55 protein-coding genes, 2 pseudogenes and 1 other annotated feature (1 of these 58 running past the window's edge) are annotated in these 57,671 nt (G+C 38.5%); of the genes and pseudogenes, 51 read left to right on the forward strand and 6 right to left on the reverse strand.

Translation table 11 applies throughout. The features are described 5' to 3' along the window. From LRP84_RS09000 to yajC, 11 genes and pseudogenes are all read left to right on the forward strand, one after another. Nucleotides 1-975: pseudogene (locus tag LRP84_RS09000) on the forward strand (SafA/ExsA family spore coat assembly protein); the annotation flags it as partial. A gap of 273 nt (nucleotides 976-1,248) precedes the next feature. Further along, the gene (nadE, locus tag LRP84_RS09005) at nucleotides 1,249-1,989 is read left to right on the forward strand and encodes an NAD(+) synthase (protein WP_230574783.1); all 741 of its coding nucleotides are present in this window, start codon (nucleotides 1,249-1,251) and stop codon (nucleotides 1,987-1,989) included. Between the two features lie 95 nt (nucleotides 1,990-2,084). Further along, entirely contained in the window at nucleotides 2,085-2,792 is a 708-nt protein-coding gene (locus tag LRP84_RS09010; RefSeq protein WP_230574784.1) for a YhcN/YlaJ family sporulation lipoprotein, read from the forward strand. A gap of 90 nt (nucleotides 2,793-2,882) precedes the next feature. Further along, nucleotides 2,883-3,071: a hypothetical protein gene (locus LRP84_RS09015; RefSeq protein WP_230574785.1), complete on the forward strand. Its 189-nt coding sequence runs from the start codon at nucleotides 2,883-2,885 to the stop codon at nucleotides 3,069-3,071. A 517-nt stretch (nucleotides 3,072-3,588) separates the two neighbouring features. Then, nucleotides 3,589-4,119, forward strand: a complete 531-nt coding sequence (locus LRP84_RS09020) for a BofC C-terminal domain-containing protein (protein WP_098308027.1) — start codon at nucleotides 3,589-3,591, stop codon at nucleotides 4,117-4,119. A gap of 180 nt (nucleotides 4,120-4,299) precedes the next feature. Continuing rightward, on the forward strand, nucleotides 4,300-4,917 hold the full coding sequence (ruvA, locus tag LRP84_RS09025) for a Holliday junction DNA helicase RuvA (RefSeq protein WP_230574786.1): 618 nt from the start codon (nucleotides 4,300-4,302) through the stop codon (nucleotides 4,915-4,917). A gap of 5 nt (nucleotides 4,918-4,922) precedes the next feature. Next, the gene (gene ruvB, locus LRP84_RS09030) at nucleotides 4,923-5,924 is read left to right on the forward strand and encodes a Holliday junction branch migration DNA helicase RuvB (protein ID WP_098308023.1); all 1,002 of its coding nucleotides are present in this window, start codon (nucleotides 4,923-4,925) and stop codon (nucleotides 5,922-5,924) included. Beyond that, nucleotides 5,921-6,121 (forward strand): DUF2905 domain-containing protein, encoded by a 201-nt coding sequence (locus tag LRP84_RS09035; RefSeq protein ID WP_098308021.1) that lies wholly within the window; start codon nucleotides 5,921-5,923, stop codon nucleotides 6,119-6,121. Before ruvB ends, LRP84_RS09035 begins: the two co-directional genes overlap by 4 nt. An 18-nt stretch (nucleotides 6,122-6,139) precedes the next feature. Then, entirely contained in the window at nucleotides 6,140-7,192 is a 1,053-nt protein-coding gene (queA, locus tag LRP84_RS09040; protein WP_230574787.1) for a tRNA preQ1(34) S-adenosylmethionine ribosyltransferase-isomerase QueA, read from the forward strand. A 14-nt stretch (nucleotides 7,193-7,206) separates the two neighbouring features. Next, on the forward strand, nucleotides 7,207-8,346 hold the full coding sequence (gene tgt, locus LRP84_RS09045) for a tRNA guanosine(34) transglycosylase Tgt (protein ID WP_098308017.1): 1,140 nt from the start codon (nucleotides 7,207-7,209) through the stop codon (nucleotides 8,344-8,346). Nucleotides 8,347-8,373: 27 nt separating this feature from the next. Continuing rightward, nucleotides 8,374-8,634: a preprotein translocase subunit YajC gene (gene yajC, locus LRP84_RS09050; protein WP_098308015.1), complete on the forward strand. Its 261-nt coding sequence runs from the start codon at nucleotides 8,374-8,376 to the stop codon at nucleotides 8,632-8,634. A gap of 44 nt (nucleotides 8,635-8,678) precedes the next feature. On the opposite strand, the gene LRP84_RS09055 is transcribed toward yajC, so the two are convergent. Further along, entirely contained in the window at nucleotides 8,679-9,065 is a 387-nt protein-coding gene (locus LRP84_RS09055) for a TIGR04086 family membrane protein (protein ID WP_098308013.1), read from the reverse strand. Between the two features lie 114 nt (nucleotides 9,066-9,179). On the opposite strand from LRP84_RS09055, the gene LRP84_RS09060 reads away from it, so the two are divergent. Continuing rightward, on the forward strand, nucleotides 9,180-9,836 hold the full coding sequence (locus LRP84_RS09060; protein ID WP_230574788.1) for a DUF421 domain-containing protein: 657 nt from the start codon (nucleotides 9,180-9,182) through the stop codon (nucleotides 9,834-9,836). A 31-nt stretch (nucleotides 9,837-9,867) separates the two neighbouring features. On the opposite strand, the gene spoVB is transcribed toward LRP84_RS09060, so the two are convergent. Beyond that, complete coding sequence (gene spoVB, locus LRP84_RS09065) at nucleotides 9,868-11,427, reverse strand: stage V sporulation protein B (protein ID WP_230574789.1); 1,560 nt, start codon at nucleotides 11,425-11,427, stop codon at nucleotides 9,868-9,870. A 121-nt stretch (nucleotides 11,428-11,548) separates the two neighbouring features. Between spoVB and LRP84_RS09070 the strand changes: the two genes are divergently transcribed. The 11 genes from LRP84_RS09070 (at nucleotide 11,549) to LRP84_RS09120 (ending at nucleotide 26,145) form a co-directional block, all read left to right on the forward strand. Continuing rightward, on the forward strand, nucleotides 11,549-11,833 hold the full coding sequence (locus LRP84_RS09070; RefSeq protein ID WP_230574790.1) for a post-transcriptional regulator: 285 nt from the start codon (nucleotides 11,549-11,551) through the stop codon (nucleotides 11,831-11,833). Between the two features lie 105 nt (nucleotides 11,834-11,938). Continuing rightward, nucleotides 11,939-14,203: a protein translocase subunit SecDF gene (gene secDF / locus LRP84_RS09075; RefSeq protein ID WP_230574791.1), complete on the forward strand. Its 2,265-nt coding sequence runs from the start codon at nucleotides 11,939-11,941 to the stop codon at nucleotides 14,201-14,203. Nucleotides 14,204-14,449: 246 nt separating this feature from the next. Beyond that, complete coding sequence (locus tag LRP84_RS09080) at nucleotides 14,450-15,343, forward strand: cation diffusion facilitator family transporter (protein WP_230574792.1); 894 nt, start codon at nucleotides 14,450-14,452, stop codon at nucleotides 15,341-15,343. 373 nt (nucleotides 15,344-15,716) lie between these two features. Continuing rightward, a complete protein-coding gene (gene recJ, locus LRP84_RS09085; RefSeq protein WP_230574793.1) occupies nucleotides 15,717-18,056 on the forward strand; it encodes a single-stranded-DNA-specific exonuclease RecJ in 2,340 nt (779 codons plus the stop codon). Nucleotides 18,057-18,103: 47 nt separating this feature from the next. After that, the gene (locus LRP84_RS09090; protein ID WP_230574794.1) at nucleotides 18,104-18,616 is read left to right on the forward strand and encodes an adenine phosphoribosyltransferase; all 513 of its coding nucleotides are present in this window, start codon (nucleotides 18,104-18,106) and stop codon (nucleotides 18,614-18,616) included. Nucleotides 18,617-18,821: 205 nt separating this feature from the next. After that, nucleotides 18,822-21,002, forward strand: a complete 2,181-nt coding sequence (gene relA, locus LRP84_RS09095) for a GTP diphosphokinase (RefSeq protein WP_230574795.1) — start codon at nucleotides 18,822-18,824, stop codon at nucleotides 21,000-21,002. Between the two features lie 16 nt (nucleotides 21,003-21,018). Continuing rightward, nucleotides 21,019-21,459 (forward strand): D-aminoacyl-tRNA deacylase, encoded by a 441-nt coding sequence (gene dtd / locus LRP84_RS09100; RefSeq protein WP_230574796.1) that lies wholly within the window; start codon nucleotides 21,019-21,021, stop codon nucleotides 21,457-21,459. A 183-nt stretch (nucleotides 21,460-21,642) separates the two neighbouring features. Continuing rightward, the gene (locus tag LRP84_RS09105; RefSeq protein WP_230574797.1) at nucleotides 21,643-21,819 is read left to right on the forward strand and encodes a hypothetical protein; all 177 of its coding nucleotides are present in this window, start codon (nucleotides 21,643-21,645) and stop codon (nucleotides 21,817-21,819) included. Nucleotides 21,820-21,888: 69 nt separating this feature from the next. Next, nucleotides 21,889-22,118: a binding site (T-box leader), on the forward strand. Between the two features lie 67 nt (nucleotides 22,119-22,185). Further along, nucleotides 22,186-23,457 carry a histidine--tRNA ligase gene (gene hisS / locus LRP84_RS09110; protein ID WP_230574798.1) on the forward strand — a complete coding sequence of 424 codons (1,272 nt, stop codon included), beginning with the start codon at nucleotides 22,186-22,188 and terminating at the stop codon, nucleotides 23,455-23,457. Between the two features lie 12 nt (nucleotides 23,458-23,469). Then, the gene (aspS, locus tag LRP84_RS09115; RefSeq protein ID WP_230574799.1) at nucleotides 23,470-25,245 is read left to right on the forward strand and encodes an aspartate--tRNA ligase; all 1,776 of its coding nucleotides are present in this window, start codon (nucleotides 23,470-23,472) and stop codon (nucleotides 25,243-25,245) included. Nucleotides 25,246-25,377: 132 nt separating this feature from the next. After that, entirely contained in the window at nucleotides 25,378-26,145 is a 768-nt protein-coding gene (locus LRP84_RS09120) for a tRNA threonylcarbamoyladenosine dehydratase (RefSeq protein WP_230574800.1), read from the forward strand. Nucleotides 26,146-26,175: 30 nt separating this feature from the next. Here LRP84_RS09120 and LRP84_RS09125 read toward each other — a convergent pair whose 3' ends face one another. Both LRP84_RS09125 and LRP84_RS09130 read right to left on the reverse strand, forming a co-directional pair. After that, nucleotides 26,176-26,817 carry an RsfA family transcriptional regulator gene (locus LRP84_RS09125; protein WP_230574801.1) on the reverse strand — a complete coding sequence of 214 codons (642 nt, stop codon included), beginning with the start codon at nucleotides 26,815-26,817 and terminating at the stop codon, nucleotides 26,176-26,178. A 46-nt stretch (nucleotides 26,818-26,863) separates the two neighbouring features. Next, nucleotides 26,864-28,141, reverse strand: a complete 1,278-nt coding sequence (locus LRP84_RS09130; protein WP_230574802.1) for a replication-associated recombination protein A — start codon at nucleotides 28,139-28,141, stop codon at nucleotides 26,864-26,866. A 495-nt stretch (nucleotides 28,142-28,636) separates the two neighbouring features. Between LRP84_RS09130 and cymR the strand changes: the two genes are divergently transcribed. The 7 genes from cymR (at nucleotide 28,637) to LRP84_RS09165 (ending at nucleotide 34,928) form a co-directional block, all read left to right on the forward strand. After that, entirely contained in the window at nucleotides 28,637-29,053 is a 417-nt protein-coding gene (gene cymR, locus LRP84_RS09135) for a cysteine metabolism transcriptional regulator CymR (RefSeq protein ID WP_090916825.1), read from the forward strand. Nucleotides 29,054-29,088: 35 nt separating this feature from the next. Continuing rightward, the gene (locus LRP84_RS09140) at nucleotides 29,089-30,234 is read left to right on the forward strand and encodes a cysteine desulfurase family protein (protein ID WP_230574803.1); all 1,146 of its coding nucleotides are present in this window, start codon (nucleotides 29,089-29,091) and stop codon (nucleotides 30,232-30,234) included. 16 nt (nucleotides 30,235-30,250) lie between these two features. Beyond that, nucleotides 30,251-31,366, forward strand: a complete 1,116-nt coding sequence (gene mnmA / locus LRP84_RS09145) for a tRNA 2-thiouridine(34) synthase MnmA (RefSeq protein ID WP_230574804.1) — start codon at nucleotides 30,251-30,253, stop codon at nucleotides 31,364-31,366. Between the two features lie 112 nt (nucleotides 31,367-31,478). Beyond that, complete coding sequence (locus LRP84_RS09150) at nucleotides 31,479-32,135, forward strand: tetratricopeptide repeat protein (protein ID WP_230574805.1); 657 nt, start codon at nucleotides 31,479-31,481, stop codon at nucleotides 32,133-32,135. 19 nt (nucleotides 32,136-32,154) lie between these two features. Continuing rightward, nucleotides 32,155-34,485 carry an SF1B family DNA helicase RecD2 gene (gene recD2, locus LRP84_RS09155; protein ID WP_230574806.1) on the forward strand — a complete coding sequence of 777 codons (2,331 nt, stop codon included), beginning with the start codon at nucleotides 32,155-32,157 and terminating at the stop codon, nucleotides 34,483-34,485. A gap of 108 nt (nucleotides 34,486-34,593) precedes the next feature. Further along, on the forward strand, nucleotides 34,594-34,782 hold the full coding sequence (locus LRP84_RS09160; RefSeq protein WP_020060848.1) for a YrzR-like zinc ribbon domain: 189 nt from the start codon (nucleotides 34,594-34,596) through the stop codon (nucleotides 34,780-34,782). 17 nt (nucleotides 34,783-34,799) lie between these two features. After that, a complete protein-coding gene (locus LRP84_RS09165; protein WP_098307973.1) occupies nucleotides 34,800-34,928 on the forward strand; it encodes a YrzQ family protein in 129 nt (42 codons plus the stop codon). 60 nt (nucleotides 34,929-34,988) lie between these two features. On the opposite strand, the gene LRP84_RS09170 is transcribed toward LRP84_RS09165, so the two are convergent. Next, the gene (locus LRP84_RS09170; protein ID WP_098307971.1) at nucleotides 34,989-35,201 is read right to left on the reverse strand and encodes a hypothetical protein; all 213 of its coding nucleotides are present in this window, start codon (nucleotides 35,199-35,201) and stop codon (nucleotides 34,989-34,991) included. A 279-nt stretch (nucleotides 35,202-35,480) separates the two neighbouring features. Here LRP84_RS09170 and LRP84_RS09175 point away from each other — a divergent pair, with 279 nt between their 5' ends. From LRP84_RS09175 to LRP84_RS09240, 14 genes are all read left to right on the forward strand, one after another. Continuing rightward, nucleotides 35,481-36,557, forward strand: a complete 1,077-nt coding sequence (locus LRP84_RS09175) for an AI-2E family transporter (RefSeq protein WP_230574927.1) — start codon at nucleotides 35,481-35,483, stop codon at nucleotides 36,555-36,557. Nucleotides 36,558-36,924: 367 nt separating this feature from the next. Next, entirely contained in the window at nucleotides 36,925-39,567 is a 2,643-nt protein-coding gene (alaS, locus tag LRP84_RS09180; protein WP_230574807.1) for an alanine--tRNA ligase, read from the forward strand. A gap of 74 nt (nucleotides 39,568-39,641) precedes the next feature. Then, the gene (locus LRP84_RS09185) at nucleotides 39,642-39,908 is read left to right on the forward strand and encodes an IreB family regulatory phosphoprotein (RefSeq protein ID WP_035434175.1); all 267 of its coding nucleotides are present in this window, start codon (nucleotides 39,642-39,644) and stop codon (nucleotides 39,906-39,908) included. 3 nt (nucleotides 39,909-39,911) lie between these two features. After that, a complete protein-coding gene (gene ruvX, locus LRP84_RS09190) occupies nucleotides 39,912-40,325 on the forward strand; it encodes a Holliday junction resolvase RuvX (RefSeq protein WP_098307965.1) in 414 nt (137 codons plus the stop codon). 12 nt (nucleotides 40,326-40,337) lie between these two features. Next, nucleotides 40,338-40,625 carry a DUF1292 domain-containing protein gene (locus tag LRP84_RS09195; RefSeq protein WP_098307963.1) on the forward strand — a complete coding sequence of 96 codons (288 nt, stop codon included), beginning with the start codon at nucleotides 40,338-40,340 and terminating at the stop codon, nucleotides 40,623-40,625. A 120-nt stretch (nucleotides 40,626-40,745) separates the two neighbouring features. Continuing rightward, on the forward strand, nucleotides 40,746-41,198 hold the full coding sequence (locus LRP84_RS09200) for a hypothetical protein (protein WP_230574808.1): 453 nt from the start codon (nucleotides 40,746-40,748) through the stop codon (nucleotides 41,196-41,198). Nucleotides 41,199-41,419: 221 nt separating this feature from the next. Then, nucleotides 41,420-42,484 carry an endolytic transglycosylase MltG gene (mltG, locus tag LRP84_RS09205; protein ID WP_230574928.1) on the forward strand — a complete coding sequence of 355 codons (1,065 nt, stop codon included), beginning with the start codon at nucleotides 41,420-41,422 and terminating at the stop codon, nucleotides 42,482-42,484. 195 nt (nucleotides 42,485-42,679) lie between these two features. Next, a complete protein-coding gene (locus LRP84_RS09210; protein WP_230574809.1) occupies nucleotides 42,680-43,327 on the forward strand; it encodes an O-methyltransferase in 648 nt (215 codons plus the stop codon). 6 nt (nucleotides 43,328-43,333) lie between these two features. Continuing rightward, complete coding sequence (locus LRP84_RS09215; RefSeq protein WP_230574810.1) at nucleotides 43,334-44,263, forward strand: peptidase U32 family protein; 930 nt, start codon at nucleotides 43,334-43,336, stop codon at nucleotides 44,261-44,263. Nucleotides 44,264-44,279: 16 nt separating this feature from the next. After that, nucleotides 44,280-45,560, forward strand: a complete 1,281-nt coding sequence (locus tag LRP84_RS09220) for a peptidase U32 family protein (protein WP_230574811.1) — start codon at nucleotides 44,280-44,282, stop codon at nucleotides 45,558-45,560. Nucleotides 45,561-45,577: 17 nt separating this feature from the next. Further along, nucleotides 45,578-46,216, forward strand: coding sequence for a uridine kinase (gene udk, locus LRP84_RS09225; RefSeq protein WP_230574812.1), 639 nt, complete (start codon nucleotides 45,578-45,580; stop codon nucleotides 46,214-46,216). Nucleotides 46,217-46,496: 280 nt separating this feature from the next. After that, nucleotides 46,497-46,973, forward strand: a complete 477-nt coding sequence (greA, locus tag LRP84_RS09230; RefSeq protein ID WP_230574813.1) for a transcription elongation factor GreA — start codon at nucleotides 46,497-46,499, stop codon at nucleotides 46,971-46,973. 169 nt (nucleotides 46,974-47,142) lie between these two features. After that, on the forward strand, nucleotides 47,143-48,897 hold the full coding sequence (locus LRP84_RS09235) for a peptidoglycan D,D-transpeptidase FtsI family protein (RefSeq protein ID WP_230574814.1): 1,755 nt from the start codon (nucleotides 47,143-47,145) through the stop codon (nucleotides 48,895-48,897). 100 nt (nucleotides 48,898-48,997) lie between these two features. Continuing rightward, nucleotides 48,998-49,642 carry a YrrS family protein gene (locus tag LRP84_RS09240; RefSeq protein WP_230574929.1) on the forward strand — a complete coding sequence of 215 codons (645 nt, stop codon included), beginning with the start codon at nucleotides 48,998-49,000 and terminating at the stop codon, nucleotides 49,640-49,642. A gap of 32 nt (nucleotides 49,643-49,674) precedes the next feature. Here the strand turns inward: LRP84_RS09240 and LRP84_RS09245 are convergent, their stop codons facing one another. Continuing rightward, entirely contained in the window at nucleotides 49,675-49,890 is a 216-nt protein-coding gene (locus LRP84_RS09245) for a YrzA family protein (protein WP_230574815.1), read from the reverse strand. Between the two features lie 136 nt (nucleotides 49,891-50,026). On the opposite strand from LRP84_RS09245, the gene LRP84_RS09250 reads away from it, so the two are divergent. From LRP84_RS09250 to LRP84_RS09280, 7 genes and pseudogenes are all read left to right on the forward strand, one after another. Next, nucleotides 50,027-50,665 carry a class I SAM-dependent DNA methyltransferase gene (locus tag LRP84_RS09250; protein WP_230574816.1) on the forward strand — a complete coding sequence of 213 codons (639 nt, stop codon included), beginning with the start codon at nucleotides 50,027-50,029 and terminating at the stop codon, nucleotides 50,663-50,665. 14 nt (nucleotides 50,666-50,679) lie between these two features. Further along, entirely contained in the window at nucleotides 50,680-51,375 is a 696-nt protein-coding gene (gene mtnN / locus LRP84_RS09255; protein WP_230574817.1) for a 5'-methylthioadenosine/S-adenosylhomocysteine nucleosidase, read from the forward strand. 85 nt (nucleotides 51,376-51,460) lie between these two features. Continuing rightward, entirely contained in the window at nucleotides 51,461-52,384 is a 924-nt protein-coding gene (locus LRP84_RS09260) for an O-acetylserine dependent cystathionine beta-synthase (RefSeq protein ID WP_230574818.1), read from the forward strand. A 3-nt stretch (nucleotides 52,385-52,387) separates the two neighbouring features. Next, nucleotides 52,388-53,521 (forward strand): bifunctional cystathionine gamma-lyase/homocysteine desulfhydrase, encoded by a 1,134-nt coding sequence (locus tag LRP84_RS09265; protein ID WP_230574819.1) that lies wholly within the window; start codon nucleotides 52,388-52,390, stop codon nucleotides 53,519-53,521. A 264-nt stretch (nucleotides 53,522-53,785) separates the two neighbouring features. Beyond that, complete coding sequence (gene adhE, locus LRP84_RS09270; RefSeq protein WP_230574820.1) at nucleotides 53,786-56,389, forward strand: bifunctional acetaldehyde-CoA/alcohol dehydrogenase; 2,604 nt, start codon at nucleotides 53,786-53,788, stop codon at nucleotides 56,387-56,389. A 279-nt stretch (nucleotides 56,390-56,668) separates the two neighbouring features. Continuing rightward, complete coding sequence (locus LRP84_RS09275; protein WP_098307933.1) at nucleotides 56,669-56,905, forward strand: YrhC family protein; 237 nt, start codon at nucleotides 56,669-56,671, stop codon at nucleotides 56,903-56,905. Nucleotides 56,906-57,131: 226 nt separating this feature from the next. Further along, nucleotides 57,132-57,671, forward strand: a pseudogene (locus LRP84_RS09280) (RNA-guided endonuclease InsQ/TnpB family protein); it runs 881 nt beyond the window's last position.

The raw sequence follows: 57,671 nt of genomic DNA on the forward strand, positions 1-57,671 counted from the left end.
ATGGAAAGTAGCCACATGCCAAACGTGATGCCGATGATGGAAAGTAGCCACATGCCAAATGTGATGCCGATGATGGAAAGTAGACACATGCCAAAAATGATGCCGATGATGGAAAGTAGGCACATGCCAAAAATGATGCCGATGATGGAAAGTAGCCACATGCCAAACGTGATGCCGATGATGGAAAGTAACCACATGCCAAACTTGATGCCGATGATGGAAAGTAGGCACATGCCAAAAGTGATGCCGATGATGGAAAGTAGACACATGCCAAAATTGATGCCGATGATGGAAAGTAGCCACATGCCAAACATGATGCCGATGATGGAAAGTAGCCACATGCCAAACATGATGCCGATGATGGAAAGTAGCCACATGCCAAATGTGATGCCGATGATGGAAAGTAATCAAATGCCAAATATGATGCCAATGATGGAAAGTAATCAAATGCCAAATATGATGCCGATGATGGAAAGTAATCAAATGCCAAGTATGATGCCGATGATGGAAAATAATCAAATGCCACCATTTGCACCAATGCCGTATCCATATCAACCATCATACCCACAACAGATGCCATATCAATCACCATATCCACAGCAAATGATGCCAAGACCACATAATCAAATGCCATATCAACAAAACCCATACTACGGCATGCCAGCAATGCAAGGTATGCCGCCAATGCACGGCATGCCACCATATGATATGCAATACACTTCTATGCCAAATCCAAATGTCGCACCTATAACAATGGATAATAATGCACCGCCAATTGCGCCAATACAAGAGGATTGTGGTTGTGATGATGAACCTAAATTGTATAGCCCGCAGCCAGGTATACCATATTTCCCACGTGAAACTTATCAGCAAAACCCATATATTCCGTATACACCGCAGCCGGGTACAATGTATTATCCACCAAGTCCTCCTTCTATATTTGGTACACTATATCAGGAAGAAGAGGAAAATTAAAAAGAGTGTCAGGGAGCCGTTCTTTTATAAAGAACGGCTTTTTTGTGAAAATCTGTTTGGAAATTCGGAAAAGATTAGATAATATAATAAAGTGAATGGGGGTTTTCTTCATCCCCCACTGATGGTTAGTTGAACCAATCGGGCTTTTACGGGCAGTTATCCCCCACCTATCTTCTTTGCTTCCCTCTGAATCTTGAGGTGGGGGTCTTACTGCCCGTTAATGCGGGATAAAATGAGTACAAATGAATCCTGCTGAGAAAGGAAGTAGCAGAAATGGAACAAAAAACTGAAAAACTTGTTGAGTGGTTACAAACGAAAGTAAAAGAAGCAAATGTAAAAGGTCTTATTGTTGGAATTAGTGGCGGCATTGACTCTGCTGTTGTAACGCATTTAATTAAACGTGCATGTCCAAATGACTCTTTAGGCGTTATTATGCCTTGTAAAAGTAACCCGAAAGATCAAGAAGACGCATTAAAAGTTGTAGAAAGTTCTGGAATTGATCATTATATCGTTGATTTAACAGAGACACATAAAACATTATTTGGTGCAGTACAAGAGCAACTGAAGTCAAATGGAAAATGGGATGAAGAACGTGCAACATTAGGTGATGCAAATACACGTGCTCGTCTTCGTATGACAACATTATATGCTGTTGCAAACAACTTTGGATACCTTGTTGTTGGAACAGATAATGCGGCAGAATGGCATACTGGATATTTCACAAAGTATGGCGATGGCGGCGTAGATTTAGTGCCTCTTGTTCATTTCACAAAAGGTGAAGTACGAGAAATGGCAAAAGTATTAGGTGTACCAGATGAAGTTATACATAAAGCGCCAAGCGCAGGTCTTTGGGAAGGTCAAACAGACGAAAATGAAATGGGTACAACATATAACATGATTGACAAGTATTTGAAAGGTGAAGAGGTTCCTGAAAAGGATCGCCTTATCATTGAGCGTCTTCATGCCCGCTCGGAGCATAAACGTCGTTTAGCAGCAGCACCTCCAAACTTTTAAGTAAAATACTGACAGTGTAAAAACCCCCTTTGCGACTCATGATAAGAAGGAGCTTTTCGAAAGAAAAGTTCATCCTAACAGAGGGGGTTTTCATATTGAACAAACAAATTAAACTTATTGCCGCTTCTTTGTTAGTTACCAGTGCTTTAGCTGCATGTGGTACGACTACAAATAAAAGTGCGATGGACCGTAATGCAACTTATAATTATCAGCGTACATCGTACGATAATACCTATCCGTATAACAATAATGTAACTCGTACAGATCGTACCACAGATTATGTCACATACCGTAACAATGCAAAAACAGACCAGTATGGAAATGTAAAATATTCCAATATTAACCAAAACATTCATGATCGTCGTGATAACGTCGGGTACAATTATTACCGTGATGTAAATTATCACGGTCAAATAGCGAATCCATATCCAACTCGTAATGTGACGATGAACAACGCGCCTGCTAACGCTGATTCCAAAACAGCTGAAGCTGTTACCAATCGTGTAAAGGGTATGCCTAACGTGGAACGTGTTTCTACTGTTGTGCGTGGTAATGATGTTGTCATTGCAGTAAAATCTCGCAGTGGGACAGATGAAAAAGCATTAACAGATGACATTCGTAAAGCTGTTGCGCCGCTTGTTAACAATCGAAATGTCTATGTAACGGCAAAAGAAGATATGTTTACTCGTGTTGACACGTTGAGCACAAGTCTTCGAAATGGGACAGTTACAAACAATTTAAATCGTGACGTAACGCAGCTGTTCCAAGACCTTCGTGCAAATGTAAATAATGTGGTGCGATAATGAAAAGGGGAAAGGGCTAGCCCTTTCCCCTTTTTACATATGAAATATGAATATGTCACAGTGGGAGCTTAAATATAAGAACACGTGATTTTGACCTTTTTTCTGTATGTTATAGTAAAAGCGGAAAAGGATATTCCAGTTGGTCGATATAAAGTAACTGGAAATAGCAATTTCGTTATGCGTAGCACCGGTGGTGGAAATATTGGCGTAGATAGCTATGTATTCCAAGCCAACGATGGCAATGTAATTCATTTTCTTCTTGCTTTCTTACATGATTAATGTTATATTAACAAAGCGATGAGCTAATTTACGTAAGACGAGAGATATGCTTAAGTGCTAAACACGCGGATGTGGCCGCCTGGTCTCTCGCCGTAAAACGCATCAAGACGCCTGCATGACAGGCGTCTTTCTTATTATATAGAAACCTAGCGGAGTAGGATGAAGATCCTATTCCGCTTTTTTGTTGTTTATCCCGCATTAACGGGCAGTAAGACCCCCACCTCAAGATTCAAAAAGAAACGAGGAAAATAGGTGGGGGATAACTGCTGGCATGCGCCCGATTGGTTCAACTAACCATCAGTGGGGGATGAAGACCCCCCCACTGATGGAAGTTTCACTTTATTCTAGTCAGTTCCGCTTTTCGTATTGTCTAGCTTCGCCTCCTAGCTCCTTCCGCCTAAGAACCTTAGCCTAAGTGGGTTAACAGTCGGCGCCGCTTTTCTAGGGGATAAAACTTCTATTTTCGGTCAAACTGTAAATAGAAGTTTTTTATTTTCCCTAAAAGAGGTGACAGCATATGAAATTCATGATCATTGCAATGCAAATCGTGCTAGCTGTGTTTTGTTTTTATCATGAATCGAGTGTAGCATTGGCAGAAAGTTCGGGTAATGCAGTGCAACAAGAACCTCAAATTACAATCATGTTGCAGCGTACATATTTAGACGGGGAAGTGAGTCAGGAAATCTTCACGGAAAAGGTCGTGAATTTAGAAAAGCTTTTGGAGCAATATAAAGAGTGGCAACTTGTTGATCGAGACGATGGGCAAATTGTATTACAAAAGCGCATTGATGATATTTCACCGTTATTAAAAACAAGCGGTTATTTTGGGGTTTCGAAAGAGGGGATTCTCCAAATTTTTAACGGTGTGCCAGAAACCGATAATGTCATTCATTCCTTCTTTCAAATTGATATGAAAAAGATGGAGAGTTATCAGCGTGAACGGTTGAAGCGCGGGATTCGGGTGAAATCAAAAGAGCGATTTGTGGAAGTAATGAAGGATATGGAGCAGTATTCTAGGAGTAATGGAAACAGCCGTAGCTTAAAATAGCTACGGCTGTTTCTTATTTTTGTTTTTCTAAAATCATTTTGCAATATTAATTTTTTGAAGGTGCTCTGTCAATATGAAAATGACAAAATAGAATAGAGAACATTTGTTGGGGGAATCTCGCATTTATATCGTTATTTATGTTAAAATGGAATACATGATTTGAGAGGGAGAGATACAGTTTTGTTTGAATATATTACAGGTTATGTGGAATATGTAGGACCGGAATATATCGTTCTTGACCATAAAGGAATTGGTTATCAAATTTTTACGCCAAATCCGTATGTATTCCAAAGAAGTGAACAAGAACTTCGCGTATATACATATCATTATGTAAGAGAAGATATCATGGCCCTTTACGGATTTAAAACGCGTGAAGAGCGTTTGTTATTTACAAAGCTTTTAGGTGTATCGGGGATTGGACCAAAAGGTGCCCTTGCGATTCTAGCTTCTGGTCAAACAGGGCAGGTTGTGCAGGCGATTGAACATGAGGATGAAAAATTCTTAGTGAAGTTCCCGGGTGTTGGAAAGAAAACAGCGCGTCAAATGATTTTAGACTTAAAAGGGAAATTGGCAGATGTTGTGTCGGATGCCTTTGTTGACTTATTTTCAGATGCAGAGCGTTTCGATGAGAAGAAAGGAACATCTGCGGAGCTTGATGAAGCACTGGAAGCACTTAGAGCACTTGGATACGCAGAGCGAGAAGTGTCTCGCGTTGTGCCAGAACTATTAAAAGAGTCACTTACGACGGATCAATATATTAAAAAGGCACTTAGTCTTTTACTAAATGGTAAGAGGTGAGTAGAATGGACGAACGTCTTGTCTCGGGGGAATCCGCATATGAAGATGTGGACTTAGAATATTCGTTAAGACCACAAACGCTCCGTCAATATATTGGGCAAGATAAAGCAAAACATAATTTAGAAGTATTTATTGAAGCGGCAAAAATGCGTGAAGAAACGTTAGATCACGTCTTATTGTATGGACCGCCAGGACTTGGGAAAACGACATTAGCAAATATTATTGCGAATGAAATGGGCGTTAATATTCGTACAACGTCAGGACCGGCAATTGAACGACCAGGTGATTTAGCAGCGGTATTAACGGCGCTTCAGCCAGGTGATGTTTTATTCATTGATGAAATTCATCGTTTACATCGCTCAATTGAAGAAGTATTATATCCAGCGATGGAAGATTTCTGTCTTGATATTGTAATTGGAAAAGGTCCGACAGCGCGCTCTGTTCGGCTCGATTTACCTCCGTTTACACTAGTTGGTGCAACGACGCGTGCAGGTGCGTTATCCGCACCGCTTCGAGATCGTTTCGGTGTATTGTCTCGTTTAGAATATTACACAGTTAATCAGTTATCAGCCATTGTAGAACGTACAGCAGAAGTGTTTGAAGTTGAAATTGATTCGTTGGCTGCCTTAGAAATTGCAAGGCGTGCACGAGGTACACCGCGAATTGCGAACCGTTTACTGCGCCGTGTACGTGATTTTGCGCAGGTGCGCGGTGATGGAACCGTTACGATGGATATTACACAAATGGCACTTGAACTACTGCAAGTAGATAAACTTGGACTAGATCATATTGATCATAAATTATTGCTTGGTATTATTGAAAAATTTCGCGGCGGTCCAGTTGGGTTAGAAACAGTCTCAGCAACGATTGGGGAAGAATCTCATACAATTGAAGATGTGTATGAGCCGTACTTACTGCAAATTGGCTTCTTGCAAAGAACACCAAGGGGCCGCATTGTTACACCGCTTGCATATGAACATTTCGGAATGGAGATGCCGCAAGTATGATGGATATGTCAAAGCTGCTTATTACGGCTGGTATCCTTTTGGTTGTTGTTGGATTAGCTTGGAAGTTTATAGGGAGACTTCCAGGCGATATTTTTGTGAAAAAGGGGAACGTTACCTTTTATTTTCCTATCATTACGTGTATTGTGATAAGTATTGTATTATCTTTTATTATGTATGTTATAAATCGATTTAAATAGAAATAGGTGAACATAGTTATGGATATTAATCTGTTTGATTTTCATTTACCAGAAGAACTCATTGCACAAACACCGCTTGAAGAGCGTGAAACATCAAGATTAATGGTGTTAGATCGTGAAACGGGTGAGATTCAGCATAAACATTTTACTGATATTCTTTCTTATTTACATGAGGGTGATTGCTTAGTTTTAAATGAAACGAAAGTGATGCCTGCTCGTTTGCATGGTGTAAAAGAAGATACAGGTGCACATATTGAAGTGCTTTTATTAAAGCAAGAAGATGGAGATACTTGGGAGACGCTTGTTAAACCTGCGAAACGTGTGAAAGAAGGAACGGTAATTTCTTTTGGTGAGGGAAAACTAAAAGCAACATGTGTTGGAACTGGCGAACAAGGTGGTCGTCATTTGGAATTTTCGTATGACGGTATTTTCTATGAAATTTTAGATGAACTTGGTGAAATGCCGCTTCCTCCGTATATTAAAGAAACGCTTGAAGATCGTGACCGTTATCAGACGGTATTTGCACGCGAAGTTGGTTCAGCAGCAGCGCCAACAGCGGGGCTTCATTTTACAGAAGAGCTATTAGAACAACTGAAGCAAAAAGGCGTTCATTTAGCGTTTATTACACTGCATGTTGGACTTGGGACATTTAGACCAGTTTCTGCAGATACAATCGAAGAACATCATATGCACGCAGAGTATTACCATATGTCGGCGGAAACAGCAGATTTGCTAAATCGTGTAAAACAAGAAGGCGGCCGTATTATCACTGTTGGTACAACATCAACGCGTACGCTTGAAACAATTGCAACAGACAATAATGGTAAGATTTGCGCAGCTTCTGGCTGGACCGATATTTTCATGTATCCAGGATATGAATTTAAAGCAATCGATGGTTTGATTACAAACTTCCACTTGCCAAAATCAACATTAATCATGCTTGTGAGCGCATTTGCAGGAAGAGAAAATGTTCTTCATGCGTACAATGAAGCGGTAAAAGAAAAGTATCGTTTCTTTAGTTTCGGTGATGCGATGTTTGTTGCATCTCACTCTAAAGTAGAGAAGAAATAAAAAGGAGTAACTATATGACAGCAATACGTTATGAATTAATTAAAACATGTAAACAAACAGGAGCACGTTTAGGCCGCGTTCATACACCGCACGGTTCATTTGAAACGCCAATTTTTATGCCAGTAGGAACACTTGCGACAGTAAAAACAATGTCGCCAGAAGAGTTAAAAGCAATGGATGCGGGGATTATTTTAAGTAATACATACCATTTATGGCTTCGTCCTGGTCATGAAATTGTACGCGAGGCAGGCGGTTTACATAAATTTATGAACTGGGATCGTTCGATTTTAACAGATTCTGGTGGCTTCCAAGTATTTAGTTTAAGTGACTTCCGCCGCATTGAAGAAGAAGGTGTTCATTTCCGCAATCACTTAAATGGAGATAAATTATTCTTATCGCCAGAAAAGGCAATGGAAATTCAAAATGCACTTGGTTCTGATATTATGATGGCATTTGATGAGTGTCCGCCGTTTCCAGCGACATTTGAGTATATGAAAAAATCAGTAGAGCGTACGAGCCGCTGGGCAGAGCGTTGTTTAAAAGCACATCAGCGTCCGCAGGATCAAGGTTTATTTGGTATTGTACAGGGCGGAGAGTTTGAAGAACTTCGGCGTCAAAGTGCACGCGACCTTGTTTCAATGGATTTCCCGGGTTATGCAGTTGGTGGTTTATCTGTTGGAGAACCGAAAGATATTATGAATCGTGTGCTTGAATTTACAACACCACTTCTTCCAGATAATAAGCCTCGTTATTTAATGGGTGTTGGATCTCCAGACTCGTTAATTGACGGTGCAATTCGTGGTATCGATATGTTCGACTGTGTACTTCCAACTCGTATTGCGCGAAATGGTACATGTATGACAAGTGAAGGTCGTTTAGTTGTAAAAAATGCAAAATTTGCAAAAGACTTTGGCCCGCTTGATCCAAATTGTGATTGTTACACATGTAAAAACTATTCACGTGCATACATTCGTCACTTAATGAAATGTGATGAAACATTCGGAATTCGTTTAACGTCTTATCACAACCTGCATTTTCTGTTAAAATTAATGGAGCAGGTGAGACAAGCTATTCGTGAAGACCGTCTTGGAGACTTCCGTGATGAGTTCTTTGAACAGTATGGCTTTAATAAACCAAATGCTAAAAATTTCTAATACATAATAATTAAGGAGGAATAAAAGATGAATCCAGGTATGATGAATATTATCATGATCGTTGCGATGTTTGCGATTTTCTACTTCTTATTAATTCGCCCGCAACAAAAGCGTCAAAAAGCAGTAGCACAAATGCAAAGCGAACTGTCAAAAGGTGATGCAATCGTAACAATTGGCGGCATGCACGGTACAATTGAATCTGTAACTGATACAACAATTGTGATTAAATCTGGTGGTTCACACCTTACATTTGATCGCAGTGCGATTCGTGAAATTGTAAAAAGCTAATGAAAAAAGCTGTCCCAAAAGTATTACTTTTAGGACAGCTTTTTTTAATATGTTGTACGCTTACCAATGTTGACTCCGAGTATGCCCCCAATTGTACTTGCTGCAATAATCACAAGTTGATATAGAAGCTGTACCTTTGATAACGCCGATGAAAAGCCTAAATAATTTACAAGAAATACGAGAATGGCAAATACGACTCCAGTGGATCCACCGACAAACCATCCTTTTCCTTGTGCTTTTACCCCAGCAACAAATCCAGCGATTATTGTCGACACAATTGCGAGGACAAAAAGTGCGATGGATAAAGTTCCTTCATTTATGTTTGTAAACTTCAATAATAAAGCAATGATGATACTTGCTAGGCAAGCGAAGATAAGTAAGGTAACGATGCCGAATCCAACTGCAATTGATAATTTTTTTGTTCCATCCATAGAGCATCTCTCCTTTCTAATACAAGCATATTTCCTGTTTTGCTAAGTTAGACTAGTTTCTTTTTGTGCGGGGAAACTAATATGTAGAAATTGCAACGAGAAAGGAAATGAAAGATGGAACTAGTTCAAATTGTCTTTCGAACAATTATCTTATACAGTGTAATGCTCATTATTTTTCGTCTAATGGGAAAGCGTGAAATTGGTGAATTGAGCGTTTTGGACTTAGTTGTCTTTATTATGCTTGGTGAAATGGCGGTTATTGCGATTGAAAATATGGATAAATCCATTTGGCATCAACTCGTTCCGATGATGCTTATTATGGTCATTCAAATTGCTTTATCCCTTGTTTCGTTAAAAAGTCAGCGTCTTCGTCATATATTAGAAGGAGAGCCGGCTATTATCGTGCGTGAGGGGAAAATCGATGAGAAGCAAATGCGTAAACAGCGTTACAATATGGATGATTTGCTCATGCAATTGCGTGAGCAAAGTATCGGTGATATACGTGATGTGGAATATGCCATTTTAGAGCCATCTGGAAGATTATCAGTATTTGAAAAACAAAAAAGTAAAAAAAGTAAAAATGACACACCATTATTTTCAGTTCCGCTTATTATTGATGGTGAAATTCAGCGAAAACATTTATATATGATGGAACATACCGATATATGGCTGGAAGAAAAACTAAAGAAATTAGGGTATAAGGATATTGAAAACATTTCATATTGTAGTTTTCAAAACGGTCAGTTTTTTGTTGATCTAAAAGATAAATAAAAAGTTGCTTCTTGAAATAGGCAGCAACTTTTTATTTTAAAAAAGAGAATTTACGAATGATAGGTAATCGAAGTAATTCTTCTTTTCTAATAAGGCGAAAGAGGATTAAAAGGAAGATATAAAGTGCTGTAGTTAATAGTACTTCCCATAATGTTTGCATACCCAGTGAAGGTGAAAAGAAAATGTGTTTATGCATATAGAAACCTGCTCCTCCGGCAATGATCATGGCAAGCAATCCGTATACATAATCTTTTATGTAAATAGTAAACGTGATCTTTTTTAATACCGTTGCATAGTGAAGTAAGGTAACGATAACGATATTTGCTGCGATTGCAAGTGCGACACCCATCATTTGAAATTCTGGCTGCGAGGCAAGGACGAAAATAACAAGTAATTTTACAATGGCTCCAATAAACGTGTTCATCATGGCAGCACGTGCCAAATTTAAGGCCTGTAATACCGATGTGAGCGGTCCTTGAAAATAGTGAAATAAAAAGCAAGGTGCGAGTACTTGGATAAAAAGGGTCGCATTATCGGAACCGTACATAAGAGTTAAAATCGGTGCGGCGAATACGTATAGAATAACAACGGACCAGCCTCCTGTAATAAGAGAGATGCGCATTGCTTGCTGCAATCTACGCTCTACTAAACGGTGCTGCTTTTTGGCGTTTGCTTCGCTAATAGAAGGAACGAGTGCTGTTGAAAGAGCATAGGTAATAAAAGCTGGCAGAGACAAAAGTGGAAAGGCATATCCATTTAATATACCGTATTGCTGTGTTGCGATAGAGGCTGCAACTCCGGCCATTGCTAAACTTTGCATGACAACAATTGGTTCGAAAAAGTAAGAAATGGATCCGATTAGGCGGCTACCTGTTGTAGGAAGTGCAATATCCATTAAAGAATAAAAGGTGTCTTTGCTTTCTTTCACAGTACCTATAAAATGAGATCGAATAGAAAGATGTTTTTCTTTTTGAAACAACGTTAATAGAAATAAAAGAGAAGCAACTTCTCCGAGCACGGCAGATAGCATTGCCCCTGCTGCAGCGTATTCTACTCCATACGGTAAGAAAAAGCGTATGCATACTGCGATAATTGTAATGCGAACAACTTGTTCTAGTACTTGTGCGTAGGCGCTCGGTTTCATGTTTTGTCTCCCTTGGAAATAACCACGAAGCACAGAGGAAACTGCAATAACAGGTACAACGGGTAAAATAGCGATTAATGGATAATAGGTTCGTTTATCGGTTAGTAATGTTTCTGCTAACAAAGGTGTCAGAAGCATAATTCCGGCTGTTAATAGAATACTAATGACTGAGGTAATAGCTAATGAAACAGTTAATATTTTTTTTACTTGTTGCTTATCATGTGTAGCCTCTGCTTCAGCGACCAGTTTTGCAATGGCGACTGGGAGACCGATTTGCGTAATGGTAATAGCTAATATAAATGTTGGAACAGCCATCATATATAATCCAACACCTTCTTCTCCTAAAGTGCGTGCCATTACAATGCGGTTAATAAAGCCTAATATTTTCGTGATAAAACCAGCTAACATTAAAATAAAAGCACCTCGTAAAAAGGTTTGTTTCGTCATAGTTTTCTCCTACCTTCTCAAAATCAATGGAATGATTTACAATAATTTATATGCAACTATAAGGCAAGCATGACAAGCATTTGAAATGAGGAACGTGAGATAAGAAGGAGATGAGCTGGAAGTGGTTGGAAAAGAAGAGTTAATAGAAGCATACCGGGAACAGTTAAGAATCGTCTTAGAAAGTAAAGTAGAAGAGTTTCAAATGCTCGGCTATGATCGCGTTACAGCGGAAGACGTTTGGAAATGTTTAAAGACCCGAAAGTGGAAAAAAGTAGATAGAGATGTCAGATTGCATGAGCTTGTAAATGATGTGTTAACGTTAACAGCTAACGATTACATGACATTTTTAACGATGAAGGCGTATCAAGCACCGCTTTGGTCGTTCGAAGAATATGAAAATAAATAATAGGTTGTAATTGGTTTGTTCTTCCTCTTGGAGTATAATAATGAATACTGATAAAGAGGTAATTTTGGAACAAGGGCCTTTGTTCAAAGGAGGAACAAGAAACATATGGCAAAGCGAAGTAGCAGAATTGTTGCCTTTTTCCTCGTTGTGTTATTAATTGGAGGAATCATTGGAGCAACGACAAAAAACATTACAAAAGGGATTAACCTCGGGCTTGATCTTCGAGGCGGTTTTGAAATTTTATATGAAGTACAACCAGCGAAAAAAGGGGATAAAATTACCCACGACACTCTTGTGAGTACGGTTGGTGCACTAGAAAAACGTGTAAACGTTCTTGGTGTAAGTGAACCGAATATCCAGATTGAAGGAAATAATCGCATTCGTGTGCAGCTTGCAGGTATAAAAGATCAGCAGCAAGCTCGAGATGTGTTATCAACGCAAGCGAAATTAACATTTCGTGATGTAAATGATAACATTCTTATGGATGGTTCAGATTTAGCAACGAATGGAGCAAAGCAAACGTTTGATGAACAAGGACGTCCAAGCGTTAGTCTAAAATTAAAGAGTGCTGATAAGTTCCGTGCAGTAACTGAAAAAGTATCTAGCATGCCGCAGCCAACAAATTTAATGGTAATTTGGCTTGATTTTGAAGAAGGAAAAGATTCTTATAAGGCAGAAGCAGCGAAGCCAAATCCTAAATATTTATCGGCAGCTACTGTCAATCAAGTATTTAATCAAGCGGAAGTATCTATTGTTGGTGGAAACTTTACAGTAGAAAGTGCAAAACAACTTTCAGATTTATTAAATGCCGGAACACTTCCTGTTGATTTAAAAGAAATATACTCTACTTCTGTTGGAGCAAAATTTGGAGAGCAGGCATTGCAAAAAACAATTTTTGCGAGTGCGATTGGTATAGCTCTTATTTTCTTATTTATGCTTGTATTCTATCGTCTACCGGGTCTTGTAGCGGTAATTATGCTTGGTTTATATATTTACATAACGTTACTCGTATTCAATTGGATGCATGTGGTTCTAACGTTACCGGGTATAGCGGCACTAGTGCTCGGGGTCGGAATTGCGGTTGATGCAAACGTTATTACATATGAAAGGCTAAAAGAAGAACTGCGCATCGGAAAATCGATGTTGTCAGCATATCGCGCAGGTAATCAGCGTTCGTTATCAACGATTTTAGATGCGAATATTACAACACTTGCGGCAGCTGCTGTCTTATTTGTATACGGTACAAGCTCTGTTAAAGGATTTGCGACAAGTTTAATTGTAAGTATTTTCGTCGGCTTCCTTACAAATGTTTACGGTACACGTTTCTTACTTGGCTTACTTGTTAAGAGTCGTTACTTTGATAAAAAATATTCTTACTTTGGTGTAAAACCGAAGGAAGTCAGTCCGTTATCAAAAGGTGTAGTACATGCACCAACGAAATTTGACCGTGTTAACTTTGTTAATATTGGACATAAGTTTTTCTGGTTCTCTGTTGTTGTGATGATTCTAGGTGCGATTATTTTACCAATCTTTAAGTTGAATCTTGGAATTGACTTTTCAAGCGGTACGCGCATGGACATTAAAACAAATCAATCCATAACGGTTTCACAAGTACAACAAGAGTTACATGATTTAAACATAGATGTGAAGAAAGAAGATATCGTGCCGACAGGTAATGATAATAAAGGATTTGCTGTTCGTACAATTGGTGTACTATCAAAAGATGATATTGCGAAAGTAAAAACATTCTACCATGATAAATATGGTACAGAACCAAACGTAAGTACAGTCTCTCCGACAATTGGAAAAGAAATTGCGCGAAATGCACTTATTGCAGTGTTTATAGCATCAGCTGTTATCATTTTATATGTGAGTATTCGTTTCCGCTTCACATATGCGCTATCGGCAGTATTAGCACTGTTACATGATGCATTCTTCATTATTGTTGTGTTCAGCTTGCTTCACCTAGAAGTTGATCTAACGTTTATCGCAGCAGTGTTAACGATTATCGGTTATTCTATTAATGACTCAATTGTTACGTTTGACCGAAACCGTGAGTTATACAAACAGAAACAAAAAATTCGTACTGTAAGTGATTTAGAAGAGATTGTGAACTCGAGTATTCGTCAAACGATTGGTCGTTCTATTAATACGGTCATGACAGTGTTACTACCTGTTATTACATTATTAATTTTCGGCAGTGAGTCATTGCGTAACTTCTCAATTGCATTATTTGTCGGTTTAATTGTTGGTACGTATTCTTCTGTCTTCGTTGCATCCCAAATTTGGCTGATGCTAGAAAGCCGTCGTTTGAAAAAAGGAAAAGGTCAGAAGAAAGTTGAAGTAAATACGTCTGAACCGCAAGTATAAGTAAAATCACTTAAGTTTGAATAAAAAGAGATGCCTCATTGTAGGCATTTCTTTTTTGTTCGGGGATAAAATAAAGTGAAACTTCCTTCTAGAACGTTTTTTCCAGAAGGTTAGTTGAACCAATCGGGCTCTTAGGAGCAGTAAGTCCCCACCTCACTTCTTCGATTTCTCTAAATCTTAAGGTGGGGGCTTACTGATCGTTAGTGCGGGATAAAGTGTAGGTTGGCGAAAGAAGGGATTTCGGTTATGGAAAAAGATGAACGTTTTAAACAAGCGGAATTTGGAGCGATTGTTGGAATTGTCGGTAATATTGTGCTTGCGATTATCAAAGCAGTTATCGGATATGTTGGGAATAGTAAGGCGCTTATGGCAGATGCTGTTCATTCTGGTTCGGACGTCATTGGCTCTTTAGCAGTCTTTTTTGGACTGCGGGCAGCAAAGCAACCGCCTGATGACGACCATCCATATGGACATGGAAAAGCGGAATCTATCTCAGCGATTATCGTAGCTGTTCTTTTATTTATTGTTGGAATTGAAATTGTCATTTCTTCTATTAAAGCTTTTACACAAGTGCTAGAGCCGCCGCGCTGGATTACTGTTATTGCTGTGCTTCTTTCTATTGTTGTGAAAGAAGGGATGTTTCGCTACAAATATCAGTTAGGTAAAAGGATTAATAGTGATGCCATTATTGCAAACGCGTATGAGCATCGTTCGGATGTATTTTCATCAATTGCGGCTTTAATTGGGATTTGTTCGGCGATTATAGGAAGTAAAATGGGCATGGATTGGCTTGTATATGCCGATCCAGTCGCCGGTTTATTTGTATCTTTACTCGTTACAAAAATGGCTTGGGATATTGGAAAAGAAGCAATTCATACAACGTTGGATCATGTGCTTCATGAGGAAGATATCGTTCCGATGAGAGAAGCTGTTATGCAAGTGGAAGGAGTAAAGAAAATAGGCTCACTATATGCAAGAGAGCATGGGCACTATGTCATCGTTGATATTAAAGTGTCTGTCGATCCGTACATTACGGTAGAAGATGGACATCGCATTGGTAAACATGTGAAAGAGGTGCTCATGCAGCAAGACAATGTGCAAAATGTTTTCGTGCACATTAATCCGTATTCTCCTGATTAATGTAGGTGAAGAGGAAGAACTGCCCGTAAGAGTCCGATTGGCGGGGCTAACCTTTAGCAAAAAATGCGAAAGGAAGTTTCGCTTTACCCCGCTCAAAGGGACAGTAGTGCGGTAGTGAATGCAGAGAAGGAACTGTCCCTAAGAGCCCGATTGGTTCGACTAACCATTTTGGGAGAAGTGCGTTCCCAAAATAGAAGTCTCACTTTACCCCGCTCAAACGGGCAGTAGAATGTGGAAGCTTCAAGAAGAAGAACTGCCCGTTTGAGCCCGATTGACTCAACTAACCTTTAGCAAAAAGCACTAAAGGAAAGTTTCGCTTTATTGTCACCCCTTAGTCTGTCTAGTATAATGGATAGGTTGAGGGGTGATTTCGTTGTTACAAGCGAAGACGCGTTGGAAAGAAAAGTGTAATAATGAGGAACTTGTAGGACAATTGGCAAATAAACTTCAATTGTCTCCTCTTGTTACCTCGCTATTATTGAATAGAGGTTTAGATACGGAAGAAAAGATTGTGGACTTTTTAAATACGGAGCAGCAAGAATTTCACGATCCGTTTTTATTAGAAGGTATGGACCGTACTGTAGAGCGTATTCGCCAAGCGATTCAAAATGGAGAGCAAATTTTAATTTTTGGTGATTATGATGCAGACGGTGTTAGTAGTACAACCGTTTTATTTTTAGCATTGCAAGAACTTGGAGCGGATGTAGAGTTTTATATTCCGAACCGATTTACAGAAGGATATGGACCGAATGAAGAGGCGTTTCGCTGGGCGCACCGTGCAGGTTTCTCGCTTATTATTACGGTTGATACGGGAATTGCAGCTGTTCATGAGGCACAGGTTGCAAAGGAGCTTGGCATCGATTTAATTATTACCGATCATCATGAGCCGCCACCAGAATTGCCGGAAGCTTTAGCAATCATTCATCCGAAGCTAGACGGTGGTGTATATCCATTTCATTACTTAGCAGGTGTTGGGGTTGCGTTTAAAGTTGCTCATGCATTGCTTGGGAGTGTGCCAGAACATTTATTAGAAATCGCAGTTATTGGTACAGTAGCTGATTTAGTGCCTCTTTATGGTGAAAACCGCCTACTCGTGCAGCGTGGACTGAAAAAATTGCGAACAACGCAGCGAGTAGGATTACAAGCACTGTTCAAAGTTGCTAATATTTCGCAAGGTGAAATTACAGAAGAGAGTGTTGGGTTTGCAATTGGACCACGCATTAATGCAGTTGGGCGCTTAGAAGATGCAACGCCAGCTGTGCATTTACTATTGTCAGAAGATGTAGAAGAAGCAAAAGAACTTGCACAAGAAATTGATGAACTGAATAAATTGCGAAAAGATATTGTAAAGCAAATTACGGAAGAAGCGATTGCGGAAGTGGAAGCACATTATCCGCCGGAAGAGAATAAAGTATTAGTTCTTGCAAAAGAAGGTTGGAATCCTGGTGTAATTGGGATTGTTGCTTCAAAGCTCGTAGATCGCTTTTATCGTCCGACAATTGTACTAAGCATTGATCAGGAAAAAGGAACGGCAAAAGGATCAGCCCGTAGTATTGAAGGTTTTGATTTGTATGCCAATTTATCAGATTGCCGGGACATTTTACCACATTTTGGCGGGCATCCAATGGCTGCTGGTATGACGCTTAGTATGAATGATGTCAGTGAACTGCGCCGACGCTTAAACGAGCAAGCTGCGGTTCAGCTATCAGATGAAGATTTTATTCCAGTCACTGCAGTAGATGCAGTGTGTGACGTGGAAGATGTAACGCTTGCTGCAATTGAAGAAATGCAAAAGCTTGCCCCATTTGGTGTTGGAAATCCAAAGCCGCGTATCGCTGTGAAAGGTGCAGGTCTTGAAAGTATTCGTGCAATTGGTTCTGATGGTTCGCATTTGAAAATGACACTTCGTGATGGCCAAGCGACATTAGATAGTGTTGGTTTTGGTTTTGGTGCATTTGCAAAAGAAATTTCTCCTGTAGCGCACGTATCGATCGTTGGAGAAGTTTCTATTAATGAATGGAATAATTTCCGTAAACCACAAATTATGATTCAAGATATTGCTGTAGAAGCTTGGCAATTATTTGATTGGCGCAGCATGCGTAATGTAGAAGTAAATCTAGCTGATCTTTCGCGTGATAAACTGACAATTGTGTATTTTAAGGAAGAAGCATTGCAAAAGTTTTCTTTAGAAGCGTATACAGATTATCTTGTACACGCCAAAGATGTGACAACATTAGAAGGTCGTTATGTTGTTGTTCTTGATTTACCAGACGCGACAGAAGATTTAAAGTGCATATGTGAAAAAGGATTCCCAGCGCGTATTTATGCTGTTTTTTATCAAGAAAACAATCATTTATTTAGTACGGTTCCAACGAGGGAACATTTTAAATGGTACTATTCATTTTTACATCAAAAAGCACCATTTTCTCTTCGTCAATACGGAGAGCAACTTTGCCGTCATAAAGGTTGGTCAAAAGACACAGTAAATTTCATGACACAGGTGTTTTTTGAGTTAGAATTTGTTACAATAAAAGACGGTGTCATTTTTATGGCAGAAGAAATGAAAAAGCGTGATTTAACCGAATCAAACACGTATCGTGAGAAAATAAACCACTTACAATTAGAAAAGGAACTGGTTTATAGCACATATCAACAATTATATGCATGGTTTGAAACGATTCGTAATCATAAAGAAGTAGAACAGTTAGGATAAAGGATTTGTATTTACAACCCTTTTATATTTGAGGAGGATTCATAAATATGGATTTCAAGCAACATATTGCAATTGTACCGGATTATCCGAAAGAAGGGATTGTCTTTAAAGACATCACACCTTTAATGAATGATGGAAAAGCATATAAAGCAGCAACGGATGCAATCGTTGCTTATGCGAAAGAAAGAAATATCGACCTTGTAGTAGGGCCAGAAGCACGTGGTTTTATTATTGGATGCCCAGTTTCTTACGCATTAGAAGTGGGCTTTGCACCAGTTCGTAAATTAGGTAAATTACCACGCGAAGTAATCAAAGTAGATTACGGTAAAGAGTATGGTAAAGATGTATTAACAATTCATAAAGATGCGATTAAACCTGGTCAACGAGTATTAATTACAGATGACTTATTAGCTACAGGCGGAACAATCGAAGCGACAATTAAGTTAGTAGAAGAACTTGGCGGTGTTGTTGCAGGGATTGCATTCTTAGTAGAGTTGACTTACTTAGATGGCCGTAAAATGTTAGACGGTTATGACGTATTAGTATTAGAAAAATATTAATCGGAAACAGGGCGACATGAAGGAGTACCCGTGAATCTCTTTGAGAGGATCGGGTATTTTTATATATTTATCGAAAAAGTAAAGTGAAATGTTTATAAAATCTTTTCCTTTTCACAATTCACAATCATTACGTTATAATGGTAAAATAAAAATTATTCTAATTGGCAAGGAAAGAGATTATTAATCTTTAATAAAAGGTGATTAGATGGCGAATGAACAAGTACTAACAGCTGAACAGGTACTGGAGAGAGCAGGGCAATATTTACAAGATGATGATATTGATCTTGTTGCGCGCGCTTATGAATTTGCGCGTGCCGCACATAGTGAGCAATACCGAAAATCAGGAGAACCATATATCATTCATCCGATTCAAGTAGCAGGTATTTTAGTTGATTTACAAATGGATCCGTCTACTGTATCTGCAGGCTTTTTACATGATGTAGTAGAAGATACAGAGGTAACGTTAGAAGATATTGAACGTGAATTTACAAAAGAGATTGCGATGCTTGTTGATGGTGTCACAAAGCTTGGGAAAATTAAATATAAATCACATGAGCAGCAACAAGCGGAAAATCATCGAAAAATGTTTATCGCAATGGCGCAAGATATTCGAGTGATTTTAATTAAACTAGCTGACCGTCTTCATAACATGCGTACGCTGAAACATTTACCACAAGAAAAGCAGCGTCGCATTGCAAATGAAACATTGGAAATTTTCGCACCATTAGCACATAGACTCGGAATTAATACGATTAAGTGGGAACTAGAAGACACAGCGCTTCGTTATTTAAATCCGCAGCAATATTATCGTATTGTCAATTTAATGAAACGCAAGCGTGCCGAACGTGAAGAATATTTAGATGAAGTTATGGTAGAAATTCGTGACAAGTTAAAAGAAGTGGCGATTCAACCGGATATTTCTGGTCGTCCAAAGCATATTTACAGTATTTACCGTAAAATGGCAATGCAAAATAAACAATTCAATGAAATTTATGATTTGTTAGCTGTTCGTGTTGTCGTAAATAGTATTAAAGATTGCTACGCAGTTCTAGGTATTATTCACACGTGCTGGAAACCGATGCCAGGCCGTTTTAAAGATTATATTGCAATGCCAAAAGCAAACTTGTATCAGTCGCTGCATACAACAGTAATTGGACCGAAAGGCGATCCGCTTGAAGTGCAAATTCGCACGAAAGAAATGCACGAAATTGCAGAATACGGAATCGCAGCACACTGGGCATATAAAGAAGGACAAGCGGTTGACACAACAGGAACGCTTGAGAAAAAATTAACATGGTTCCGTCAAATTTTAGAATGGCAAAATGAAGCCTCGAATGCAGAAGAATTTATGGAGTCCTTAAAAATTGATTTATTCTCTGATATGGTGTTTGTCTTTACACCAAAAGGAGATGTAATGGAATTGCCGCTTGGTTCTGTTCCAATTGACTTTGCTTACCGCGTTCACTCTGAAATAGGGAATAAAACGATTGGTGCAAAAGTAAACGGTAAGATGGTGACTCTTGATTATAAATTAAAAACAGGTGACATCATTGAAATTTTAACATCTAAGCATTCATATGGTCCAAGCCAGGACTGGGTGAAATTAGCTCAAACATCGCACGCGAAAAATAAAATTCGTCAATTTTTCAAAAAGCAGCGCCGTGATGAGAATATTGAAAAAGGTCGCGAGCTTGTTGAAAAAGAGGTGCGAGGCCTTGAGTATGAAATGAAAGAAGTATTAGCATCTGATAACTTAAAACGTGTTGCTGAGAAATTTAATTTTGCGAACGAAGAGGACATGTTTGCCGCTGTTGGCTATAACGGCATTACCGCATCCCAAATTGTGACGCGCTTAACAGATAAATTCCGCAAGCAACGTGAAGAAGAAATAACGGAAGTAAAAGAAGTTCGGAAACCGATGAAAATTCGGAAATGGGATTCTGGTGTGAAAGTAAGTGGTGCTGATAATTTGCTTATCCGCTTATCAAAGTGTTGTAATCCAGTTCCAGGCGATGACATCATTGGCTATATTACGAAAGGTCGTGGTGTATCGATTCACCGTACAGACTGCGTAAATGTTCATACAGAAGAAGCGCAAGAAAGATTGCTGGATGTAGAGTGGGAAGGCAGCCCAGAAAAAGAAATTGAATACAACGTTGATATTGAAATTTCAGGATATGACCGCCGCGGTTTACTAAATGAAGTATTGCAAGCTGTAACAGAAACGAAAACATATATTTCGGCTGTTTCAGGAAGAAGCGACCGCAACAAAATGGCGACGATTCATATGTCTATTTCTATTCATAACTTACAGCATTTGAAAAAAGTTGTGGAACGCATTAAACGAGTTCCAGAAATTTATGCAGTGCGCCGCATGATGCATTAATTAGGAGTGAATATATATGAGAGTTGTCTTACAACGATCAAAAGAAGCATCTGTAACAGTAAAAGGTGAAGTTGTAGGACAAATTCCTTTCGGCTTAACACTATTAGTTGGAATCACCCATGAAGATACAGAAAAAGATGCAACATATATCGCTGAAAAAATTGCAAACTTACGCATTTTTGAAGACGAAAACGAGAAAATGAACCATTCTGTATTAGACGTTGGTGGACAAGTTCTTTCCATTTCACAGTTCACGTTATACGGAGATTGCCGAAAAGGAAGACGCCCAAACTTTATGGATGCAGCAAAACCTGACTATGCAGAACGTTTATACGATTTCTTTAACGAAGAACTTCGCAAACAAGGAATGCACGTAGAAACAGGAAAATTTGGCGCGATGATGGATGTTCAGTTAATTAATGATGGTCCGGTGACCTTAATTGTAGAGAGTAAATAAGAAGGAATGAAGAGAGGATATAGAAATATATTCTCTCTTTTTTATTTTGAAATTGAGGAAATACTGCTGCTAGACGAAAAATAAGTATGAAAAGGTAGTCGTTTCATTCGTAAGTATAACTCGCCGATCAATATGGAACACTAGTCATTAGAATTCCACTATTGAATGTGAGGGATATACAATATGCGTATGAATGAGAAAGGAAACGCTGCTACTAACGGAGCGAATCAATTGTTTAATGTGAATTTTCATGAGTTTCTTTCAAAAGAATCGCAAAATACATCGCTTGAACTTGCTTCTGAATTTGGCATTTCTTTAAAAGATGTGAAAACATTAAAGAAACATCTTGGACGTTCTTAAGAACCTTGACAACATTTGTGAATAACCGTATAGTAGTAAACAAATTCATTTTATTACAGTTACATATGGTATAAACCGATGATAGAGAAGAGTAGATGAGAGACACATGAAAAGAGAGGAAATGTCCGGGGCTGAAAACATTTCTGCATGATGACTGATCGAATGACACTCTGTAGGTTTCGTCTTGAACAGTTTAGTGCTTAGTAGAGATCGAACGCAATTTAAGCGTTATTAAAAAAGTGGAAGCATACGTGCTTCAATTAGGGTGGCACCACGGGTATTATACTCTCGTCCCTACTGTAGAATCAGTAGAGGCGGGAGTTTTTTTATTTTTATTATTATTGAAAAAATGAGGAGGAACTGAATATGTCTATTCAAATCCCACGCGGAACGCAAGATATCCTTCCTGGTACTGTGGAACTATGGCAGTATATTGAAGGACAAGCACGTGAAATTTGCCGTCGTTATAACTATAAAGAGATTCGTACACCAATTTTTGAACACACAGAATTATTTTTACGCGGTGTTGGTGATACAACGGATATCGTACAAAAAGAAATGTACACATTCGAAGATCGCGGAGAGCGTAGCTTAACGCTTCGTCCAGAAGGAACAGCACCAGTTGTACGTTCTTATGTAGAAAACAAAATGTTTGGTGATGCTACGCAGCCGACAAAATTATATTATATCGGACAGATGTTCCGTTATGAAAGACCGCAAGCAGGCCGTTACCGTCAATTTGTTCAGTTTGGTATTGAAGCGATTGGCAGTAATGATCCAGCAATTGATGCGGAAGTGATTGCACTTGCTGTTGAATTCTACCGCGGCATGGGCTTAAAGAATATAAAAGTTGTTTTAAATAGCTTAGGTGATGCAGCGAGCCGTAAAGCACATCGCGATGCATTAATCGCACACTTTGAGCCTCGCATTGGTGAGTTCTGTTCAGATTGCCAATCTCGTTTAGAGAAAAACCCACTTCGTATTTTAGATTGTAAAAAAGATCGCAATCACGAATTGATGGCGACAGCACCATCTATTACAGAGTATTTAAACGAAGAATCAAGTGTGTACTATGAAAAGGTACAAGAACTATTAACAATGATGGGTATTCCATTTGAGAAAGATCCAAACCTTGTGCGCGGTTTAGATTATTATCAGCACACTGTATTTGAAATTATGAGCGAGGCAGAAGGTTTTGGTGCAATTACGACGTTAAGCGGCGGTGGTCGTTACAACGGACTTGTACAAGAAATCGGCGGCCCAGAAATGCCTGGTATTGGTTTTGCTATGAGTATTGAACGTTTAATTATGGCGTTAAAGGCTGAGAATATTGAATTACCACTTGCTCATCACATTGATTGTTATGTTGTAGCGCTTGGTGAAAAAGCGAAAGATCATGCTGCGAAAATTGTATTTGATCTTCGTAAGGCTGGATTAGCGGTTGAAAAAGATTACTTAGATCGTAAAATGAAGGCGCAGTTTAAATCAGCTGATCGTCTAAGTGCAAAGTATGTAGCTGTATTAGGTGATGATGAGTTAGAAAAAGGCATTATCAATTTAAAAGATATGGCAACGGGCGAACAAGAAGAAGTTGCGTTAGATGTATTTGCTTCGTACGTAGCAGAAAAGTCTCTATAGGGGGAAAAGGAAATGGCTGAAAGAACGCATGCATGCGGAAAAGTAACAGTAGAAGCAGTTGGACAAGCGGTTCAATTAAAAGGTTGGGTACAAAAGCGCCGTGATTTAGGTGGATTAATTTTCATTGACTTACGTGACCGTACAGGTATCGTGCAAGTCGTATTTAGTCCCGAAACTTCAAAGGAAGCGTTAGAAATAGCAGAAACAATTCGCGGTGAATATGTGCTGCGCGTAGAAGGTACAGTTGTTGAGCGTGCGGCTGGTGCAATCAATGAAAATATGGCTACAGGACGTATTGAAGTACAAGCAACAAAAGTAAACGTACTAAATGCAGCGAAAACACCGCCAATTATGATTACAGATGATACAGATGCATCAGAAGATGTACGCCTAAAATATCGTTACTTAGACTTGCGTCGTCCTGTGATGTATAACACATTTAAAATGCGTCACGACGTAACAAAAACAATTCGTAACTTCTTAGATAGTGAAGATTTCTTAGAAGTAGAAACACCGATTTTAACGAAAAGTACGCCAGAAGGAGCTCGTGATTACTTAGTACCGAGCCGTGTACATGAAGGCGAGTTTTATGCACTGCCGCAATCTCCACAGCTATTTAAACAGCTTCTTATGGTCGGCGGTTTTGAGCGTTACTACCAAGTGGCACGCTGCTTCCGTGATGAAGATTTACGTGCAGATCGTCAGCCAGAATTTACACAAGTCGACATTGAGACATCATTCTTAACACAAGAAGAAATTCTAGAAATGATGGAACGCATGATGACAAAGGTAATGAAAGAAGCAAAAAGTGTAGAGATTAATGCACCGTTCCCGCGCATGACATATGCAGATGCAATGGCTCGCTACGGTTCTGATAAGCCAGATACACGTTTTGCGATGGAGCTTATTGACCTATCAAAATTTGCAGCAGGCTGCGGTTTTAAAGTGTTCACAAGCGCTGTAGAGAGCGGTGGACAAGTGAAAGCAATTAATGCAAAAGGTGCAGCGAGCAAATATTCTCGTAAAGACATCGATGCATTAACAGAATTCGTAAAAGTATACGGAGCAAAAGGGTTAGCATGGTTAAAAGTTGAAGAAGACGGCTTAAAAGGCCCAATCGCAAAATTCTTTAACGAAGAAGATGCAAACGCACTTATGAGCACGTTAGAAGCAACTGCTGGTGACTTACTATTATTCGTTGCCGATAAGAAGAGCGTTGTTGCAGATAGCTTAGGAGCACTTCGTTTACGCTTAGGTAAAGAACTTAAGTTAATCGATGAAAGCAAGTTTAACTTCCTATGGGTAACAGATTGGCCGCTTCTTGAGTATGATGAAGATGCTGATCGTTACTTCGCGGCGCATCATCCATTCACAATGCCATTCCGTGATGATGTAGAGTTATTAGAAACAGCACCAGAAAAAGCGCGTGCACAAGCATATGACCTTGTATTAAATGGTTATGAACTTGGTGGTGGATCACTTCGTATTTACGAGCGTGATGTACAAGAAAAAATGTTCAAAGCACTTGGTTTCTCACAAGAAGAAGCACAAGAGCAGTTCGGATTCTTATTAGAAGCATTTGAATACGGTACACCGCCGCACGGAGGAATTGCATTAGGTTTAGACCGTCTTGTAATGTTACTTGCAGGCCGTACGAACCTTCGCGATACAATTGCCTTCCCGAAAACAGCAAGCGCAAGCTGCTTATTAACAGAAGCACCAAGCCCAGTTGCAGATGCACAGCTTGAAGAACTTTACTTACAATTAAAGGTCAAAGAAGAGAAGTAAGAACGAATCCTAGATGGACATACTAATTCCATCTAGGATTTTTTGTTTGGGTATATAACTTTTTCTATACAAATAGTCGGAAAAACGCTAGAATACATGGTAGACCATTTTTGTAATAGGAGTGTAGAACGCATGTTACATCAATTTTCACGTAATGAATTAGCCTTCGGAAAAGAAGGTCTTGAAATATTAAAGAATAGTACAGTTGGTATTTTAGGAATTGGCGGCGTTGGTTCGTTTGCAGCTGAGGCATTAGCGCGTTCTGGCGTAGGTCGTCTTGTATTAGTCGATAAAGACGTTGTAGATATTACGAACGTAAATCGTCAAATTCACGCATTAGTTTCTACTGTTGGCCGTTCGAAAGTAGAATTAATGAAAGAACGTATTGCCGATATTAATCCAGATTGTGAAGTAATCGCATTAGAAATGTTCTATACAGAGGAAACGTATGAAGATTTCTTTAAATACGGTTTAGACTTCGTAGTGGATGCATCTGATACAATTACGTACAAAATTCATTTAATTAAACAATGCTTAAGAAGAAAAATTAAACTCATCTCAAGTATGGGTGCAGCAAATAAAATGGATCCGACTCGTTTCCGTATTGCTGATATTTCAAAAACGCATACAGATCCAATTGCGAAGGTCATTCGTACAAAGCTTCGTAAAGAGGGCATTAAAAAAGGCGTGAAAGTTGTATTCTCTGACGAAAATCCGATTGTGATTCGTGAAGACATTCGTAAGGAAATCGTTCCAGATGAAAATGCAAAAATTCGCAAAGCGAAATTACCACCGTCCTCTAACGCATTCGTTCCGTCTGTGGCAGGCTTAATTATGGCAAGTCATGTTGTGCGTGAACGTTTGAAGGATATAGAAGTAAAGCGTGTGGGACAAGAGTAAAAAAGAGAGGTGCTTATGCATCTCTCTTTTTTACTGTGAAACAATTTCTAAGTTTCCGTTTTCATCCATTTTGAAAATCGGTGCCATCTGTTCTTTTGGTTCGTCTAATATAACAAGTTTGCGAGCTCGGTCCATAATTCTGACAAGTGTTTCATAGTCTTCTTGTACAGATTGTTGTTGCTTCTTCAACGTTTCAAGTTTTTTCTCTAATTCTTGATTTGTTTTTCGCTGTTTTTCGAGCTGCCGACGTAATGTTTCGTTTTCAGTTTGTAACTTCTCTAATCGTGGATTGTTTTGTTCAATGTTTTGAAGAAATGAGATTACCTCTTGCATCGTAAGCGATGGCTGATTTGCGCTGAGTTCTTCTGAAAACTCAGCATCAATTACGACACTTTTCTTCGGTTTCAAGCGTGATATTTGCTGTTTTTGCTCCGTTGCTTGTGCCCGCTTCAATTCTTTCCGTTGTTTTTTCACAATTTGCACAGCTTCTTCATAGTTTTGTCGAACTTCTGCATTCCAGCGAAAGCCGCAAGCAGCGGATGTTCGGTTTAATTGATCGCCAATTTCATCAAATGCTTTTAATTGGGTGCTGCCTTCGCGAATATGACGTAAAACGGTTTCTGCTAGAAGTAAATCTTCTTCTCCAGTCCAGGCATCTTGGCGCATTTTCATTGCGAAACCCCCATATTTCATGTCGTTTTCGCTTATATTACCCTTTTCATTCACTTTTATACGAATGTTGCAATCTTTCATAAACAGAAGCGAGTGCTTGTTCAAATTTTCCCGTTTTCTTTGGTTTATAGTATTGTTTGTTTTTTATTTTATCTGGCAAGTATTGTTGTTGAACCCATCCATTTGGATAATCGTGCGGATATAAGTAGCCAATCCCTCTACCGAGCGATTCGGCTCCTTTATAGTGACTATCTTTCAAATGAGATGGAACATCACCTGTTTGGCCGTTTCTAAGATCATGAAGCGCTGCATCAAGCGCTTTATATGCTGAGTTTGATTTTGGTGATAAGCATAGTTCAATGACTGCATTTGCAAGCGGAATACGAGCTTCTGGAAAGCCAACGCGTTCTGCGGATTCAATGGCAGCTAGTGTACGAGGCCCGGCTTGTGGATTTGCAAGCCCAACATCTTCGTAGGCCATAATAAGCAATCGTCTACCAATACTTTGCATGTCACCAGCTTCAATAAGGCGGGCTAAATAATGAAGTGCTGCATTTACATCGCTTCCGCGAACTGATTTTTGGAAAGCTGATAACACATCATAATGAGCGTCGCCGCCTTTGTCGTGTACAAAGCTCTTTTTTTGTAAACATTCTTCAGCAATTTCAAGTGAGATTTTTACTGTGTCTTCATTTGTTGTAAAGCTAGATAAGACAGCGAGCTCAAGCGCATTATAAGCAGAGCGCATATCACCGCCCGATGCGTTTGCAAAATGACGCAGAGCCTCATCTGTTACTGTGACATTGTACTCTCCTAGCCCTTTTTCCTTATTTGTTAAAGAGCGTTTTAATCCTTGTAAAATATTTTCTTCTGTTAAAGCGTGTAATTCAAAAATTTGACAACGGCTACGAATAGCAGAATTAATTGCGTGAAATGGATTGCTTGTTGTTGCCCCGATTAATGTAATGAGTCCGCTTTCTAAGTGAGGAAGAAGAAAATCTTGTTTTCCTTTATCTAACCGATGTACCTCATCTAAAATTAAGATAAGGTGTCGGTGCATTTTTGCTTCTTGGACAACAACTTCCATATCTTTTTTATTATGAGTAACGGCATTTAATAGACGAAAAGGCATACCGATACTGCCCGCAATGGCGCTTGCAATGGATGTTTTTCCTGTTCCAGGAGGTCCATATAAAATCATTGATTGTAGGTGCTTTGCTTGTACCATCCGCCATAAAATTTTGCCTTCGCCCACTAAATGTTCTTGTCCGATAACTTCTGTAATATTGGTCGGACGCATTCGATGTGCGAGTGGTTGTTTCATATGTTCTCTCTCCTTCAGTGACCGTTCGTTGTTTATCCCGCATTAACGGGCAGTAATACTCCTACCTCAAAATTTGGTAAAGCATTGGCCAGCTCTAGCGGCTAGAATCTCTGGTCGTTTCGCCCCCTCGGACGAGGCAAAAAGCGCCTCTCTGTCGGGGGCTCCAACGCCCTGCGATTCTGAGCGAGCCGCTTCCGCTTTTCTAAAGAAGTTAGATGGGAGATAAACTGCCCGTAAAAGCCCGATTGGTTCAACTAATAATCAGTGGGGGATAAAGAAAATCCCCACTGATTAAAGTTTCACTTTATGTTATAAATTCCGAGTTATTTGATATACTTATATGTTATCATTTCTGTTAGGAAAGTTGAAATTCCTTATCATACTATATTATGCTATAATTTCAAAGGATTTTGATTTCAGAGAGTGTTTTTCCTGTTAAATAAAAGAATAACGAATCAAGTAGAAGCAAAAGACTTGAAAAGAGGTGCAACATATATGAAAATCTCAACAAAAGGCCGTTACGGTTTAACAATTATGATTGATCTTGCCAAGAAGTTTGGAGAAGGTCCGATTTCATTAAAATCAATTGCTCAGGCGCACGATTTATCTGAGCATTATTTAGAGCAATTAATTTCTCCGCTTCGTAATGCCCGCCTTGTAAAAAGTACACGCGGTGCATATGGTGGTTATGTATTATCAGATCAACCGATTAACATTACAGCTGGTGATGTAATCCGCGTATTAGAAGGTCCGATTAACGTAGTAGAAATGTTGGATGAAGAAGAACCAGCACAGCGTCAGCTTTGGATACGTGTTCGTGATGCGGTACAAGAAGTTCTTGATAGTACAACGTTAGAAGACTTAGTACGCTATGAAGAAGAAAACAACGGTGGTTATATGTTTTACATTTAATTCCGTGTGTAACGATTTGGAAAGAAGGAGATATAATGGAACGCATTTACTTAGATCATGCTGCGACATCTCCGGCTCACCCAGAAGTAGTCGAAAAGATGATTCCATATATGACAGAAGCATTTGGTAACCCGTCAAGCATCCATTTCTTTGGGCGCCAAGGCCGTCATGCAGTTGATGAAGCAAGACGTGCGTGCGCGCGCAGCATTCAAGCAAACCCAAATGAAATTATTTTTACAAGCGGCGGTACAGAGGCTGATAATTTAGCTCTTCTCGGCGTAGCTCGTGCAAATCGTAAGAAAGGAAATCACATTATTACGACAGCGATTGAGCATCATGCGATTTTGCATACATGCAATGTGTTAGAGTGGGAAGGGTTTGAAGTGACGTATTTACCTGTTGATGAAACAGGGCGTATTCGTATTTCTGATCTGCAAGAGGCATTAACAGATCAAACGATTCTTGTATCGATTATGTTTGGAAATAATGAAGTGGGTACAGTGCAGCCGATAGCAGAAATTGGTGCTTTATTAAAAGAACATGATGCTTATTTTCATACAGATGCAGTACAGGCATACGGTTTGACAGCAATTGATGTGAAAGAGCTTGGCATTGATTTGTTATCAATCTCTTCCCATAAAATTAACGGTCCAAAAGGTGTTGGCTTTTTATATGCAGGGCAGCATGTGAAATTTGAACCGCTGTTAACAGGCGGAGAGCAAGAGCGAAAACGCCGCGCTGGTACAGAAAATGTGCCGGGAATTGTCGGGCTTTGGCAAGCTGTTTTGTTAGCGGAGCAAACTCGTGAGCAAAAAATTGCCCAATACAAGGAATTTAAAGATATAATAATATCTGTCTTTAAACAAGAAGACATTACTTTCGAGGTAAACGGAAGCTTCGAGCATAGCTTGCCACATGTGTTAAATATAAGTTTTACAGGAATGAATATTGAGTCATTTCTTATGAATCTGGACTTAGCAGGAGTTGCGGTTTCAAGCGGATCTGCTTGTACAGCCGGCTCTATTGATCCATCACATGTGCTCGTGGCGATGTTCGGAAAAGAATCCGATAAAATACGTTCATCCGTACGTTTTAGCTTTGGTCTTGGGAATACGAAAGAACAAGTCGAAAAGGCAGCGTACGAAACAGTGAAGATCGTGAAGCGATTAACACAAAATTAATATAGGAGGTGACATGATGAACAAACTACCTCACGAAACACGCGTTGTCATCGGGATGTCCGGTGGCGTTGATTCATCTGTAGCAGCAATGCTGTTAAAGAAGCAAGGCTATGATGTAATCGGAATCTTTATGAAAAACTGGGATGATACGGACGAAAACGGCGTATGTACAGCAACAGAAGACTATAACGATGTGATTGAAGTATGTAACCAAATTGGAATCCCGTATTATGCAGTCAATTTTGAAAAACAATATTGGGATAAAGTATTTACGTACTTTTTAGATGAATACCGTGCTGGGCGTACGCCAAACCCAGATGTAATGTGTAATAAAGAAATTAAATTTAAAGCATTTTTAGATCATGCAATGGCGCTTGGTGCAGACTATGTAGCAACAGGGCACTATGCACGTGTAGCGTATATTGATGGTGAGTATAAAATGCTCCGCGGCGTTGATGATAATAAAGATCAAACATATTTCTTAAATCAACTAGGCCAAGACCAATTATCAAAAACAATGTTCCCGCTTGGTGAGTTAAAGAAGCCGCAAATTCGTGAAATGGCGAAAGAAGCAGGTTTAGCAACAGCGGCGAAAAAAGATAGCACAGGTATTTGCTTTATCGGAGAGCGCAATTTTAAAGACTTTTTAAGTAACTATTTACCAGCGCAACCAGGTAAGATGCAAACATTATCTGGCGAAGTCAAAGGGAAACATGACGGTTTAATGTATTATACAATTGGACAGCGTCACGGCCTTGGCATTGGTGGCAATGGTGATCCATGGTTTGCTGTTGGGAAAAATTTGAAAGAAAACATTTTATATGTAGAACAAGGATTCCATAATGAGCTGTTATATGGTGACGAAGTGTTTGCTACAAATGTAAGCTGGGTAAGCAATATGCCGAAAGAAAAAGAATTTACATGCACAGCAAAATTCCGCTATCGTCAAGAGGATAACGCTGTAACGGTTCAAATTGTTGATGAAAATACAATTCGAATTCTTTGTGATGAGCCAATTCGTGCTATTACACCTGGACAAGCAGTGGTCTTCTATGATGGAGATGAGTGCTTAGGCGGCGCGACAATCGATGAAGTATACCGTAATGGTAAGAAACTTGATTATTTAGGATAAGAAAGAAAAACCTCTGCCTTGTACCGGTCAGAGGTTTCTTTTTAGTAAAGGCGAATTTTTGTTCGTTGTAAAAATAGATTCTTTGTTATAATTTGTTGTAGAGGTGAGGAATATGTCAAACAAGCTTGAAACAGGCATTCAATATATGCAAGAAGGAAACTGGGAAGAAGCAGCAAAAAATTTTACAGAGGCCATTGAGGAAAATCCAAAAGATGCACTTGGTTATATTAACTTTGCAAATTTATTAGATGTATTAGGGGACAGTGAGCGTGCTGTTGCCTTTTATAAACGCGCGATTGAATTAGATGAAAAATCTGCTACAGCGTATTATGGACTAGGAAATATATATTACCAGCAAGAGCTTTTTGCACAGGCAATAGAAGCGTTTGAGAAAGCGGTGCAAGCAGGGCTGCAGACCGGAGATGTTTCGTTTATGCTTGGCATTACATATGTGCAGCTTGGAAATGACCGCTTAGCACTGCCATTTTTACAACGTGCAGCTGAGTTAAACGAAAGTGACGTTGAAGCCATTTTCCAATGCGGATTATGCTTTGCGCGTCTAGAACATGTAAAAGAAGCAAAACCTTATTTTGAAAAAGTTGTAGCGCTTGATGAAGAACATGCAGATGCCTATTACAATTTAGGTGTTGCGTATGCGTTTGAAGAAAAGAGTGAGAAGGCACTTGTGATGTTTAAAAAAGCTGTAGCTATTCAACCAGATCATTTTTTAGCAGGTAACGGTATTCGTTTATTAGAGCAAGACGTATAAACCGGAAAGGAGGGGAACGATGGGAAATCAACATGCAATGGATTTGTTTGAGGAAGAGCAAAAGTTTATAAAAGCGCAAGTTCTTCATACCATTTTCCACAACGAAGAAAACCTCTATTCCGTTGTCAGTATGAAAATTATTGAAACGAACGAAACATATGACGAAAAAAAGGTCATGATAACGGGTTACTTTCCCCGGATGCATGAAGATGAAGTGTTTACACTAACTGGTCATTTTAAAGATCACCCGAAGTATGGGAAACAATATCATATTGAAACGTTTAAAAAAGAATTGCCGCAAACAAAAACAGGAATGGTGCAATATTTAGCGAGCGATTTATTTAAAGGGATTGGGAAACGAACAGCTGAAAAGATTGTTGATCATCTTGGTGAACATGCAATTTCGAAAATTATGGATGATCCTGCAGCTCTGGATGGAATTGTAAATAAGCAAAAAGCACAAGAAATATACGATACAATTATTGAACATCAAGGTCTTGAAAAAGTGATGAGCTTTCTAAGCGGTTATGGATTTGGAACGAAGCTTTCTATTAAAATTTATCAACAGTATAAAGAAATGACACTTGAAGCCATTCGGAATAATCCGTATCAGCTTATTGAAGAGGTAGATGGTATTGGTTTCGGACGAGCTGATGATATTGGACGAGCGCTTGGTATTTCTGGTAATCATGCTGATCGTGTACGTGCAGGGTGTTTTTACACATTAGAGCACGTTTCGCTGCAAGAAGGTCATGTATATATGAACAAAGACCAGTTAGTGCGGCAAACAATGGATCTATTAAATAACCAGGAAACGGCTGTTACAGAAGAAGATGTGTTGCAATGCGCGGAAATGATGCAAGGGGAAGGCAAAGTGATTATAGAAGATGAGCGTGTGTATTTAGCTTCCTTGTATTATTCCGAAAAAGGTGTTGTTGCCTCTATTCATCGTTTACTTGCCCAAGAAGAGCTTCCTTCGTTTCCTGAATCGGAATTATTGTTAACGCTTGGGAAAATTGAAGAACAGCTCGGAGTGCAATATGCACCGCTTCAGCAAGAAGGTATTCAAACAGCTCTTCATAAACCGATGATGATTTTAACAGGAGGGCCTGGTACAGGAAAGACAACTGTCATTAAAGGGATTGTAGAAATGTATGCTTCTCTTCATGGCTTATCACTAGACCCGAAGGATTATAGTGATGACAATCCGTTCCCTATTTTATTAACAGCACCGACGGGCCGTGCAGCAAAGCGAATGAGTGAATCAACAGGCTTGCCTGCTTGTACCATTCATCGTCTGCTCGGATGGACACCGGAAGGGTCGTTTCAGCGTAATGAGCATGATCCTGTTCAAGGAAAATTACTCATTATTGATGAGTTTTCCATGGTTGATATTTGGCTTGCGAATCAATTGTTCAAATCGATGCCATCTACCATTCAGGTCATCATCGTTGGAGATGAAGATCAATTACCATCTGTTGGTCCTGGACAAGTGTTGAAAGATCTATTAGAGTCGAGCGTTATTCCGACGGTCAAGCTTACGGAAATATATAGACAAGCGGAAGGTTCATCTGTTATTCAACTTGCCCATGCGATTAAAAAGGGTGTGTTACCTCCTGATGTGACGCAAAATAAAAAAGATCGTTCGTTTATTGGATGTGCAAGTACACAAATTGTTGAGGTTGTTAAGCAAGTGTGTGAAAACGCAAAAACAAAAGGATTTAGTGCGCGTGATGTACAAGTGTTAGCTCCTATGTACAAGGGACCAGCAGGTATTAATACGTTAAATGAAGCGTTGCAAGAAGTGTTTAATCCGAAAAAAGAAAAAAGCCGTGAAATTGCATATGGCGAGGTTTTGTACAGGGCTGGAGATAAGGTGCTTCAACTTGTCAATCAGCCGGAAAGTCAAGTGTTTAACGGCGATATTGGTGAAATTGTTTCGGTGTTCTATGCGAAAGAAAACGTGGAGCAGCAAGATATGGTTGTTGTTTCTTTTGACGGCATCGAAGTCACATATACAAAAGCAGATTTGAATCAAATTACACATGCGTATTGTTGTTCTATCCATAAATCACAAGGAAGTGAATTTCCAATTGTGATTATGCCTGTTGTGAAAAGTTATTATCGTATGCTACGCCGCAATTTAATTTATACAGGGATTACACGCAGCAAAAAGTTTTTAATTATTTGCGGAGAAGAATCGGCGTTTCAATCTGGTGTAAGCCGCCTTGATGATGCACTTCGTCAAACAACATTATGCGACAGGTTACAAGGAAAGACTGAAGCAACTGAGATTGTGACAGAAGAGGGTCTCGATGTGGAAAACATTTCACCGTATGATTTTATGTAACGAGGTGAAATTATATACTGTAATGCAGTTCTTCTCATGTATAAACATATATAGTTTGGACATAATGGCGTAATAGAATACGGGAGATTGTAAGGAGATGAACGCCATATGTTCAGTTGTCCAAACTGTAAAGGAAAAGATATTGGAAAAATCGGTGTGAATCAATATTATTGCTGGAACTGCTTTATTGAATTATCGATTTCAAAGGGGAAAATTCATACACATCAAGTCGAAGAAGACGGTTCATTAAGTTCTTTAGATGATTTGTTTGATGAGAATGAACGAACAATCGGCTAATAAGGAGAGTGTTAACTTTGAAATTGCGCTCATCATTAATTGCATTAGGTGTAGGAGCAGCAGCATATCAATATGCACGTAAGCAAGATGTATTTTCAAGACGAAATATGAAAAGAGCACGTAAAATGCTTAAGTCTTATTTATAATTCCCATTATACATGCATGTTTCAGATGCGAAAAAAGCTCCTTAATTTTAGGGAGCTTTTTTACGTGCTTGTGTAGAGATAAAATAGCCCAATTTGGGAGAAAAGATGAGAAAGTCCGTAGCAGCCAAGCCCTAGTACACCATAATACCAGAGATGCCTGGCACGTTCTTGTGTTGAAGAAGGAATGAAAAAGCCTTTCCAAATGCCAAATCCAATACATACCCATTCTAATAGCATGCAAAGTGCGGAAAGCCCCAGCATTAACCAAATCATTTTACGCCTCCTAACTTTGTTGAACCAATCGGACTTTTACGGACAGTTATCCCTCACCTATCTTCTTCGGGTTCCTCGCAATCTTGAGGTGGGGGTCTTACTGTCCGTTAATGCAGGGTAAATAATAACGAGGACAAGAAATGCTATGAAATTGCACTTGTTAATTTGAGTATATGTATTCTTCTACAAAACAGTAAGAATACCTACAAAAAAACCCCAGCAGGATGGGGTTTTTTAATTTTTACACATAACCTTCTTTATTTCTCTTCAAACTAGGAAATAGAGGAGGTTTTTCTATTGAAGAATCTTAAAATTATTTGGATTTACCGGTTAGGTTTATTATTGCTAATTTTTTTATGCTTGCTTGTTTTTTTGAAAATCAAGCCGCTTTGGGCTCCGATTTTATATGTGTTTAAGGTTGCTATTACACCATTTTTAATTGCTTGTTTTATTGCTTATTTATTGCATCCGCTTATCGAAAAATTGCACGAAAAAGGTGTGCCCCGAACACTTGCTATTTTGCTCATTTACATTCTTTTCTTCGGCGGTCTTGGATATGGTGTGTATAAAGGAACGCCGGCTGTTATTGCACAGTTGCAAGAAATGAACGAACAATTTCCTCAAATTGTAAATATGTATGAAACATGGACGGATGGAGTAACTGAGCAAACTGAAAATTTTCCTGAATTCGTGAATGAGAAAATTAAACAAATCTTTGCGGGAGTTGAAGGGAAGATACAAGCGCTTTTAAATAAAGTGATGAGCACGGCAAGAGGGATACTTGATTCACTCCTTATTATTTTTTTAATTCCATTTATCGTATTTTACATATTAAAAGACTACGGTGAATTTTATCGTATTTTTTGGAAGCTTGTACCGAGTAAGTGGCGTAAGAACGGTCAGCAGTTAGCAAAAGAAATTGATAAGTCTCTTGGAAATTATATTCGCGGACAATTGTTTGTTTGTTTAATTTTAGGAGGGGTCTCTACGTTATCATTTTGGTTTATCGGAATGAAATATCCGCTTCTCTTAGGGATTATCGTTGGGGTTACTGACATTATCCCGTATTTCGGTCCTATTTTAGGAGCAATTCCAACATTAATGATTGCCGCGACAGTATCAACGAATTTAGTTATTAAAGCTGGAATTACGCTTGCAATTTTACAATTTGTTGAGAGTAATATTTTGTCCCCCTATATTGTAGGAAGATCTCTCCGGATGCACCCTGTTGTCATTATGCTTGCACTGCTTGTTGGAGGTGAAATTGGCGGCATTGTAGGGCTGTTGTTATCTGTACCACTGTTAGCAATTCTTCGCACTATTATTGTACATGCGAAGCCATTTTGGAAACATTGACAAATGGAAACTGATTCGCTACAATTTGTGCATATAGTATATGATAAATTGATGACGGAACGAGTATGTTACAGTCCATTTTGCAGAGAGAGACTTCCTTAGGCTGAAAGAAGTGTCAGATGAAGGGTAACAGAACGCTATTCCTGAGAGCAGCTAATTCCTGCCGTCTTGCCACGTTATGGCAACTTGAGGTGATGAAATATATGCATATTGTTATGATATGCAATCTAGCCGTCGTGTCTAAAAGTGAGACACTTCTGCTTTTTATTTCATAATCAGGGTGGTAACGCGAGTCAACTCTCGTCCCTGTTATAGGGGACGGGAGTTTTTTGTTTTTAATTTGATTTTAATGAAGGAGGAAATACATATGAAACACTTAACAGGTGCACAAATTCGTCAAATGTTTTTAGATTTTTTCCAAGAAAAAGGACATGCAGTAGAGCCGAGTGCATCATTAGTTCCGCACGAAGATCCATCTCTTTTATGGATTAATAGTGGTGTTGCAACGCTGAAAAAATATTTTGATGGCCGCGTAATTCCGCAAAATCCACGCATTACAAATGCGCAAAAATCAATTCGTACAAACGATATTGAAAACGTAGGAAAAACAGCTCGTCACCATACGTTCTTTGAAATGTTAGGGAACTTCTCAATTGGTGATTACTTCAAAGAAGAAGCGATTACATGGGCTTGGGAATTTTTAACGAGTGATAAATGGATTGGTTTCGATAAAGAACTTTTATCTGTTACAATCCATCCAGAAGATGAAGAAGCATTCCAAATTTGGAATGAGAAAATGGGCGTGCCAAAAGAGCGCATTGTTCGTTTAGAAGAAAACTTCTGGGATATCGGTGAAGGCCCAAGTGGACCAAACACAGAAATTTTCTACGACCGCGGAGAAGCTTACGGTAACGATTTTAGCGATCCAGAATTATATCCAGGCGGAGAAAACGAGCGTTATTTAGAAGTATGGAACCTTGTATTCTCACAATTTAACCATAACCCTGACGGTACATATACACCGCTTCCAAAGAAAAACATTGATACAGGGATGGGTCTTGAGCGTATGGCATCTGTTGTTCAAAACGTGCCAACGAACTTTGATACAGACTTATTTATGCCAATTATTGGTGCAACAGAAGTTATTTCTGGTGAAAAATACCGTGCTGGTAATGATGAGCAAGATACAGCATTTAAAGTAATTGCTGACCATATTCGTACAGTAACATTTGCAGTTGGAGACGGAGCTCTTCCTTCTAACGAAGGCCGCGGTTATGTATTGCGTCGTCTGCTGCGCCGCGCTGTACGTTATGCGAAGAAATTAAATATTAATCGTCCATTTATGTACGAATTAGTACCAGTAGTTGGAGAAGTGATGAAAGACTTCTACCCAGAAGTTCTGGAAAAGAAAGATTTCATTGCACGCGTTGTGAAAAATGAAGAGGAGCGTTTCCATGAAACACTTCATGACGGCGAAGCAATTTTAGCTGAAGTGATTGGAAAAGCAAAAGAAGCAAAATCAACTGTTATTTCTGGCGAAGACGCATTCCGTCTATATGACACATACGGATTCCCAATTGAGTTAACAGAAGAATATGCAGAAGAAGCTGGCATGACAGTTGATCATGAGGGCTTTGAAGCAGAGATGGAAAAACAGCGTGAGCGTGCACGTGCAGCTCGTCAAGATGTTGATTCTATGCAAATACAAGGCGGCGTTCTTGGTGAAATTAAAGTAGCGAGCGAATTTGTTGGTTACAATACAGTTGGAACAGAAAGTAACGTTGTTGCACTTGTGAAGAATGGTGAGTTCACAGATAGTCTACAAGCTGGTGAAGAAGGACAATTGATGTTAGATGCAACACCATTCTACGCTGAGAGCGGTGGTCAAATTGCTGACCGTGGTTACCTTCTTGCTGATGGCGTAAAAGTACTTGTAAAAGATGTACAAAAAGCACCGAATGGTCAAAACTTACACAAAGTAGTTGTAGAAGAAGGAACATTAACGAAAGAGGCAGCAGTAAAAGCGGTAATTGATACGAAAAACCGCGCAGCAATCGTGAAAAACCATACAGCAACTCACCTTCTGCATCAAGCATTAAAAGATATCCTTGGCGGACACGTAAACCAAGCAGGATCTCTTGTAACATCAGAGCGTTTACGTTTTGACTTCTCTCATTTCGGTCAAGTACAAGCGGATGAACTTGAAAAAATTGAGCGTATTGTAAACGAGAAAATTTGGGAAAGTATCACAGTAGACATTTCTCAAAAAGCAATTGAAGAAGCAAAAGCGATGGGTGCAATGGCACTATTCGGTGAAAAATACGGAGATGTTGTACGCGTTGTACAAGTAGGCGATTATAGCTTAGAGCTTTGCGGCGGTTGCCACGTAGATAATACAGCATCTATCGGTATTTTCAAAATCGTTGCTGAATCTGGTATTGGAGCAGGAACACGCCGTATTGAAGCAGTAACAGGAAAGGCTGCATATGAATTAATGAACGAACAAGTTGGTTTATTAAAAGAAGCAGCAAACAAAATGAAAACAAATCCAAAAGACATTTTAACAAGAGTTGACGGCTTATTTGCTGAAGTAAAACAACTGCAAAAAGAAAATGAATCTCTTGCAGCAAAATTAAGCAACATTGAAGCTGGTAATTTAACAGATGCAGTGCGTACAGTTGATGGTGTAAGTGTGCTTGCGACAAAAGTAAATGTTGCAGATATGAATAACTTACGTACAATGATGGATGATTTAAAGAACAAATTACAATCTGCAATTATCGTGCTTGCAGCTGTAAGTGATGATAAGGTCAACATTCTTGCTGGTGTAACGAAAGATTTAATTGAACAAGGATACCATGCTGGTAAGCTTGTAAAAGAAGTAGCATCTCGCTGCGGCGGCGGTGGCGGCGGTCGTCCTGATATGGCGCAAGCTGGCGGTAAAAATCCAGAACAAGTAGAGGATGCACTTGCATTTGTAGAAGAGTACGTTAAATCTGTTTCAAAATAAAGAGATAGTAGTGTACAATAGTAGGGAGAAGGAATATCTTTCTCCCTATACCTAGTAAAGTGAGGTGCTTAAAAATGGACGGGTTCGATAAAACGATGAAGTTTAACTTCCAAGAAGAAAAACAAAATGTCCATGTCAATGACGTACTATTAACTGTGTATGATGCACTTCAAGAAAAAGGATACAATCCGATTAATCAAATCGTCGGTTATTTATTAAGTGGCGATCCAGCATACATACCTCGTCATAAAGATGCTCGCAATATTATTCGCAAGCTAGAACGTGATGAACTTATTGAGGAGCTTGTAAAGTCCTACTTGAAACATCATCGTGAGGAGTAGTTTATGCGTATATTAGGTTTAGATGTTGGGACAAAAACAGTCGGCGTTGCAATAAGCGATGAGATGGGCTGGACAGCACAAGGCTTGGAAACGATTAAAATTAACGAAGAAAGAGGCGAATTTGGTTTTAATCGTATTTCTGAGTTAGTAAAACAGTATAATGTGGACAAGATAGTAGTAGGATTGCCGAAGAACATGAATGGTACAATTGGTCCGCGCGGTGAAGCTTGTCAGCAATTTGCAGAAAAATTGGGTGAGCTCGTGCAATTGGAAGTTGTACTGTGGGACGAACGCTTGTCAACAATGGCAGCGGAGCGCCTGCTCATTTCGGCAGATGTAAGCCGAAAAAAACGAAAGCAAGTCATTGATAAGATGGCAGCTGTCGTAATTTTGCAAGGATATTTAGATAGTAAATAAGAGGTGACCATAATGGAAGAAAATCAAATTACAATTGTTGACGAAAAAGGTAACGAACATCTATGTGAAATTATTTTCACTTTTGATGCTGAAAAATTTGGTAAAAAATCTTACGTAGTATTCTCACCAATCGGTGAAGTTGACGAAGATGGCGACCCAATTTATGATGCAATGGCTTTCGAGCAAAACGAAGAAGAATCTGGCGGAACATTACTTCCAATCGAATCAGAAGAAGAGTGGGAAATGGTACAAGAAATGTTTAACACTCTTGCTGAGGAAGAAGAAGGCGAAGAAGAGTAATATGGTAAGTGTAAACAAACTGATTTCATATGGAAATCAGTTTGTTTACTATATAAGATACCTGTGGGTATTTATTATATCGTTTTATCCAAATGTTTTGTGGAAAAGGGAGCTATTCATATGAAATGGAATGAAATAGAGGGAACGGAAGATATAGAAGCATTTCTTAAAACATTTGGTTACTTTCACGATAGTTGTTTAAAAGAATTATATATGTGGACGGAAAGTTATGTAGGTGAAGAGCTATCTATGGCAGTACCAACTGAACTTGATACAAATGTAAGAATACTTTTTCAGAGACAGTTTGATAATCCATCAGCAATTGAATTAGTATTTGAAGGTGTAACGCAATTTCATATCATTCCAAGTTCGGCGAATTATGATTCAATTATTTATGATGCTACTCTTCTCTTACAGGATGATACGTTTTACTGGGCAAATACGTACGGCTGGAAACTAGAGGATGATAATTCCAAAGATGTAAGTTGGATCGCAGCTAAAAATGTGAAATGGCGTGATGTAAGTTCTTGGATGGGGGAACAAATGAGGTATGGTGTGCTTGAAGACTGTTAATTATTTTCTTGTCAGTAAACTGAAAACATATTTGTGCGATGAATGAAAGATTTTTTGTCGAAAGTAGATAGTTATTTGTAGTATAATGATACAGATTGTAGAAAAAAGAAAGAACATGTCTAAAGAATAGACATGTTTTTTAGTATTTCGTAGGTTGTTGTATAGAGTAGGCGAGTACATTATACAATTTGAAATAAGGAGGACATAGGGTAGTGAATCAAATGAAAACAAAAAAACGAAGACGAGTAATTGCAGCTATTTTCATTGCGTTGCTTGTTGTTTGTGGTTCTGCATATGCATATATTGCCTCAGCTTTAAAGCCGCTTAATGCAGAGAGTAAAAAGGAAATTGAAGTAGAAATTCCAAAAGGTTCTTCTACAAGTAAGATAGGAGAGATTTTGGAGGAGAATGGAATTATTAAAAACGGAACGATATTTGGATTATATGTAAAAATGAAGTCAGAACGCGGCTTACAGGCGGGAAATTATTTATTGAGTCCGTCTATGAGTGTAGCGGAAGTAACAGATAGCATGACAGCTGGAAAGGTGCATAGTGAAGCATATTATAAGCTAACGATTCCTGAAGGAATACAAGTTGTAGAAATTGCTGATTTAATAGCAAAGGAATTTAAGTTAAATAAAGAAGATGTTATTCGTCAGTTGAATGATAAAGCATTTGTGCAAAAACTCCAGCAGAAGTATCCAACATTGCTTACTGATAAAATTTTTGATAGCAATATTAAGTATCCATTAGAAGGTTATTTATATCCAGCTACATACCCGTACTATAAAAAGCAAGTAACGTTAGAAGAAATCGTAACGCCAATGCTTGATAAAACAAATAAATTGATTGAACAAAACGCGCAAAAAATGAAAGAAAGACAATTGGATGTTCATCAATTATTGACAATGTCTTCTTTAATCGAAGAGGAAGCAACGGGTTATACAGATCGGAAAAATATTGCTAGTGTGTTTTATAATCGTTTAGCAAAAGGAATGCCGCTGCAAACAGATCCAACAGTGCTATATGCACTAGGTAAGCATAAGGGACGTGTACTATATGAGGATTTAAAAGTAAATTCTCCGTATAATACATATGTTGTGAAAGGATTACCAGTTGGACCAATTTCGAATTCTGGTGTAAAATCAGTAGAAGCGGCACTTGAACCTGCACAAACAGATTATTATTATTTCTTAGCAGCACCAGACGGTCAAGTGTATTATGCGAAGACGTTAGAAGAACATAACGCGTTAAAACAAAAATATATTACACAAAAGCAATCGTAAATTTTTTGAGGGAAGCGAGAAAAATTCGCATATCCCTCTTTTTTATGATAAAATATATCGGGTTAAAAACTGGTAGAAGAATCGTTTTTAATATAGAAACGGGACGTACAAGCTAAGGATAGAGCAAGCTTGTATTTTTCTTTCCAAAGAGACAACATTCTTTTTTACTTCTCCATGCGATAAGGAGGACTATCTATGGAGCAACAAGATGCAGTTTATGAATATTTGCAGTCTTTTATCGATCCGAAAGATGAGCTGATTCTTGAAATGGAACAGTATGCGAGTGAGTATCATGTACCAATTATGGATCGTCTCGGTATGGAGTTTATGTTGCAATTTTTGCGTTTAATTGGGCCAAAGAGCATATTAGAACTTGGTACAGCAATTGGATATTCTAGCATTCGCATGATGCAAGCCATTCCGAATTCACGCATTGTTACAGTAGAGCGAAATGCGGATCGATATGAAAAAGCACTTGAATATATAAATCGTTCCCCAGTAAAAGAACGCATTTCTGTGATTTTTGGAGATGCTTTAGAAACGGGGGAGCAAGTAAAAGAACATGGCGCATTTGATGTCATTTTTATTGATGCAGCAAAAGGGCAATATCGTCGCTTTTTTGATATATACGAGCCGTTATTAAATCCTGGCGGCGTTATTATTTCAGATAATGTACTATATCACGGTCTTGTGACGACAAAAGAGCACATTGAAAATAGACGTACACGCGGTTTAATTAGAAGAATTAAAACGTATAATGAGTGGCTCATGAATCATGAAGGGTATGATACGACCATTTTCCCAATTGGTGACGGAGTAGCAGTGAGTAAAAAGAAGGGGTGACGTATAATGAAAAAACCTGAGTTGTTAGTAACGCCAAGAACAGTGGCGGATATTGCACCACTTGCAAAAGCAGGTGCAGATGCAGTAATGATTGGTGAACAAAAGTTTGGTTTACGTTTAGCTGGTGAATTCTCTCGTGAAAACGTAAAAGAAGCAGTAGCTATTGCACATGAAAATAATATGAAAGTGTATGTTGCAATGAATGCGATGTTCCACAATGAGAAAATAGAAGCTTTAAAAGATTACGTTGCATTTTTACAAGAAGTAAATGTAGATGCAGTTGTCTTTGGAGATCCAGCTGTATTAATGACAGTGCGTGAAGTGGCACCAAATATGCAAATGCATTGGAATACAGAAACAACAGCAACAAACTGGTTTACATGTAACTATTGGGGACGTAAGGGTGCAAAACGCGCTGTTCTTGCCCGCGAATTAAGCTTAGATGAAATTGTGGAATTAAAAGAGAATGCAGAGGTGGAAGTGGAAGTACAAATCCACGGAATGACATGCATGTTCCAATCAAAGCGTTCTTTAGTAGGAAACTACTTTGAGTATCAAGGCCGCGATATGGAAATTGAAAAGAAGAAATATGAAGAAAACATGTTTTTACATGATAAAGAACGTAATAATAAATATCCAGTCTATGAAGATGAGAACGGCACTCACATTATGAGTCCGAATGATATTTGTTTTATCGATGAATTAGAAGAGTTAATCGATGCTGAAATCGATAGCTTAAAAATTGATGGTGTATTAAAAAGTTCAGAATACATTGTTGAAGTAACGAAGAGATATCGTAAGGCTATCGATTTATGCGTAGAAGATCGCGATGCGTATTATGATGTAAAAGACAATTTATATAAAGAAATTGAAGAAATCCAACCGCTAAATCGCCCGTTAGATACAGGATTCTTCTTCAAAGAAACGGTTTATTAAAAAGGAGGTTCAGCATATGACTGTCAAAGAAATTTCACGTGTAATTGACGGAAAACGTGTTATTGTAAAGAAACCTGAGTTGTTAATACCAGCAGGTAACTTAGAAAAACTAAAAGTGGCTATCCATTACGGTGCAGATGCTGTATATTTAGGTGGACAAGAATTTGGTCTTCGCTCAAATGCAGGTAATTTTACGCTAGAAGAAATGGCAGAAGGCGTTGAATTTGCAAAGAAATATGGTGCGAAAATATACGTAACAACAAATATCTTCGCACATAATGAAAATATGGATGGCTTAGAAGAGTATTTAAGAGGGATTGAAAAAGCTGGTGTAACGGGTATTATCGTTGCAGATCCTCTTATTATTGAGACGTGTAAACGTGTAGCGCCTTCTGTTGAAGTGCATTTAAGTACACAACAATCATTATCCAACTGGAAAGCAGCGCAGTATTGGAAAGAAGAAGGATTGCATCGTCTTGTATTAGCACGTGAAGTAGGCTATGAAGAGATGAAAGAAATCAAAGAGCACGTTGATATTGAAATTGAAGCATTCGTCCACGGTGCAATGTGTATTGCGTACTCTGGAAGATGTACATTAAGTAATCATATGACGGCACGTGACTCTAACCGCGGTGGCTGCTGTCAGTCTTGCCGCTGGGATTATGACTTAATTCAAACAGTATCGCAACATAAAGAAGCAGGAGAACTTCCTTTATTCCAAGAAGGGGATGCTCCTTTTGCAATGAGTCCAAAAGACTTAAATCTTATTTTATCTATCCCGAAAATGATTGAAATTGGGATTGACAGCTTGAAAGTTGAAGGGCGCATGAAATCAATTCACTATGTTGCAACTGTTGCAACTGTGTATCGTAAAGTAATCGATGCATATTGTGCAGATCCAGACAACTTCGAGTTTAAACAAGAATGGTTAGAAGAACTTGATAAATGTGCAAATCGTGATACAGCTCCTGCATTCTTTGAAGGCGTTCCTGGGTATCAAGAGCAAATGTATGGAAATCATAGTAAGAAAACAACGTATGATTTTGCTGGTTTAGTGTTAGATTATAATGAAGAAACAGGCATTGTGACAATAGAGCAGCGTAACTACTTCAAACCAGGTCATGAAGTTGAGTTCTTTGGACCAGAAATTGAAAACTTTACACAAACGGTGGAAAAAATTTGGGATGAGGATGGAAACGAATTAGATGCAGCGAGACATCCGTTGCAAATCGTGAAATTCAAAGTGGATCGACCAGTGTATGTGAACAACATGATGCGAAAAAGCATACTTCAATAAGAAAGAGTGGTAGTTGAATGGGGACGAACAAGCCTGTTGTAATTGGAATCGCTGGTGGTTCAGGTTCAGGTAAAACAAGTGTAACAAAAGCAATCTTTGATCAATTTCAAGGTCATTCTATTTTAATCTTAGAGCAAGATTATTATTATAAAGATCAAATTCATCTGCCAATGGAGGAGCGCTTAAAAACAAATTATGATCATCCGTTAGCATTTGATAATGACTTGTTAATTGAGCACTTGCATCAGTTGCTTGCGTATAAGCAGATTGAGAAGCCTGTATACGATTACACATTGCATACACGCTCGGAAGAAATTATTCCAGTAGAACCGAAAGATGTAATTATTCTAGAGGGAATTCTTATTTTAGAAGATCCACGTCTTTGCGATTTAATGGACATTAAAGTGTTTGTTGATACAGATGCTGACCTTCGCATCTTACGCCGTATGCAGCGAGATATTAAAGAACGCGGCCGTACGATGGACTCTGTTATTGAACAATATGTAAATGTTGTGCGTCCAATGCACAATCAATTTATTGAGCCGTCTAAGAAATTTGCGGATATTATTATTCCAGAAGGCGGACAAAATCATGTTGCTATCGATATTATGGTTACAAAAATTGCAACAATTCTTGAACAAAAAGTGAATTTGTAATAGCATAGTAAAAGATATACGATAAGAAGGGATTTTTTCCCTTCCTATCGAATACAATGAAACATGCAACCTCACCTAATGTTAGGTGGGGGCATATTTATATGAAATTTCCATACATATCTTCTTTATATAAGGAAGGATTGGAAAAATACGGGGTTGTATGTGACAACTCCACTAGTGTCATTGTGCTAGAAACCTCCGCTATATGATAAGGCGGGGGAGTTTTCATATTGAACTCCTCTTTTTTTCAGGGGATTGGTATATAAAAGGAGTGGAAAACATGGCAACAGAAAAAACATACCCTATGACACTTGAGGGGAAACAAAAGTTAGAGCATGAAGTTGAACAATTAAAAACAGTAAGACGTAAAGAAGTTGTAGAGCGTATTAAAATTGCGCGTAGCTTCGGTGACCTTTCTGAGAACTCTGAGTATGATGCAGCAAAAGACGAGCAAGCATTCGTAGAAGGTCGTATTACACAGCTTGAAAACATGATTCGCAATGCAGTTATTATTGAAGATAACGGTGAAGAATCTACAGTAGTAACGCTTGGTAAAACAGTTATTTTCCAAGAGTTACCAGATGGTGAAGAAGAAGCATATACAATCGTTGGTAGCGCGGAAGCTGATCCGTTTGAAGGCAAAATTTCTAACGATTCTCCAATCGCGAGGAGCTTAATGGGTAAGCAAATTGGCGAAGAAGTAATCGTACAAACGCCAGGCGGAGATATGCGCGTAAAAATCGTTTCTGTAAAGTAAAACATAAAAAGCTAACTCATCGTATGGTGAGTTAGCTTTTTTCATTTCAAGACTCAGAGAAAATGAAGAAAATCCTCATAGGTGAAAGTTGCACTTCGTATTAATTTCTTCTGTCTGTTTGTATAAAAAGAATTACACCTCGTCAACAATGAAAGACGAGGTGTTTTTTATGAAAATGCAGCAGCGAATTATCATAATTTTAATAGCTTTTATGTGTATGATGTTTATTTTACTTGGCCGTTTAATACAAATTCAGCTTGTGGAAACGGAGTCGTTTACAGATAAACATATTAATTTAATTGAAAAAAGCGTTGCTCAGCGTACACAGGCAGTTATTGTAGATGATGGACGCGGTCGTTTTACTGATCGAAATGGTGAAGAGTTGGTGGATGATGATCAGACAGTTCTAATTTTATTTCCATTTCTAAAAAGTACGAACTGGCCGGTGCAAAAGATTGCTCATATCATCGGAGTGCGAGAGAAAGAATTAGAGCAGCAAATACAAATAGCAAACAAGCCTGTTGTATTTCAACAAGATGAAAAGCCATTGAATTTAACGAAAGAACAAATGCAGCGAATTAACGATTTAAAGATTCCAGGTATTGTAGCAGCACATGCAAGATTGAAGCAGAATGGCATCATAGCAGAGCATCTCATTGGAATTACTGGAGAAAATGAGAAGCAGTTTGTAAAGAGGTACGGGGAAAAAGAAAAGAAGAAAACACCGATCGGTATTTCAGGGTTACAACGCTCGTTTGATGAGTTTTTATTATCAGATGGAGAAGCAAAAATACTGTATCATGTTGATGGGCAAGGAGAACCGATTTTTGGAAAAAACGTTAAGTATACATATCCTGCTAATCCTTTTTATCCACTCATTATAGAAACAACATTGGATAAAAGTTTACAAGTGAGAGCGGAAGAACTTATTAATCAGTACAAACTTGTGAAAGGTGGTCTTATATTACTTGATATTCAAACGAATGAAATTTTAGCGATGGTGAGTAAGCCGTCTTTACATACAGACAACAAGGAAGCGTATAAGCGAGGTGCAAGTAATCAAATGCTTATCCCGCATTTTCCAGGGTCTGTTTTTAAAACAGTTATTGCAGCTGCTGCCATTGAGGAAGGAATACTTACAGCAAAGCGAAGATTTGACTGTGATATGGATCTTTACGGAGAAGGGAAAGCAGATAGGTTGATGGGGACGCTATCGTTTACAGAAAGCTTTGCGCGCAGCTGTAATCGTACGTTTGCAGTGCTTGGGCATGAACTCTTACAAAAAGATAAAATGATGATTGAGAAGTATGTAGAAGCGTTAGGGGCAGCGAACAGCGTTGGATGGAAGGGCTCTGTTTTTCATACATCTTTATTTCAGCAACTCGTAGAAGAAAAAGAGGGAACGATTTGGCGTGATGAAAGAGATAAAACAGTTCGAAAAGCAATTGCACAAACTGCAATCGGTCAAAAAGATGTTCGGTTATCACCGCTAGCTGTTGCCAATATGATGGCAACAATTGCAAGAGGAGGTGAAAAGAAAGAAGTCAAAGCTGTTCGGGGCATTACATATAAAAACGGAACGAAATTATTTCATTTTGAAGATCATCTACTACGAGGGAAAACACTCAAAAAAAATACGATAAAGAAAGTGCAGCAATTATTAAGAGATGTTGTAACGGCATCAAATGGTACAGGCTCTGCTTATCAATCATTACCACTTACAATAGCAGGGAAATCAGGAACTGCACAAACAGGGAAAGAAAATCGTGAAAATCGTTGGTTCGCTGGTTACTTTCCGTATGAAAACCCTCGCTATGCTTTAGTCGTCGTTGATTTAGAAACGAATAGGCAAGACAATGTTGTACCACGCATTTTTGCTGATTATGTAGAAGCGATTGCTAAATGGGAAGACAAGAGAAAGTGATAAGAAATATTTTCATTTTGTGAAAAAGTAGTCCTAATCCTTCAACCTTTGTGCATTTGATGTTACAATAACAAGTATGAAAAATGTCATGGAGGTTTGAATAATGGCAGGAACTAGATTTCAACAAAAGCAACAAAGGCGTCGTCAAAATGGTGTTTTGAACATTGCAATTGGTATCGTGTTATTAGCGGTCGTGATTGTAGCATATCAACTATTCTTTACTTCTGATAATACAGAGCAAGTTGCTTCTAGTGATAAAAAGGTAGCACAGCAAACTGAAAAAGAAAAAGAAGCTGCGAAAAAGAAAGAAAAAGAAGAAGTAGCTAAGAAGAAAGCAGACGCGAAAGCAGCAGAACAAAAGAAAAAAGAAGAGGAAGAGAAAAAGAAAGCGGAAGAAGAAGCAAAAGCAAAAGAAAATGAAAAAGTATCCGCAGAGAAAACAATTGCAACAGCGACAGAAGCATATACAAAACCAGCTTGGAAGCCAGTTGGTACAGAGCAAGGTCAATCACCAGCAATGACATTCCAAAAAGGAAGTACTGACTGGAATGAGATGATAAAGGCCATTGCTTATGCAATTGATACCCCAGCAGATCAGTTGGTGATTCACCGTATTGGAAATAGCGGAAAACAGAAAGCATACGGAAATGTACAAGATAAACAAACAGGTAAAAAATATTATGTAAATATTGATTGGGTAGAAAATGAGGGTTGGAAACCAACGCTTGTTCAAGTCCTAAATTAAAAAAGAGAGAGGTGATAAAGCCTCTCTCTTTTTTAGCGCAATTTTTTCAATTTAAAATGGACAACAGCGCTATAATATGGTCGTTTACTTTCAGGATCCATAATCATTTGATGTGAAACGTGATGTACTCCCATCATAAGTGCCTTATTATTATCAATTTGTTCATTGATTTTCTTCTCTAGCGATGTTAAATTAGCTGCTTCAAAAAATTCAATTTTATCTTCCATCATTTCAAATGTAAACGACATGAATCACACCTCTTTTCGCATGTTCATAGTTTAGTGTATCAAAGTAGACTAAGAAATACCATGTGCATTTTTGTTGACTTTTTAGTGTATAAGGCATATTATACTGATAAATCCGATAAGAAAAAGGGGAATTTTTATGGGTACAGAATTTAATGAACTATTTGATGAATGGGCTCATACGTATGATTCTTTCGTACAGGGCGAAGATGTACAATATAAAGAAGTTTTCGCTCATTATGAGGAAATTTTAGAGGATGTAGTAAATAAATCTTTTGGAAATGTTTTAGAATTTGGTGTTGGTACTGGCAACTTAACAAATAGATTATTAGCTGCCGGTTACAATGTTTATGGTATAGAGCCGTCACAAGAAATGCGTACGATTGCGAAACAAAAACTTCCGCAAGATGTATCAGTTACAGAAGGTGATTTTCTGAACTTTGTTGTCCCTTCGCATATTGATACAATTGTTAGTACCTATGCTTTTCACCACTTAACAGATAAAGAAAAAAATGTGGCAATTGCGAAGTATAGTCAATTGCTAAATAAAGGTGGTAAAATAGTGTTTGCTGACACGATATTTGGAGATCAAGAGGCATATGATAAAACTGTTGAAGCTGCGCAGGAGCAAGGATTTCATCAGTTAGCAAATGATTTACAAACGGAATACTATACTCGTATTCCTGTCATGCAATCTATTTTTGAAAACAATGGCTTTCAAGTCACGTTCACCCGCATGAATCATTATGTTTGGGTAATGGAGGCAACGAAGCAATAGAAAGAGGGATTAGATTGAGAATTGCTGTAATCGGAGCGATGGAAGAAGAAGTACGTATTTTACGTGATAAGTTAGAACAAGCAGAAACAGAGACAGTTGCAGGCTGTGAATTTACGAAGGGTACACTAGCAGGACATGAAGTGATCTTGCTGAAGTCTGGTATCGGTAAAGTAAATGCAGCGATGTCAACAACGATTTTATTAGAGCGTTATAAGCCGGAAAAAATTATTAATACAGGTTCAGCTGGTGGATTCCACCACTCTTTAAATGTAGGAGATGTTGTGATTTCAACAGAAGTTCGCCATCATGACGTAGATGTAACTGCATTTAACTATGAGTATGGTCAAGTACCAGGAATGCCAGCAGGGTTTCCAGCGGATGAGGAACTTGTTGCATTAGCTGAAAAATGTATGCAAACAGCAGATGGTATTCAAGTTGTAAAAGGTATGATTGCAACGGGAGATTCTTTCATGAGCGATCCAAACCGCGTTGCGTTTGTTCGTGAGAAATTTACTGATCTATATGCAGTAGAAATGGAAGCAGCGGCAGTTGCTCAAGTATGTTATCAATATAAAGTGCCATTTGTAATCATTCGAGCACTTTCTGATATCGCTGGTAAGGAATCAGATATTTCATTCGACCAATTTTTAGATCAAGCAGCTCTTCATTCTACAAACTTTATCGTAAAAGTATTAGAAGAGTTAAAGTAATGTAGCAAAAAGGCAACTGTTTCATATATAAAAAATACATACAGTTGCCTTTTTCTTTTGAGGTGTTAGGTAAGGAGGAAATACGATGAAAGTGTATCGCAGTGTTCATGACCTAATTGGACATACACCGCTTGTTGAAATCACGCGCTTTCTACTTCCAGAAGGTGTTCGGCTTTTTGCGAAGCTGGAGTTCTATAATCCGGGAGGAAGTGTGAAAGATCGGTTAGGGCGAGAATTAATTGAAGATGCTCTTGCTAAAGGGCTTGTTACGCCAGGTGGAACAATTATTGAACCGACAGCTGGTAATACAGGAATTGGATTGGCACTTGCAGCACTTGAGCATGATTTACATGTTATCGTTTGCGTTCCAGAGAAATTTAGTATTGAAAAACAAGAACTTATGAAAGCTCTTGGTGCAACGATTGTTCATACACCAACCTCAAAAGGGATGACAGGTGCTATTGCAAAAGCAGAAGAGCTTCTTGAAGAAATTCCAAATTCATATTCTCCATGTCAATTTGCTAATGAAGCAAATCCACGTGCATATTATAAAACATTAGGTCCTGAACTGTGGGAAGCACTAGACGGAAACATTAACATATTTGTCGCTGGTGCTGGTACCGGTGGAACATTTATGGGAACGGCGTCATATTTAAAAGAGCAAAATCAACAGATTAAAACAGTTATTGTTGAACCAGAAGGCTCAATTTTAAATGGAGGCGAAGCCGGCTCCCATGAAACAGAAGGAATTGGACTTGAATTTATACCGCCATTTCTGAATCCAACATATTTTGATGCTATTCATACGATTTCAGATCGTGATGCATTCTCACGTGTGAAACAATTGGCACAAAAAGAAGGACTTCTTGTTGGCAGTTCTTCGGGTGCAGCGCTTCATGCAAGCTTATTAGAAGCAGAGACAGCAAAACCGGGCACAAATATTGTAACAATTTTTCCAGATAGCAGTGAACGCTATTTGAGTAAGCATATATACAAAGGGTGGGAATAAAAAATGAGAAAAAAAACAAAATTAATTCATGGTATTCATATCGGAGAACCTTCAACTGGAGCTGTGACAGTACCGATTTATCAAACAAGTACGTACAAACAAGAAGGGGTAGGAAATCATAAAGGGTACGAATATTCACGTACGGGAAATCCAACTCGTGCAGCTCTTGAAGAAACAATTGCTGTTCTTGAAAATGGTCATGCAGGATTTGCATTTGGATCAGGTATGGCAGCAATTACAGCAGTGATGATGCTCTTCTCTAAAGGGGATCATGTTGTTTTAACAGATGATGTATACGGCGGAACATACCGTGTGATGTCAAAAGTATTAAATCGCTTTGGAATTGAACATACATTTGTTGATACAACAAACTTAGAAGTAGTAAAAGAAGCAATTCTTCCAAATACAAAAGCAATTTATGTGGAAACACCGACGAATCCACTTTTAAAAATTACAGATATTAAACAAATTGCAGCACTTGCTAAAGAACAAGACTTATTAACAATTGTTGATAATACATTTATGACACCGTATTGGCAAACACCAATCTCTCTTGGAGCAGATATTGTACTTCATAGTGCAACAAAATATTTAGGTGGTCATAGTGATGTTGTTGCTGGAGTAGTAGCTGTAAATCGTGCAGAGTTAGCAGAGGAGCTTCATTTCGTACAAAATTCAACAGGCGGTATTTTAGGACCACAAGATAGCTTTTTATTACTACGTGGTTTAAAAACGTTAGGAGTACGTATGGAGGAGCATGAAGCAAATGCTCGTGCAATTGCTGAGTTCTTACAAAATCATCCGAAAGTAAACAAAGTATACTATCCAGGACTTAGCAGTCACTATAATCATGACTTAGCAGCAGAGCAAGCAAATGGCTTTGGTGCAATTATTTCATTTGATGTAGATAGCGAAGAAACATTAAACGCTGTCCTTGAGAAAGTACAATACTTTACACTTGCTGAAAGTCTAGGTGCAGTAGAAAGCTTAATTTCAATTCCTTCTCAAATGACACATGCTTCTATTCCAGTAGAGCGCCGTGCGGAACTAGGAATTACAGATACATTAATTCGTATTTCAGTTGGAATTGAAGACGGAGAAGATTTAGTTGAAGATTTAGCACGAGCATTAGCATAATGGAACAAGCACTACTTCACTCAGTAGTGCTTGTTTTTTATATTTTAAATTTGTGAAATTTTTCACAAATTGGACACACACAAATGAAAAGATCTCGTGTATAGTAAAAAGCATGAAATGAGAAGCTTCACATATATTTATGTGAAATATTTCACAAACAATAGGATTCATGTAGAAAAGGTAGTTCTATTTTTTTAGCTAATAGGGACATATTTAGACCCTTAGGGACATTATATGTCCAAAAGCGGAATAGGAGGAAATTACATGGCAGTCAAAGAGAAAGTTGTAAATGAAATGCAAGAAGTAACAGAAATGATTGATACGTTAGTGAAAAACGGTCAGCAAGCTTTACAAGCATTAGAAGGATTTACACAAGAACAAATTGACAACATTGTACATGAAATGGCGCTTGCGGGTGTGGATCAACATATGCCACTAGCAAAAATGGCTGTTGAAGAAACAGGGCGTGGTGTGTATGAAGACAAATGCATCAAAAATATTTTCGCAACTGAATATATTTGGAATAGTATAAAAAACGATAAAACAGTGGGGATTATTCGTGAGGATCCTCATGAGGAAGTTATAGAAATTGCAGAGCCGGTTGGTGTGGTTGCTGGGGTAACGCCAGTAACAAACCCAACTTCAACAACGATGTTTAAAGCGTTAATTGCGATGAAAACGAGAAATCCAATTATTTTCGCATTCCATCCTTCAGCACAGCAATGCTCTATCGCAGCTGCTAAAACAGTGCACGATGCTGCAGTAAAGGCAGGAGCACCAGAGAATTGCATTCAATGGATTGAAAGACCTTCTGTTGAAGCGACAAAGCAACTTATGAATCATGAAGGGGTAGCACTTGTTCTAGCAACAGGAGGCGCAGGAATGGTGAAATCAGCGTATTCAACTGGTAAACCAGCTTTAGGGGTAGGACCAGGTAACGTTCCTTGTTATATAGAAAAATCAGCACATGTGAAGCGAGCTGTAAATGATGTAATCTTATCGAAAACATTTGATAACGGTATGATTTGTGCTTCTGAACAAGCAATTATTGTAGATAAGGAAATCTATAATGATGTGAAACAAGAAATGATAGCGAATAATTGTTACTTTGTAACAACAGAAGAACGAAAAAAATTAGAGAAACTTGTTATCAATGAGAATACATGTGCAGTAAATAGTGATATTGTTGGGAAATCCCCTCATTACATTGCAGCGTTAGTGGGAATTACAGTACCAGAAGATACGAAAATGCTCGTTGCAGAAATTAAGGGAGTCGGCGCAGCTTATCCGTTATCCCGTGAAAAATTAAGTCCAGTATTAGCTTGTATAAAAGCAAATTCATTAGAAGAAGGGTTGCAGCATTGTGAAAACATGTTAGAGCTTGGCGGTTTAGGTCATTCTGCAGTCATTCACTCTACGAATACAGAAGTACAAAAGCAGTTTGGATTACGTATGAAAGCATGTCGTCTTATTGTAAACGCGCCGTCATCACAAGGCGGAATTGGTGATGTATATAATGCTTTCATTCCATCACTTACACTTGGATGCGGATCATACGGAAAGAACTCTGTTTCTCAAAACGTGACAGCAACACATTTACTGAATATAAAGAGACTTGCAAACAGAAAAAAGAATATGCAGTGGTTCAAGCTGCCACCAAAAATTTTTTTTGAAAAACATGCCACACAGTATTTAGCAAAAATGCCGAATATTTCACGAGCATTTATTGTGACAGATCCTGGAATGGTGAAGCTTGGATATGTTGATACAGTAACGTATTATTTACGTCAACATATGAATGATGTAAAGGTAGAAGTATTCTTTGAAGTAGAACCAGATCCATCAGATGAAACCGTATTTAAAGGAGCAGAAATGATGCGAAGCTTCAAGCCGGACGTGATTATTGCTCTTGGCGGTGGGTCAGCGATGGACGCAGCAAAAGGAATGTGGCTATTCTATGAGCATCCAGAAACAGCATTCTTTGGTATAAAACAAAAATTTTTAGATATAAGAAAACGTACATGTAAATATCCAAAGCTAGGAAATAAGGCGCAGTTTGTTGCCATTCCGACAACATCTGGAACAGGATCAGAAGTTACTCCATTTGCAGTTATTACAGATAAAAAGAACAATATTAAATATCCACTAGCTGATTATGAATTAACACCAGATGTTGCAATCGTTGACCCGCAGTTTGTTATGACGGTACCGCCGCATGTAACTGCTGACACAGGAATGGACGTATTAACACATGCAATTGAAGCGTATGTATCTATTATGGCAAACGATTATACAGATGGATTAGCCTTAAAAGCAATTGATCTTGTATTTAAATATTTACCGCGTGCATATAAAGATGGAAATGACGAAGAGGCGCGTGAGAAAATGCATAATGCTTCAGCGATAGCTGGAATGGCATTTGCTAATGCGTTTCTTGGCATTAACCATAGTTTGGCACATAAAATTGGACCGGAGTTTCATATCCCGCACGGACGTGCCAATGCGATATTAATGCCGCATGTTATTCGCTATAATGCAATCAAACCGAGAAAACATGCGCTGTTCCCTAAATATGAGTACTTTGTTGCAGATGAGCGTTATGCACATATCGCAAGAATGCTTGGTCTTCCAGCAAGCACAGTAGAAGAAGGCGTGGAATCATTAGTACAAGCCATTATCGCTCTTGGAAAAGAATTAAACATTAATATGAGTGTTGCTGGCCAAGGTGTTGAAAAAGAAGCATTTGAAGCAGTTGTTGATATACTTTCTGAAAGAGCATTTGAAGATCAATGTACAACAGCCAATCCGAAATTACCACTTATTTCAGAGCTAAAAGAGGTATATATGCAAGCGTATAAAGGTGTGTAATGAAAGAAAGAGCCGCATGTATTGCGGCTCTTTTCGTTATCCCACTATTCGCGGGCAGTAAGATCCCCCACCTCAAGATTGAAAGAAAAGCGAAGAAGATAGGTGGAGGATAACTGCCCGTAAAAGTCCAATTGGGCGGGCTTTCCATCAGTGGGGGATGAAGAAAACGCCGACTGATGGAAGTTTCACTTCATGGAAAACTTCTCCCTCATTGGCTGTATTTACTTGCCTACGAAACGATGAAAATATGATACAGTGAAAAGGAGGAGTGATTGAAGAATGAAAGAATTACAGCAAAAAATTGCTGATTATATTCGTTTCGGTCAAGTCATGTTAGCGCTAAGTGCATTTTTAATGCTCGGTTTATTACTCCCAAATGGACAAAAAGAAATGGTGCAAATGTTTGCCATGATGGGTGTTATCGCTGCTTTTTTAGGCGGTTCATTTTATTTTTTCTACCGTGCAAGAGAACTGCGTGACAAGTTAGAGGAGAACGAAAATGAGCAGGTACTATAGATAGAAACGTTACTTAAAGAGTACATACTTTTAAGTAACGTTTTTTTTTATCGAAAAATTGGCAAGAAAACTCCATCTTCAAAACGTGCAGGGCATAGCCCAGTTTAAGGTGGAGATGAATTGCCAGAGCATTTGTAAAAATATTTTTGTAGTATGGCGAATATATGTTCTTTTTTGGTGTTTTGTAGTATCATAAAGGAAAGAAAGAGAATATGCAACCTATCAAATTTGGATCAAGAAAGGTCATAAGCTATACTCTTACCTCCTAGAAATGTGTCAAAATGCCAAAAACCTCTACAATACAACAAACTTCTATATTCGCCAAGTATATACGGCCTTACGTACTGAGAAACCATTACAGCCGCTTCAACAAGAAGTTCTTCATACATTACAAGCATATATTGAAATCATGAATGAAAATCAACTTCGCGCGTATCAAAAACGTGTACAAAAACAAAAAGAAAAGCCGGTAGAAGAACGGAAAGAAATCAAGTGTAATCTGTTTACGTTACCGACAAAAGAGAAATCATTCCTATCCTATAACTTTCTAGATTGTTTGTTTAAAGCAATGAAGCACCAAGACTATATAAACCTACCATCACAAGTAAATCGAGCAGTTATGAGAAAGCTTTACCAAAACTGGGATTCATTTTTTGATTCCATGAAAAATACAAAAAACATCCTTTCACTTTTACTGGCAGACCTCGCATTCCAAAATATATCAAATCATTTATGAGAGAAGTTGTATTCACGAATCAAGTATGTA

This window comes from Bacillus rhizoplanae (genome assembly GCF_917563915.1).
Lineage (GTDB): Bacteria > Bacillota > Bacilli > Bacillales > Bacillaceae_G > Bacillus_A > Bacillus_A rhizoplanae.

Coding starts and splice junctions, on each gene's coding strand:
- nadE (WP_230574783.1), top strand. CDS start 1,249: ATGGAACAAAAAACTGAAAAACTTGTTGAGTGGTTACAAACGAAAGTA.
- LRP84_RS09020 (WP_098308027.1), top strand. CDS start 3,589: ATGAAATTCATGATCATTGCAATGCAAATCGTGCTAGCTGTGTTTTGT.
- ruvB (WP_098308023.1), top strand. CDS start 4,923: ATGGACGAACGTCTTGTCTCGGGGGAATCCGCATATGAAGATGTGGAC.
- LRP84_RS09035 (WP_098308021.1), top strand. CDS start 5,921: ATGATGGATATGTCAAAGCTGCTTATTACGGCTGGTATCCTTTTGGTT.
- queA (WP_230574787.1), top strand. CDS start 6,140: ATGGATATTAATCTGTTTGATTTTCATTTACCAGAAGAACTCATTGCA.
- tgt (WP_098308017.1), top strand. CDS start 7,207: ATGACAGCAATACGTTATGAATTAATTAAAACATGTAAACAAACAGGA.
- yajC (WP_098308015.1), top strand. CDS start 8,374: ATGAATCCAGGTATGATGAATATTATCATGATCGTTGCGATGTTTGCG.
- LRP84_RS09055 (WP_098308013.1), bottom strand. CDS start 9,065: ATGGATGGAACAAAAAAATTATCAATTGCAGTTGGATTCGGCATCGTT.
- LRP84_RS09060 (WP_230574788.1), top strand. CDS start 9,180: ATGGAACTAGTTCAAATTGTCTTTCGAACAATTATCTTATACAGTGTA.
- spoVB (WP_230574789.1), bottom strand. CDS start 11,427: ATGACGAAACAAACCTTTTTACGAGGTGCTTTTATTTTAATGTTAGCT.
- secDF (WP_230574791.1), top strand. CDS start 11,939: ATGGCAAAGCGAAGTAGCAGAATTGTTGCCTTTTTCCTCGTTGTGTTA.
- LRP84_RS09080 (WP_230574792.1), top strand. CDS start 14,450: ATGGAAAAAGATGAACGTTTTAAACAAGCGGAATTTGGAGCGATTGTT.
- LRP84_RS09090 (WP_230574794.1), top strand. CDS start 18,104: ATGGATTTCAAGCAACATATTGCAATTGTACCGGATTATCCGAAAGAA.
- relA (WP_230574795.1), top strand. CDS start 18,822: ATGGCGAATGAACAAGTACTAACAGCTGAACAGGTACTGGAGAGAGCA.
- dtd (WP_230574796.1), top strand. CDS start 21,019: ATGAGAGTTGTCTTACAACGATCAAAAGAAGCATCTGTAACAGTAAAA.
- LRP84_RS09105 (WP_230574797.1), top strand. CDS start 21,643: ATGCGTATGAATGAGAAAGGAAACGCTGCTACTAACGGAGCGAATCAA.
- hisS (WP_230574798.1), top strand. CDS start 22,186: ATGTCTATTCAAATCCCACGCGGAACGCAAGATATCCTTCCTGGTACT.
- aspS (WP_230574799.1), top strand. CDS start 23,470: ATGGCTGAAAGAACGCATGCATGCGGAAAAGTAACAGTAGAAGCAGTT.
- LRP84_RS09120 (WP_230574800.1), top strand. CDS start 25,378: ATGTTACATCAATTTTCACGTAATGAATTAGCCTTCGGAAAAGAAGGT.
- LRP84_RS09125 (WP_230574801.1), bottom strand. CDS start 26,817: ATGAAAATGCGCCAAGATGCCTGGACTGGAGAAGAAGATTTACTTCTA.
- LRP84_RS09130 (WP_230574802.1), bottom strand. CDS start 28,141: ATGAAACAACCACTCGCACATCGAATGCGTCCGACCAATATTACAGAA.
- cymR (WP_090916825.1), top strand. CDS start 28,637: ATGAAAATCTCAACAAAAGGCCGTTACGGTTTAACAATTATGATTGAT.
- LRP84_RS09140 (WP_230574803.1), top strand. CDS start 29,089: ATGGAACGCATTTACTTAGATCATGCTGCGACATCTCCGGCTCACCCA.
- mnmA (WP_230574804.1), top strand. CDS start 30,251: ATGAACAAACTACCTCACGAAACACGCGTTGTCATCGGGATGTCCGGT.
- LRP84_RS09150 (WP_230574805.1), top strand. CDS start 31,479: ATGTCAAACAAGCTTGAAACAGGCATTCAATATATGCAAGAAGGAAAC.
- recD2 (WP_230574806.1), top strand. CDS start 32,155: ATGGGAAATCAACATGCAATGGATTTGTTTGAGGAAGAGCAAAAGTTT.
- LRP84_RS09160 (WP_020060848.1), top strand. CDS start 34,594: ATGTTCAGTTGTCCAAACTGTAAAGGAAAAGATATTGGAAAAATCGGT.
- LRP84_RS09170 (WP_098307971.1), bottom strand. CDS start 35,201: ATGATTTGGTTAATGCTGGGGCTTTCCGCACTTTGCATGCTATTAGAA.
- alaS (WP_230574807.1), top strand. CDS start 36,925: ATGAAACACTTAACAGGTGCACAAATTCGTCAAATGTTTTTAGATTTT.
- LRP84_RS09185 (WP_035434175.1), top strand. CDS start 39,642: ATGGACGGGTTCGATAAAACGATGAAGTTTAACTTCCAAGAAGAAAAA.
- ruvX (WP_098307965.1), top strand. CDS start 39,912: ATGCGTATATTAGGTTTAGATGTTGGGACAAAAACAGTCGGCGTTGCA.
- LRP84_RS09195 (WP_098307963.1), top strand. CDS start 40,338: ATGGAAGAAAATCAAATTACAATTGTTGACGAAAAAGGTAACGAACAT.
- LRP84_RS09200 (WP_230574808.1), top strand. CDS start 40,746: ATGAAATGGAATGAAATAGAGGGAACGGAAGATATAGAAGCATTTCTT.
- mltG (WP_230574928.1), top strand. CDS start 41,420: ATGAAAACAAAAAAACGAAGACGAGTAATTGCAGCTATTTTCATTGCG.
- LRP84_RS09210 (WP_230574809.1), top strand. CDS start 42,680: ATGGAGCAACAAGATGCAGTTTATGAATATTTGCAGTCTTTTATCGAT.
- LRP84_RS09215 (WP_230574810.1), top strand. CDS start 43,334: ATGAAAAAACCTGAGTTGTTAGTAACGCCAAGAACAGTGGCGGATATT.
- LRP84_RS09220 (WP_230574811.1), top strand. CDS start 44,280: ATGACTGTCAAAGAAATTTCACGTGTAATTGACGGAAAACGTGTTATT.
- udk (WP_230574812.1), top strand. CDS start 45,578: ATGGGGACGAACAAGCCTGTTGTAATTGGAATCGCTGGTGGTTCAGGT.
- greA (WP_230574813.1), top strand. CDS start 46,497: ATGGCAACAGAAAAAACATACCCTATGACACTTGAGGGGAAACAAAAG.
- LRP84_RS09235 (WP_230574814.1), top strand. CDS start 47,143: ATGAAAATGCAGCAGCGAATTATCATAATTTTAATAGCTTTTATGTGT.
- LRP84_RS09245 (WP_230574815.1), bottom strand. CDS start 49,890: ATGTCGTTTACATTTGAAATGATGGAAGATAAAATTGAATTTTTTGAA.
- LRP84_RS09250 (WP_230574816.1), top strand. CDS start 50,027: ATGGGTACAGAATTTAATGAACTATTTGATGAATGGGCTCATACGTAT.
- LRP84_RS09260 (WP_230574818.1), top strand. CDS start 51,461: ATGAAAGTGTATCGCAGTGTTCATGACCTAATTGGACATACACCGCTT.
- LRP84_RS09265 (WP_230574819.1), top strand. CDS start 52,388: ATGAGAAAAAAAACAAAATTAATTCATGGTATTCATATCGGAGAACCT.
- adhE (WP_230574820.1), top strand. CDS start 53,786: ATGGCAGTCAAAGAGAAAGTTGTAAATGAAATGCAAGAAGTAACAGAA.
- LRP84_RS09275 (WP_098307933.1), top strand. CDS start 56,669: ATGAAAGAATTACAGCAAAAAATTGCTGATTATATTCGTTTCGGTCAA.